Below are 57,671 nucleotides of genomic sequence, written 5' to 3'. Positions count from 1 at the left end.
TCAAGATCGGGTCGATGAAAGAGATCTTACCCGAGAACTTCTTGCCGGGTAGCGCTTGCAAGGTAAATTCCACCGGATCACCTTTGCTAAGGAAAGGGAGATCCACCTCGAAAGCGTCGAACAAGGCCCATACCTTCGTGAGGTTCGCCACGTCGAAAAGGATAGCTCCTTGGGATACATAATCACCTTGGCTTACCCGCTTGGACAGGACGATACCGCTCGTGTTCGACTTGATCTCTACAACCGGGGAGATAGAGCCGGACTTCTCGATAGCGGCGATCTGGGCATCTGTCATCTTCCATAAATATAGTTTTTCACGGGCGGCCTGTATCAATTGAGATTGTCCCATGCGGATCGCTTCCAACAATTCTTGCTGGGCGGTGAAAAGCTCTGGGGAGTAGAGGGTAGCGAGGGTCTGTCCGGCACGCACCGTCTCACCCGTGAAATCAACGTTCAAGCTCTCGATGCGTCCGCTTACATGGGCTGTTTGAGATTGCAGGCTACGCTCGTCCGGTACGATCTTGCCGTATAAACGGACTTGCTTGACCGGATTCTGGCGGGATACCTTGGAGGTTTGTACGTCCGCTAAGGCTGCTGCTTCTTCCGAAAGCTGAATGGCGTTGGGATCGATGGCCTTGTCGGAGAAGGAGCTCTTACGTACAGGGATCAAATCCATGGCGCAGATAGGGCATTTACCCGGCTTGTCTTGGCGAATTTGGGGATGCATGGAACAAGTCCACTCGCCGGCCTCGTTCTGTTGGAGGTCGTGGCCATGCGTAGGGTCGTGAACTTCCGTGCCGGTCTCGCTCGCTTGTGACGTATGGCTGTCGGTATCGGAGTTATGGAACAGAAGCCAGCCCAACAAGAGGCCGCCCGCTAGGAACAGGATATATATCAGGTACTTGGATTTTACGGTTTCATTTATATTTTTCATTTTCTTATTCGTTTACAGAGGTGGATATTAATTTCTCGATTCCGGCGATTTGGGTATTATATTCCGCTATCGCTTCGCTTTTCTTCAAGTGATAGTCCAACATTTGTCGCTCCACTTGGATCACGTCGGTCAAGGTCGTACTTCCTGTCGAGAATTCCCGGACGATCAGTTGGTAGGTGGCCAACGATAGATCGTATTGTTTCTGGTACAAATCGATTTTCCGTGCGGCATCTTCCAATTGCTGGGTAATACGGATATACTCGGCTTGCAGTTGGTTCATCGTGTTCTCGTACTTCAACTCGCTGGATTTCCAATAATGCTTGCTTTCCCGTTGCTGTGCGTTATATTTCTTACGGAAGATAGGAAGGCTGATCTTTAGCATGGGCATGAACATATCCTTTCCGTTCATACCGGACATAGAGCCCATAGACATATCCTCTGGTTTCTTCCCGATCAAGGAATACTGGAGGCCGATACCTAGCATGGGGTAACTCATTTTCTTGTCCATCTCCGCCTTGGCCCGGTAAGCGTTTCCTTCCGCCTCCAGCATGGTAAGCATGGGGTTGTTGGAGATGACGCTGTCAAGAGCCATCGACTCACTCCATGAGAGAGGAAGCCGTTCCAACGAGTCGGGGACGGAAATCGGGGTAGCTAGCGACTGATTGAGCAACGTATTAAAAGCAGCCTCGGCCGTTTTCCGTTGCGATAACAAGGAGGCTAGCGTATTCTCCAGTTCTACCTTCTCCATCTGGATTCGCAGTACGTCCGACATTCCGCCCATGGAGTTGCCACTTCCCATAGAGCCTCCACCCATAGGGCTACCGCCGGACATTCCGGACATCGTACTACCGGATGCTCCCGTGCTTTGTACCGTAGGGCTTCCCATGCTACTGCCTCCCATACCCGACATACCTCCACCGGATACGGCGGGAGGAGTCGATGGAGCAGAAGATACGGGGGAGGGTAAGACGGAGGAACCGCCCGCCTTCGCCGACGGAGCGGAGAAGCGGTTCAATGCCAACTGTTCCAACTGGTCTAGCAGACGAAGGTTCGCCTGCGTATTTTTATACTGCTCGCTGATATTGCAAAGCTGGTACCATTGACTCTTCACCTCGTAATACAGGTTGTTGCGACTGTTACGGAATTGTTCGTAAGCCATCCGGGCCATCTCGGTCGCCTCGTTGCGGGCCGCCTTCCGGGTACCGAACCAAGGGAACATTTGCATCAAGGTGAAATCCGCTATTTGCTTTCCGGACAAGATCTCCATCGGTTTCAGGAAGAAACCGATCTCCAGTTCCGGGTCCGGATAGGCTCCGGCTTGCGGGACTTTCTCCAAAGATGCCTTATACAGGGAGAAGTCGGCGTTGATCTGCGGATTGTTACGTGCCGCCAGTTCCAGATAATAGCCTAAACTATCGGCCGGCTGGGAGTAAGCGAAAAGGACGTTTAGCATCCCCAGTACACCTGCCATGATGATTGATCTGATTCTTTTATATCTCATAAGTCGTTACCTCCTCTTGAATTTTATTCTTTTGTTCTTTCTTTATAGCGTTCTCCCGCCACCAGCATTGCAGGACGGGAACGACAAACATGGTCATACTCTGGATCAGCATTCCTCCGAACGTAGGGATAGCCATCGGTACCATGATATCCGCCCCCTTACCGGTAGAGGTAAGTACGGGGAGCAAAGCGATCAGGGTAGTGGCTGTAGTCATGGCCGCAGGGCGTACCCGTTTCAGTCCGGCGGCTACTACCGCTTCCCGGATATCGTGCTTGGTGCGGGGGTCTCGCTCGAGGAATACATGATGGATGTAGGTTCCCATCAATACCCCATCATCCGTAGCCACACCGAACAAGGCGATGAAACCGACCCAGACTGCCACGCTCAGATTGATCGTGTGCATCTGGAAAAGATCCCGCATATTCTCTCCGGCGATGGAGAAGTTCATGAACCAATCCTGTCCGTAAAGCCATAGCAAGATAAAACCTCCGGCGAAGGCCACGAACACCCCGGAGAAATGGATCAGTGAGGCAGTGACCGTCTTGAATTGAAAGTATAGAACCAGCAGGACGATCAACAAGGCGAGGGGAACGACGATCATCAGCCGGCTGGTGGCACGCTCCTGCTGCTCGTAATTGCCGGCGAACTTATAGGATACGCCGGGATCAAGGTTCAACCCTCCCTCCTTTATTTGTTGCTCAAGGATGCGGGAAGCCTCTTTCACGACATCCACTTCCGCCTTCCCCGCCAGTTTGTCGAAGATGACGTAGCCTACCAAGAAAGTGTTCTCGCTTTGGATCATCTGCGCTCCACGGGTATAGTTGATATCGGCAAGCTCTTTAAGCGGGACTTGCGCCCCAGTGGCGGTCGGTACGAGGATCATACCTAGCGCCTCTGGATTATCTCGAAGCTCACGAGCGTAGCGTAGGCGCACCGGGAAACGTTCCCTGCCTTCCACGGTGCGGGTCAGTACCATGCCACCGACAGCGGCACTTAATATCTCTTGCAAGTCCTCCACGTTTACGCCGTAACGGGCCATATTCTCACGGTTCAGTTCGATCTCCAGATAAGGGGCGCCTACCGCACGGTCGTAAAATACGGAAGAGGGGATAACGGAGGGTACCTCTTTCAATGCCTTCTCGATCGCCTTTCCGGCTTTCTCGATCGTCTCCAGATCCGGGCCATACACCTTGATACCCATCGGGGCACGCATACCGGTGGATAACATGACGAGACGGGCCTCGATAGGCTGCAGCTTCGGGGCGGAAGTCAATCCCGGAAGATGGGTGACGTTCACGATCTGTTGCCAGATATCGTTCGTGTTCTTGATCTCCGGTCGCCATTGGCGGAAGTAATCGCCTTTAGCGTCTGGGATCAGGCTGTCTGAGGGAATCAGCCGGAAACCGTCTTTGGGGTTATATACGCCTCCATCTTTTAGGAGATACTCCCCTTGCCGGTTTACCTTGAAACGTTCCCTTTTCCCGTCCTCATTCAGGATATATTCCGGACGGTAGTTGATCGTATTCTCGAACATCTGTACCGGCGCTGGATCGAGGGCGGAGTTTACACGGCCCCATTTACCGATGGCGGTCTCCACCTCGGGGATAGAGGCCAGCCGTTTGTCGAGCGCCTCTATATAATCAAGGTTTTGCTCGATACCGGAATGCGGCATGCTAGTCGGCATCAGTAGGAAAGAACCTTCGTTCAGGCTAGGCATAAACTCCTGTCCGATGCCTCTCCATATCCAGAAACCGAATACGATGGTAGCTCCCGGAATCAACATGAATTTCCAGCGGTTATCCAAGCACCAGCGCAATATCCTCTCATAATACATAACGAGCAGCCACAGGATGCTTAGGATGATGGCTACGCAACCCGCCACGAACAGGATATTGGCGAGCATCCCTTTTTGCGGCCCCATCGGCAACCATTCCTCGGACAGGTAATAGATCGTGACAAAGAGGGTGATACCGATATTGATATAAGTGCTCATTTGAGGCTTCTTCCAATAACCGGACAATAGATTATTCACCCCGACTGCCGTTAGCCCGATAGCCGGAATACTTCCATAAATAATAAGTAAGGCGATTCCGGCCACGATCAACAGGCAATTCAGTATTTTCCGTATCAGCCTTGAATGGATCTTTATCGAGAACAACCAATACGATAGGGAAGGAAGCAAGATCAATCCCAGCACGAAGGCGGAAGCCAAAGCATACGTCTTGGTATAGGCCAAAGGCGAGAACATCTTCCCTTCCTGCGCCTCCATGGTGAAGACGGGGAGGAAGCTGACGATCGTCGTGATCATCGCTGTGCTGATTGCCCCGGACACCTCGCTTACCGCCTTATAAATAAGGTTGACAAACGCCTTTCCCCCCTGTATATGCCTGTTCTCGGGCATCTCCCGGTAACGGATGATACTTTCCACGAAGACGACCCCTACATCCACCATCACGCCAATGGCGATCGCTATACCCGATAAAGCCACGATATTCGCCGCTATCCCCGTATAACGCATGATGATGAACGTGGCGAGCACTGCTATCGGTAGCATACTGGCGATAACGATAGAGGCCCTCAGATTGAGCACCAGCACGATGATAACGATCACGCAGATCAATATTTCGTGGGAGAGGGCGGTCTCCAACGTCCCGATCGTCTCCTTGATAAGCCCCGTACGGTCGTAGAACGGCACGACGGTTACCTTGGAGACCGTCCCGTCCGCCAGTACCTTTTGGGGCAATCCCGGCTCCATCTCCTTGATCTTCGCCTTTACGTTATTGATAACCTCCAAGGGGTTGGAGCCATAGCGGGCTACTACCACTCCGCCCACGGCCTCCACACCCTCCTTGTCCAGCCCTCCCCGTCGGGTTCCGGGGCCGATATTCACGAACGCCACGTCCGATATGCGAACCGGCACGCCTTCCCGAACGGTGACGACGGCATTCTCTATATCTTTTACATTCTTGATATACCCCAAGCCCCGGATCAGGTACTCCACCTTGTTGATCTCCATCGTCTCGGCGCCGATATCGAGGTTGCTCTTCTTGATGGCGCTCATGATATCCATCACGGAGACGTTGAAGGCGTACATGGCATCTGGGTTCAACTCGATCTGGTACTCCTTCACGAAGCCGCCCGCCGAGGCAACCTCGGATACCCCCTCGGCGGAGGATAAGGTGTACTTGACGTAGAAATCCTGTATCGTACGCAACTCCTCGGCGTTCCAGCCTCCGGTAGGTTTACCGGTCTTGGGGTCCCGTCCTTCCAGCGTATACCAATAGATCTGCCCGAGGGCGGTAGCGTCCGGTCCCAAGGTAGGCTGCACGCCTTCCGGCAAGGTTCCCGGAGGCAGGGAGTTCAGCTTCTCCAATATACGGGAACGGCTCCAGTAGAACTCTATATCGTCATCGAAGATAATGTATATGAAGGACATCCCGAACATGGAGGAACTACGGATCGTCTTCACTCCCGGGATACCTAAAAGAGAGGTGGTCAGCGGATAAGTGATCTGGTCCTGTATATCCTTCGGCGAGCGGCCCATCCATTCCGTGGCCACGATCTGCTGGTTATCGCCGATATCGGGGATGGCGTCTACCGGAATCGGATTCCGGGGAATGATCCCCCCGTGCCAATTGAAGGGGGACGTGGAGATGCCCCATACGATAATCAGCACTAGTAAAAGTAAGGTTACCACCCTGTTCTCAAGGAAGTAACGAATGATTCTGTTTAACATTTGAATGAGCTTTTATGATTTGAAAACATATGAGAACGCTTATTTGTTCGTCTTTGAAGGCAAGCGATCACATGAGTACTCGTGATGCTTTACGCCAGTACTCGCAATGGATTACTCCAGTATTTGCAATGGATTACTCCAGTACTTGCGGTGGATTACTCCAGTACTCGCAATAGATTACGCCGGTACTCGTGCGTAAACAGACGTAAATCGCCTTTTAAAAAGGAAGCCTATACGCTAAATCAAAAAAGTACAATGATGGACGAATAACGGGATAGCGCTATTCTCCTTGGGTGGATTAATAAAGGGATTGGAACGTGTTGTCTCGTCTCGCCCGGCGATCTTATAGGAGTCGAGTAGATCGAACAACAAAACTACAGCGACAGGAGCGGACAATTGCACGAGCGTATTCGCCACATCCTGATCGACGGATAACTTAACATATTCCGTCTCGGTAGAGCAGCACTTATGGGACGTGCCCGCCTCACCGCAACTGGGGCAAGTGTCAAGATACTGCAAACTCACCTCCGCCAACTTACCCATACAATAATGGTAATTCAGCGCAAACCCGGAGGAAACCCCGAGGTAAAGAACAGCGAGTATGAACAATAAAAATCTTCTCATCCCAAGTAATATATTCCGCAAATATATGAATATTTTTTGAACGGGCAATAGGGTGGAAAAAGTGCTCGTAGGGTTGTTAAAATCAGAACCTTTTCTTTATAGCCTTGTTCAAGGTAGGTAATTAATCTAAACAAAACACATTTATGAGACTATTTGTACAAGGAGCAGTATTACTGCTAGGTATGGGATTCTTATCGGCTCCCGCTAAGGCTCAAAAGGTGGTCATCGAGGATGACGTGCCAAATTCGATAGTCCTTGTCAGCCAAGACAAGGCAGGTGATGAAATCGTGAGGATAATGAATGAGACGCAGAGCCCTCGTTTCCACGACCCGAAAGCCCCCCGCTTCGTATTGACCGATCGTAAGGGACGTTTCGCCTTGGGTATCGGCGGTTACGTGAAGGCTACGGCGGAGTATGATTTCGGCGGGATCTCGGATGATGTCGATTTCTATCCGTCCATGATCCCGAATGGTGGGCAGAACTACGTCCGTAACCAGTTCCAGATGGACGCTACTACCAGTACGATATTCTTGAAATTAGTGGGTCGTACCAAACACCTCGGGGATTTCGTCGTGTATACGGCGGGTAACTTCCGGGGAGGCAGCAAGGTCTTCGAGCTCCAGAACGCCTATGTGTCTTTCCTTGGTTTCACGATGGGTTACGATTATAGTACCTTCATGGATCTGGCCGCCCTTCCGCCCTCGATCGATTATGCGGGGCCTGCCGGACAGGTTTTCAGCCGTGCCACCCTGTTACGCTATGAGCGTGCTTTCGGTAAGGGATGGAAAGCGGGTGTAGGTATCGAGATGCCAGTGGTGGATGGCATCACGAACCAAAGCGTGAATATCAGTAACCAACGTATGCCGAACTTCCCTGCCTATATCCAATACGCTTGGAATAAGAGCAGCCATATCCGTGTAGCTGGTATCGTACGTAATATGACGTATGAGAACTTGGTGGCGCAACGGGCCGAGTCTAAGGCCGGATGGGGCGTGTTTGCCGCCTCTACGTTCAATGTGACGAGCAAGCTGAACTTCTACGGTCAGGCTACTTACGGCCGGGGGATCAGCCAGTTCTTGAATGATATCAGTAATCTGGACGTGGATCTGGTTCCGGACCCCGAGGCCAAAGGCAAGATGCAAGTGCTTCCGATGATGGGTTGGTACGCTGGCTTGCAGTATAATATCACGCCGAAGGTATTCGTCTCCAGCACCTATAGCCAGACTCGTTTATACAGCGAGAATGATTACCCGGTTACCCCGTCGGATCAATACCGCTACGGTCAATACTTGGTAGCCAACATTTTCTGGAACGTGAACGCTAATCTGCAAGTCGGCGCCGAGTATTTGAGAGGCTGGCGTACCGATTTCAACGATATGACCCGCCACGCCAACCGACTTAATGTTTCCGCTCAATATAACTTCTGATAATGTAGCGTTTTGTTGATGTGCCACACCGGGGGATTCTTGGTGTGGCATTTCTTTTCGAGGCGATTGGCAGGTCTGCGATTAATAGATGTTCGCCATGCTAATCAGCGGCTCATACAGCTTCTCGATATCCTGCGAATCGATCTCGATCTCAACTTGATCACCGGGGATAAGAGTCTGTCCGGCGGGAGCCAAGTCCTTGCGATCCCGGTGAATAGTCTTGATGATACAACGTTGGGGGAGGGTGAGGTGATCTACCTCCTTCCCGTCGAAATAGGCACCTGTCATGATCTCTACGAACAGGCTGGAACGCCCTTCGGTACGGAAGGCTGGAGTCGAGATCATCTCGTCGTAGAGAACCACGTTAAAGGGCTTTATCTGTAGCATTTCCGTGAAGTAATACGTAAGCCCGCCGACAATGATAGAGGGGTAGAATACATCCAGATGCCCGGTTATCTCCGTAATCAAGACGATACCCGTCAGCGGTGTCCGGACTACCGCCACCAAGAAACCTACCATGCTGATTAACATGATATAGCTGATGCTCTCCGTTTCAATGAAACCATACTTCACCAATAATAAGGCGATGATCTGCCCGAACAATCCCCCGGTAACTAGTGTAGGGATGAAATTCCCTCCCGGCAGTCCGGAGGAGAAAGAGAGAGACGTGAATATCAAGTGGATGAGCATCATCGCCGCTATCCATAAAACGGGGTGATATCCATGCATCGCTTGCATGATAAGGAATTGCTCGCCTCCTCCTGTCAAGTCGATCTCCGTCAATGAGATCGTATACGCTATGATAAGCAGGTACAACATCTTCATATAAGGAGGATGCTTCAGTCTGGTAAAGAAATCCTTGCACCAAAGGGTAAACATCGAGTAAATTTTCCCGAAGACGGAAATAACCACGGCCAGAAATAAGAACAACTTCAGTTGATCTATAAAAGTAGCCTGCGGGGCAATAGCGCTAATCTGCGAGTAGGGGTTGAAGGGGAAAATCAAGCTCGCTACGCCTCCCGCCACGACCCCTGCCAGCAAGGTGGTAATGGCGGTCTTGGGAGCGTCGAACCGTTCGATGGACTCGATCACCAAAAGTGAGGAAGCGAGGGGAGCGGCGAAAGCGGCGGCCAATCCGGCACCTGCGCCGGCAGCCAAAAGTTGCTTGCGCTCTCCAGCCAATACGTGTCCCCATTTGGAAATGATATTCCCCACGTAAGATCCGATCTGTACGCACGGTCCCTCACGACCAAGGGACAGGCCGGCGCTGATCGCTAATATCCCTCCCGTGAACTTGGCGATTAATTGTGTCAACGGGTTTTTATAAGTGATCCTGCCATTGATAACCGCCCGTGTCTGGGGAATGCCCCCACCGGTAATCAGCGGCATCTTCTTGACCATCCAATTCACGCAAAGCAATATACCCCATAGCGTGAAGAAGAACAAGACATGGAAATACCAAGGGTAATGACCGTCGAAAAAAAGTTTCCGGCTATTGAATAACTGCTGGAGCAGATAGTGATAAGGTACCGCTACCAACCCGGTCAGCAATCCCACGAAAATGCTTACAAAATAAAGTCTGGCGTCAATAAGTTTCAATTTCCAGATCCGCCAGCGCCTCAATTTTGTTATATCTAAGAGATCATTATCCATCGGACTCACCTTGTTTTCGTTTCCTGTTACAACAACCGAGGTAAATAAGAGGTTTAAAATCTCATTCCATTGAACCTTTTTTAAAAAGCCTTGTTATTAAGATATAGTGTTTTTCATGGTATTAGAATTAAGTTAGATTAGGTTATCCGTCTTGTTCGTGAGAATAGGGCGGTTTTCCTGTTTATAGGGGTTTGTACTTTGAGGCGGTTAGGATTTCTTGGGCGTCGTTGTTTTGCATCAACGCCTCCGGGGTAGATCCCGTCTCCTTCATGTACTGGTTGATGATCTGCCAGCCTATCCAAGTCCCGATATTCCCGGGAGCGTCGTTCTCGGGGAAAATGGCCGGGGTATCCTCGAAATACTGGGAAGTTGTCAGTTGATCCGGGGTATAAAGATGCTTGCGCTCGATGATTGCTTTCCAGATTGTTCCTTCGTTGTCCTTGCACCAGTTGTAGGCCTGTTCGGTGTATCCCATTAGCTCGGCGGCATCGGGAACGCCTAGGGCTTGCGAGAGCAGGTATTTGATTTTTCCCTCGTAAATCATCCGGTCCAGCAATACGTTCTCTTTTCCCGCGAAAGGATATTCGGACATGAGCCACCCCGCCAGATAATCCGGGACCACGAGTCCACGTTGCATTTTCAATTTCTGGGAGTCATAGAAGAAATCTTGATACAAGGGATAGTCCTTTCCCATGTACTTATCGATGGAAAGGGAAAGCAGGCTATCGCCTACCAATACGTTCTGGTTGAAACCGGATACATGCATATAGATAGCAGGGATCTGCATCGAGGGGAAATTCTCCTTTAGATAGGCGAATCCGTATCCCAAGGATTTCTCGATATCCTCCACGGAAGCATATTGGGTGATAGCGTCACGATACAAGCCTTTCAAGGTAGGCTCCGAGTAATAATTCCGCATTTTCTCGAAGAAGCCGGGAGTCTCGATGGTTTGCAGGTTTAATATGCCTTTCCCGATGATATCCAGCATTTCCGGGTATTGTTTGATTAGTTCGGGTTGCAAGGTGGTATCTTCCGTATCGATCAGCCGGAATAAATCCTTGTCAAAACGATTGATATGCAGGGGTTCGACGGTAGCGTAGTTGATCGTATTTGTGTTTTGCCCGTTGCAGCTCAATAGCGTAGCGGACAAAATACAGGCCATGATGAGTTTTGTAACCATATCTCTTCGTATAATAATGTAATATGATAAGAAACGGATCGCATGGGGTAATATTGTGTGACTGGCATCTTATTACTACCTTTGCCTCCCTTTTATTTAAGATTCATCATGCGATATACGAACAAACAAATTCTAAAGATCACGTATCCGGTATTAATCAGCTTGCTCATGGAGCATATGATCGGATTGACGGATACCGCTTATCTGGGACGTGTCGGCGAGGTCGAGCTAGGTGCCTCCGCCTTGGCAGGAGTCTATTATCTCGTGATTTATATGCTGGGCTTTGGTTTCAGTGTAGGCGCTCAGGTGATGATGGCACGTCGTAACGGTGAGGGGGAGTATAAACGGATCGGCGAGGTTTTCACGCAAGGCGGGCTATTCCTTTTTTTGCTGGCGGCGGTGTTGTTTACGGCCTCTAATCTGCTTACGCCCCATCTGCTCCACCGGATGATCGGTTCGGAAGAGGTGTATCGAGCGACGATGAGCTATCTGGACTGGCGGGTGTACGGGTTCTTCTTCTCTTTTATAGCGGTGATGTTCCGTGCGTTTTACGTGAGTACGACGAATACGAAGATCTTGACGGCCAATTCGGTGGTGATGGTGCTTACCAACGTGGTCTTGAACTATATCTTGATATTCGGTAAGTTCGGGTTCCCCGCTTTGGGGATAGCGGGTGCCGCTATCGCTTCCTCGATCTCGGAAGCTGTTTCCGTATTGTTCTTCGTGATTTATACTTGGAAGAAGATAGATTATAAAAAATATGGTCTGTTCCGTTTTACGAGAGTGGATTTTAGGATGCTGGGACAAATACTGAGTGTCTCTATCTGGGTGATGATCCAGCATGGGATCGCTTTTGGGGGATGGTTTATCTTCTTTATCGCTATGGAGCATCTGGGTGAGCGGTCGTTGGCGATTACGAATGTGGTACGTAGCATCTCCTCGTTCCTGTTTATGTTCGTGAATGCTTTCGCCTCCACGAACAGCTCGCTGGTAAGTAACTTGATCGGCGCCGGGGAGTCGGACCGGGTGCTTCCGCTTTGCCGGAGGATGATCGAGCTATGCTATGCGTTCGTGCTACCGATCGGTATCTTGATTGCGATGTTCCCGTCTACCGTATTGCGTATTTATACGGATAACCCGGATTTGATCGCTAGCTCGATCCCCTCGCTGTGGGTGATGCTGTCGTCTTATCTTTTCGCCGTTCCCGGTTTTATTTATTTCTTTAGCGTATCGGGAACAGGCAATACCCGACGTGCGCTGGAAATCGATATGGCTAGCATATTCGTGTACGTATTATATATATTGTATGTCGCTGTATGGTTGCGTGCGGACGTGGCGGTTTGCTGGACTACGGAGTATGTATATAATATCATGATCCTTTCTTCTTTCTTCTATCTGTGGAAAGGAAATTGGCGTAACAAGAAAATCTGAAGACTTATCTTTTGATTAGTACGGTAATTCGTAAGGATAAATCAAAAAAGACCATCTTGGCATTCACGTTCTGTGTGATATGGCGTTCCGCTTTCGCCAATTCTTCCATCAAATCGATCACGTTTCGTTCGTTCACGAAAGGTGAGAACTTAACAGAGAAGCTTGCCTCGTCTAGATTCATATAATTAAGTTCGGGTGATTGGAACCGGTACATGAAGTTCTCCCGGATCAAATGCTGGCAATAGGAGAGGAAGTTCTTCTGTCGCTCCCGTCCGATCCCTGCCATGACGTCTGCCATCGCTTTCATGCCTTTTACGTTTCGTGCCCATGAGTTTCGCATCATGGCCTTGAATTGCTCCAGAAAGAATTTATTTTCCTCGCCCAAGCTAATCGCCTCCATTGCCTTGATAAAACTTCCGGAGGAGAGGTGAGCGACGTGTTTAGCGTCGTCGGGCGAAAGCCCGAAACGGGATACCATGGCATTCATGATCGCATCGGTCTCAATGGGACGGATGTGGATGCGTTGCGCACGAGATTGGATGGTCCCGAGGATAAGATCCGGAGTCTCGGATACCATAAGGATAACCGTTCTCATAGGAGGCTCCTCTATGATTTTCAGAAGCTTATTGGCACAAGTAGGATGCAGTTTCTCCGGCAACCAAACCATCAAGATACGATATTCCGCCTCATAAATCTTTAGGCTCAGTTTATGGATAATCTCATCGCTTTCCTTGGAATAGATGATGGCTTGTGAGTTTCCGGCCTCGATATAATCCAGCCATTCATCCATATTGAAATAGGGATGTTCTTTGAGGAACCCACGCCATTCACTGAGATAATCATCGCAGACCTCTTTCTTTTTCTCTTTCTTGGCTACGATCGGGAATACAAAATGTAAATCGGGATGTGCCAATTCGTCATATTTGAGGCATGACGGGCAACGTCCGCAAGCGTCCGTGTCCGTCCGGTTCGTACAATTCAGATAACGGGCGTAAGCCAAAGCCAGCGGAAACGCCCCGGCTCCCCCTTGCTCTGTGAATAACTGTGCATGGGGTACGATCCCCGTCCGAGCCGATTGTCTCAACCGTTCCTTCACTTCCTCTTGCCCGATGATATCTTTAAAATACATGAGATATTTCCTTTTCTATAGAATAATGAACGAAGTTACGGAAAAGTATTCAGATATCAAAAAGCGCGAGGTTTTGTAAATATCAATTGACATATGTAGAGTAAAACTAAGAACGGATACAATACCAAGTCAAGTCCAATAAAGAATATGTATTTCATTACCTTAGAATTTTAAAAATAACCATACTTAGTACATGATTGTTCAATCGTGTACTTCTATTAGACAACTCAGCGTACAAAAACCCCTATTGTATTTCAATAAATTTCTTTCGCTATTTTGTAAACGCTATCCGAGGCCATCATTGTGTAGAAATGTAAGCTCGGTACGCCATGAACGATCAGATCCTTGCACTGCTGTATACACCATTCCACACCCACCTCTTTCGCTTCCGCATCATCTTTACATTTACGTAATTCTGTCGCGAAAGGCTCCGGGATATCCGCACGGAATATCTTCGGAAGAACCGTTAATTGGTTCTTGAAAACGATCGGTTTGATACCGGGGATGATGGGAACCGTGATGCCTTCCGCACGGCAACGATCCACGAACGCATAATATTTTTCATTATCGAAGAACATTTGGGTTACCAGATATTCAGCGCCATTTTTTACTTTCTCCTTTAAATAATAGATATCAGATTCCATATTGGGCGCTTCCTCGTGCTTCTCCGGATAGCAAGCCATGCCGTACGAGAAGGGAGTCTCTATACCGTCTATCTTGGAACCGTCTAATGCGATACCTTCGTTGAAATGATTTACCTGCTGCTGTAAATCAGTCGCATGATCGTGGTATAACTCCGGGTTTTGCTGGGAGGCCTCTAAGGTCTTTATATCTCCCCTTAATATTAAGAGGTTGTTTACGCCAAGGAAGTTCAAATCGATCAAAGCGTATTCCGTCTCGTCTTTCGTAAAGCCTTTACATATAATATGGGGTACGGCAGGAATACCGTATTTATTCTGGATAGCCGAAGCGATCGCTACGGAGCCCGGACGTTTACGGATGTTTACTTTCTGGAAACTTCCGTCTGGTAAGGTTTTATAGACGAACTCGCTATGGTGGGAGGTGATATTTATGTATTTAGGGTCGAATTCCTTCAACTTGTCAATTACATTATACACCTTCTGGATACTGTTACCTTTCAGCGGCGGTAATATCTCGAAAGAAAAAGCGGTACTCTTACTATTCCTTATCAGATCAATGACTTTCATATTTTAATTATTTTTGACGCGAATGTAGCAAAAATCTTGGTAACATAGATTTTAATCCGCTATTTGTATATATCCAGGCCACGGCTCTTTCATTTACCCATCCGTTTCGGCAGGCCGGAATGCATGAATCTCAAGTGAAATTCCGCACAATAAGTTTACGAGAGAAAATTGTGTATAAGAATCTGATAATCAGTAATTAAAAAACAGGATAATCTTTCTGCGAAAACACGTACATGTTTTTGGAAAAAGTCGTACGTGTTTTCCGGAAAGGTCGTACGTGTTTTCCGGAATCCTTCCACCGAAAACAAAAGCGCATGTTAAAATTTACAAGAAACCCCACTTTAACGAAATGTTAAATGAAAAAGCCGTGGCCTTCCGTTTGCTTTTTTTAGTTTATAGGCCGAACTATATATAAATTAGCGTATATTTGCGGTACACAAAATCTCCCATAGCGACGGCTATGGGCGTTTTTGCTTTTGAGCGATATTATTAACAGTGTAATTTGTTGATTTTAAACTAATTACAGCAAATTGTATAGATATGGAAAATTTAAATTGGTCTGAGCTGGGATTTGGTTATATCAAGACAGACTACAATGTAAGATGCTACTATCGTGACGGCAAATGGGGTGAGTTGGAAGTTTCTTCATCCGAGATTATCAATATTCACATGGCCGCTACTTGCTTGCATTACGGACAAGAGTCTTTCGAGGGTTTGAAGGCCTTCCGTGGAAAAGACGGTAAGATCCGTGTATTCCGTATGGATGAGAACGCTAAACGTATGCAATCTTCCAGCCGGGGTATCAAGATGGCTGAGTTGCCTGTAGAGATGTTCGAGGAAGCTGTACGTAAGGTCGTGAAATTGAACGAGCGTTTTGTTCCTCCTTATGAGAGCGGTGCCGCTTTATATATTCGTCCGTTGATGATCGGCTTGGGCGCTCAGGTGGGTGTGAAGCCGGCTCCCGAATATATGTTTATGATATTTGTCACTCCGGTAGGTCCGTATTTCAAGGGTGGATTCCAGCCCTCGAAGGTGTGCGTGCTTCGTGAGTACGACCGTGCGGCTCCTAACGGGACAGGTACGATCAAGGTGGGTGGTAACTATGCCGCTAGCTTGGTAGCTGGCGAGATCGCTCATTCCAAGGGATACGCCGCCGTATTGTATCTGGATCCGAAAGAAAAGAAATATCTGGATGAGTGCGGTCCGGCTAACTTCTTCGGAATCCGTGGCAATAGCTATATCACTCCGCAATCCCACTCGATCTTGCCCTCGATCACGAACAAGAGCTTGCAGCAATTGGCCGAGGATATGGGCTTGACGGTAGAGCGTCGTCCGGTTCCTTTCGAGGAGATCGCTACGTTCGACGAGGCTGCCGAGTGTGGTACCGCCGCGGTTATCGCCCCGATCTCACAAATCGACGATTTGGATGAGAACAAATCTTTTGTTATCGCCAAAGACGGCAAACCGGGTCCTGTTTGCGAGAAACTATATCATAAGCTACGTGCCATCCAGTATGGCGACGAGCCGGATACTTACGGATGGATCTCGATCATTGAATAATATCTTTTGTTTCGTAAGGACTGGAGTGCGCTCCGTCTTTACGAGACAGAATACGTTGATAGGCAATTGTTAGTTTGAACTTTACTTTTTGCAATAAAATTGCAATCTCCGCATTGCAAATGAGAAAAGATGTTTATCTTTGCATCGGTAATTCCAAATTTTCAATTACCAATTATGTAGGTGGAAGCATTCTTTAAAACACATAAATATCTGGTAGAGCATCTGTATTCTCCGGTACGAAGGGGATTGATGGATGAGATCAATTGGGAGGATCGGTTGATCGGTGTTAAAGGTTCGCGAGGAGTCGGAAAGACCACTTTCTTGTTAGACTATGCCCGTGAATATTTTGGTGCCGATAATAAGGAATGCTTATACATTAATTTAAATCATTTCTATTTTACGGAGCGTACACTCGTTGATTTCGCCGCCGAGTTTCGGGCTAAAGGCGGAAAGGTGTTGTTGATAGACCAAGTATTTAAGTATTCCAACTGGTCGAGAGAGTTGCGGTATTGCTATGATAATTTCGAGGACTTGAAGATCGTTTTCTCCGGCTCGTCGGTGATGCGTCTGAAAGAGGAGAATCCGGACCTGTCCGGCAAGGTGGTATCGTATAACCTCAGGGGGTTCTCGTTCCGTGAGTTCTTGAACTTGATGTCGGGGAACCAGTTTCCTGCGTACACGTTCGATGAGGTATTAGAGAATCATCAGGAAATCGCCAAACGTATTTGCTCGGTCGTAAGGCCGATGGCTTATTTCCAAGATTATCTACATCATGGTTTTTATCCGTTCTTCTTGGAAAAGCGCAACTTCTCCGAGAACCTGCTGAAGACCATGAACATGATGCTAGAGGTGGACGTGTTATACATAAAACAAATCGAACAAAGCTACCTGCCAAAGCTACGCAAACTACTCTACTTATTGGCTACGAGCGCTCCTTGTACCCCAAACGTGAGTCAGTTGAGCAAGGATATCGAGACATCCCGGGCCACCGTGATGAACTATATCAAGTATTTGACAGATGCCCGTTTGATGAATATGCTGTATCCGGTGGGCGAATCCTTTCCGAAGAAACCCTGCAAGGTATATATGTATAACTCGAACCTGATGTACCCCATCCGTCCGATGGAGGTAAATGCTGGGGCGGTGCGTGAGTCGTTCTTTTATAACCAACTATTGAAAGACAATAAGCTGAATGAAGGAATCAAGAACGCCCACTTTCTGGTGAATACGATGTATAATTTCCGGATCGAGGAAAACATGAAAGTGAAGAACAATCCGGATATGTACTATGCTGTCGATAAGACCGAGATCGGGGAGGGGAACATGATCCCGCTTTGGTTGTTCGGTTTTTTATATTAAGTAAGGATATTTTTTAATACTAATAGTTTTATAGGTCTATGACAAAACAGAAGAAATTTTTAACCTGTGATGGTAATCAGGCCGCTGCTCATATCTCGTATATGTTCAGCGAGGTAGCCGCGATTTACCCCATCACTCCGTCGTCTACAATGGCTGAATATGTAGATGAATGGGCTGCAGCCGGACGTAAGAATATTTTCGGCGAGACTGTAATGGTACAGGAAATGCAATCAGAGGGTGGTGCCGCAGGTGCTGTTCACGGTTCATTGCAAGCTGGTGCCTTGACAACAACCTACACTGCTTCTCAAGGTTTGTTGCTTATGATCCCTAATATGTACAAGATCGCCGGTGAATTGCTTCCTTGCGTTTTCCACGTATCCGCTCGTACATTGGCTTCTCATGCGTTGTGTATCTTCGGTGACCATCAAGACGTGATGTCTGCCCGTCAGACAGGTTTCGCCATGTTGGCCGAGGGTTCCGTACAGGAGGTTATGGACTTGGCCGGTGTCGCTCACTTGGCTACGATCAAGTCTCGTGTGCCGTTCGTGAACTTCTTCGACGGTTTCCGTACCTCTCACGAGATCCAGAAGATCGAGGCTTTGGAGAATGAGGACTTGGCTCCGCTTATCGACCAGAAGGCCTTGGCTGAGTTCCGTGCCCGTGCCTTGAACCCGGAGAGACCGGTCGCTCGCGGTATGGCCGAGAACCCGGATCATTTCTTCCAACACAGAGAATCTTCCAACACGTACTACGAGGCAGTTCCCGCTATCGTAGAAGAATATATGAACGAGGTTTCCAAGATCACAGGCCGTAAATACGGTTTGTTCGATTATTACGGAGCTGAGGACGCTGAGCGTGTGATCATCGCGATGGGCTCTGTTACGGAGGCCGCTCGTGAGGCTATCGATCACTTGATCGCTAAGGGCGAGAAGGTAGGTTTGGTATCCGTTCACTTGTATCGTCCGTTCTCCGCTAAGCATTTCTTGGCTGCCGTGCCTAAGACCGCTAAGCGTATCGCCGTATTGGATCGCACGAAAGAGCCGGGCGCTAACGGTGAGCCGTTGTATCTGGACGTAAAAGACTGCTTCTATGGTCAGGAGGATGCTCCGGTTATCGTAGGTGGCCGTTATGGTCTGGGTTCTAAGGATACGACTCCGGCTCAGATCCTGTCCGTATTCGAGAACTTGGCGTTGCCGATGCCGAAGAACCAGTTCACGATCGGTATCGTGGATGACGTTACTTTCACTTCTCTGCCTCAGAAGGAAGAGATCGCCTTGGGCGGTGAGGGTATGTTCGAGGCTAAGTTCTACGGTTTGGGTGCCGACGGTACGGTAGGCGCTAACAAGAACTCGGTGAAGATTATCGGTGATAACACGGATAAATACTGTCAGGCTTATTTCTCTTACGACTCTAAGAAATCCGGTGGTTTCACTTGTTCTCACCTGCGTTTCGGTGATCATCCGATCCGTTCTACTTATTTGGTGAATACCCCGAACTTCGTGGCTTGCCACGTTCAGGCTTATTTGCGCATGTACGACGTGACTCGTGGTTTGCGTGAGAACGGTACCTTCTTGTTGAATACCGTTTGGGGCGCCGAGGAGTTGGCTAAGCACTTGCCTAATAAGGTAAAACGTTACTTCGCTCAGAAGAATATCACTGTATATTATATCAACGCTACACAGATCGCCTTGGAGATCGGTTTGGGTAACCGTACCAATACGATCCTCCAGTCCGCTTTCTTCCGTATCACGGGTGTTATCCCTGTAGACTTGGCTATCGAGCAGATGAAGAAATTCATCGTTAAGTCTTACGGTAAGAAGGGAGAGGACGTAGTTAACAAGAACTATGCGGCTGTAGACCGTGGTGGCGAGTACAACCAATTGACGGTTGATCCCGCTTGGGCTAACCTTCCGGATGATGAGGCTGTCGTAAACAACGATCCCGCTTTCATCAACGAGGTAGTTCGTCCGATCAACGCTCAGGATGGCGACTTATTGAAGGTTTCCGCATTCAAGGGCATCGAGGATGGTACTTGGGCGCAAGGAACCGCTAAATACGAGAAACGTGGCGTGGCCGCTTTCGTTCCGGTTTGGAATGAGGCGAACTGTATCCAGTGTAACCAATGCGCTTACGTTTGTCCTCACGCTTCTATCCGTCCGTTCGTATTGAACGATGAGGAGCAGAAGGGCGCTAGCTTCGCTATGTTGGACGTGAAGGCTCCGGCCGCTATGAAGGGTATGAAGTTCCGTATGCAGGTAGACGTTCTCGACTGTCTGGGTTGCGGTAACTGCGCCGATATCTGTCCGGGATTCAAGGGCAACAAGGCATTGTCTATGGTTCCGCTGGAAGGCCAGTTGGCTGAGGCCGATAACTGGAACTACTGCGTAGCTAACGTTTCTTCTAAGCAAAACTTGGTAGACGTGAAGTCTAACGTAAAGAACTCACAGTTCGCTACTCCGTTGTTTGAATTCTCAGGCGCTTGCTCCGGTTGTGGCGAGACTCCGTACGTGAAGTTGATCACCCAGTTGTTCGGCGACCGCGAGATGGTGGCTAACGCTACCGGATGTTCTTCTATCTACTCCGGTTCTGTTCCTTCCACTCCTTATACAACGAACGAGAAGGGGCAAGGTCCTGCTTGGGCAAACTCTTTGTTCGAGGACTTCTGCGAGTTCGGCTTGGGTATGGAATTGGCGAACGAGAAGATGCGTAAACGTCTGGAAGGCTTGTTGCAACAGATCACCGTGGGCGAGCATGCTCCGGCTGAGGCCAAGGAGATAGCCGCCGCTTGGATCGCTAACCAGAACGACGCCGATAAGACGAAGGAATTGGCTCCGCAGGTAATGGCATTCGTTGAGCAAGGCATCAAGGAGGGTTGTCCGGTTTGCGCTCAGATCAAGGAATTGTCTCACTTCTTGGTAAAACGTTCTCAATGGATTATCGGTGGTGACGGTGCTTCTTACGATATCGGTTACGGTGGTTTGGATCACGTGATCGCTTCCGGCAAGAACGTAAATATCTTGGTATTGGATACCGAGGTTTACTCTAACACGGGTGGTCAGTCTTCTAAGGCTACTCCGGTGGGCGCTATCGCTAAGTTCGCCGCTTCCGGTAAGAGGGTACGTAAGAAAGACCTTGGCTTGATGGCTACTACTTATGGTTACGTATATGTGGCTCAGATCGCTATGGGCGCCGACCAAGCCCAGACATTGAAGGCGATCCGCGAGGCCGAGGCTTACGACGGTCCTTCATTGATCATCGCTTACGCTCCTTGTATCAACCACGGTTTGAAGAAGGGTATGGGTAAGTCGCAAGCTGAGGAGAAAGAAGCCGTAGCATGCGGTTACTGGCACTTGTGGCGTTACAACCCGGCTTTGGAGGCAGAGGGCAAGAATCCGTTCACCTTGGATAGCAAGGAGCCGGATTGGAGCAAGTTCCAAGACTTCTTGAAGGGTGAGGTTCGTTTCGCTTCCGTAGCTAAACAATATCCGGCTGAGGCCGCTGAGTTGTTTGCCGCCGCCGAGGAGAACGCTAAATGGCGTCTGCGTAGCTACAAACGTATGGCTGCCGAGAATTGGGATGTAGAGGCTTAATATAACAGGTCTTTTAGTATAGAATGAGGGCGGTGTCTCCGGAAACGGAAGGCACCGCTTTTTTTATGGGGTGGATGGGGGAAGCTGCACATAAGGCGATACGGACCTGTACTACCGTATGTATCGGCCTGTACTTCCTTATGTGTCAGCCCGCGCTACCGTATCTACAAGTCCGTACTAACGTATCTACACGTTTGCACGAACGTATCTGCAAGTTTGCACGAACGTATCTACAAGCTTGTACTACCATATCTGCAAGCCTGCGCTACCGTATGCGCGGTTTCTCAGAAGACCGGGATCGAATAGACCAGCCCCAGCGATATGCGGTGTGTATCCGGTTCTATGGCTCCCATTCGCGTGGCGGCTTTCTCTAGGATAACGCCCCGGTAGGTGTATAGGACGAATACGAAAAGGTCGAGTTGCTTGAAGGGGAAGAATTCCACGCTACTCTGCGCGTTCCACGAACGGCGGTACATCCCTTTCCGGAAATCGCCGTTGCCCTTGTACACCCGGGCGGTCTCGTACGCCCCTTTCACGTAAACGTTCCATTGGGGGTGGACACGGTAATCCACGTCGCCGATAATCGATAGGTATTCGGTGTTCATGGCGGTATGAGGCGTTCCGGGCAGACGGCTGACGACCCCATGCTGGTCGATCCCTTGGCGGGTGTACATAACGTCGAGGTACGTTAGCAACGGGCCTTTCTCATAGGTGTTGCCACAGGTGAAATAGTAGGAGTAGCGCTTGCGGGTCTGCTGTCCGACGGCGGTGGCATAACGCAGTTGCAAGGCCTTGTCCAGATAATAGCTATTCCAGTTGACCGTGTACATAAAGGGTATCTTGGCCTTGGCGGTACCCTCGGGAAGTCCGGTAGGGTAGATGTCCTCGTCGTTACCGTTGCGGTTATTCACGATCTGGAAACAAAGCTCGTGGTCCGGGTTGACTTGCCAGTTGCCCGAGATACCGGCTTGGTAGGCGGTCAGTAAATTATTGAACTCGCTAAACTCTCGTACCCGGATGGAATTGACGTAATACTCGTATCCCCCGAAATTAACGAATTGCTTGCCGATCGTGAAATTGAGATTATGCCGTGCCTTTAGGTTCACGTAAGCCAGCTCGAGCGAGGAGGAGAGGTTGTCGAGCGAATAGGGATCGGAGTATTTGTTGAAAGACTGCCGGTAATGATACCCCAGCCACTTGCCCACGTCCCCCTTGATCTCCAGCCGGACACGGTTAAGCTTGAAGTTCATACCGTCTAGCTCGTTCCCGACAAACTCAGCGTTGGCCGAGGTGAAAAGCTGGAAGTTCATCTCGGCGCTATTGATCTTGATCTCTCCGTTCGATAATCGTTCCACGAGTGTAGGTTCCCCGTTATTCTCCCGAAGGGTCTCTTGGGCCGTCAGGCTGGCGTTCGTGGCTAGACAAAGCAAGAAAAGTAGAAAATGTTTCCTCATACGATAGATTTAGTTGGTAACAGCCTACAAAAGTATAAAAAACGTCTTAACCAAGATACGTTTAAGGGGATGAAAATGGGTGTTTAGGGGATGCGGACTTTCGTGCTATCCGCATCCCGAGGTGTATACGCTTTCTCTAGCCTCCGTCTAGAACCTCAATTGAGAATTCAATTCCGGGAACTGCGCTTGATGCCAATACGGGTAGATCGGGGTCGTCTGGCTTGCCATATCGAGGCGCTTCACCTGCTCCGGGCTGAGGCTCCAGCCTACGGCCTCTAGGTTCTGCCTTAGCTGCTCTTCCGTGCGGGCACCTATGATAAGGCTGCTTACTGTAGGCCGTTGCAATAACCAGTTCAAGGCGCATTGGGCTACGCTATGCCCGGTCTCCTCGGCTACCTGTTCCAATACCTCCACGATGTCGTACAGGCGTTCGTAAGAAGTAGCCTCGTCAGGTATCGGGCTTCCTCCGCGAGCGACACGCCCGTCCGTCGGGATCGGGTTATTCCGGCGGTACTTCCCGCCCAGACGTCCGGCGGATAAGGGGCTCCAGATAATGGCGCCCACCTTCTGGTCGATGCCTAGCGGCATCAGTTCCCACTCAAACTCCCGGTTCAACAAGGAGTAATAAACCTGTTGGGCCACGTACCGGCTCCATCCATACCGCTCCGATACGGAAAGCGACTTCATTAAGTGCCAGCCGGAGAAGTTCGAGCAAGCGATATAACGGACCTTCCCGCTCGTCACCAAGTCGTCCAAGGCTCGGAGTGTCTCCTCTACCGGGGTATTCGCATCGAAACCGTGCATATGGTAAATGTCGATATGATCCGTGTTCAATCGTCTCAGGCTCGCCTCGCACGCCTGTATCAGATGGAAACGGGAAGAACCGATGGCGTTACGGCTCTCCGGGCTGAGGTTGAAAGTCGCCTTCGTGGAGATCAAGAGGCGATTCCTCAATCCGTGGATCGCCTTTCCCAAGATTTCCTCGGAAAGACCGTTGGAGTAGACATCCGCCGTATCGAATAGATTCACCCCGGCGTCCAAGCAAAGATTGACCATACGGGTAGCCTCTTCCACCTTGGTATGTCCCCAACCTTCAAAACCATTCGTGCCACCAAAAGTAGCCGTACCTAAACAAAGTGCCGGAACGTATAATCCGGAACCTCCTAGTTGTCTGTATTCCATAAAAAACTATATCTATTATTTGATGAAGGAAATGAAAATACAAATGTAACAAATAAAGTGTATCTTTGTCATTAAAAGAAGATAATAGGTATAAGTATGATTAAGGCAGTATTTTTTGACATTGACGGTACGTTGGTAAGTTTCAAGACGCATAAACTACCGGACTCCACGGTCCGGGCCTTGGACCTGTTGCGAGAAAAGGGAATCAAGGTTTTCATCGCTACCGGCCGCCAGTTGCAATCTATCAATAACCTCGGGACGCAAGAGTTCGATGGCTATGTTACCTTGAACGGAGGATATTGCTTGGCCGGAAAAGATAAGGTTATCTATAAACATAATATCCCGTCGGGGGATATAGAGGCGTTGATCCGCTATCAAGAGAATGAGGAGGCGTTCCCGTGCGCCTTGGTGGAGGAAGATGGGATTTACCAGAACTACGTGGATGATTCTGTGCGACAGCTTTACGACATGCTAGACTTCCCTCATCCTCCCTTGCGTCCTTTGCGTGGCAACGGGGGTAAGGAAGTATACCAGCTGATAGCCTTTTTCTCTCCCGGCCATGAAGAACGTATCATGTCCGTCTTGCCGCATTGCGAGGCTACTCGCTGGAACCCGCTATTTGCGGATGTCGTGCCGCGGGGGAGCAGTAAGGCGGTAGGGATCGATAAGATCATCGAGTATTACGGGATCTCGCTCCACGAGACGATGGCTTTTGGCGATGGAGGCAACGATATGGCCATGCTTCGCCACGCCGGGATCGGGGTAGCCATGGGTAACGCCGGCGACGAGGTGAAAGAGGCGGCGGATTACGTGACCGACTCCGTAGATGACGATGGTGTCATGAACGCTTTAAGACATTTCGATGTTATATAAATAAACAGTTTAATAACGCTAAATCACAAACGCTATGATTGATGAATTGGTAAGCTATAATCGTGAGTTCGTAAAGAACAAGGGGTATGAGAAGTATATCACGAATAAATATCCCGATAAGAAGATCGCCATCGTGTCTTGCATGGATACCCGGCTGACCGAGTTGCTACCCGCCTCCTTGGGCATCAAGAATGGAGACGTGAAAATTATAAAGAACGCAGGGGCGATCATATCCCACCCCTTCGGAAGCGTTATCCGGAGCTTGATGGTGGCGATTTACGAGCTTGGGGTTGTAGAGGTAATGATAATCGGGCATACCGATTGCGGAGCCAAGCACATGAATAGCTCCGAGATGATCGAAAAGATGAAAGAGCGGGGAATTCCGCAGGAACGAATAGATATGATCCGATATTGCGGTATAAACTTCGAGTCGTGGTTGCGGGGATTCGAGACCTCCGAGGCTTCCGTGCACGAGACCGTGGAGCAAATTCGGAATCATCCGCTGATTCCGTCGGATATAACGGTAAGAGGGTTTGTAATAGACTCTGTTACAGGTGAATTAACGCCGGTGGAGTAATCCCCGGCGTATTTAGACTTATTTGCACAAGTCATAAATAATCGAAAAAATGAAATATTTTATTATGTTCTACAACATTGTTTCGGATAAAATGGTTATCTTTGTAACGAATTAAGAAAGAAAGATCGTTTTAGGATTATTTATTAACTGGCTTTCCAAGCGTGGGAAGCGTAAAACAAAAAGATTATGATGATGAGAGAAAATGAGAAAAGCCTTCGTGCTTTAGCGATGTTGCGTTATCAAGCAGATCGTTACCAGTCAGCTGGCAATGGTGCCATGAGTCAGCGATTAAACGCTGAGATCCGTCGCCTTATGAGCGAAATGAGTGTAGATGCGGATAAGAACTAAAAGACCGCGTCTTTTTTAAGTAAAGAATTAAAGTAAGAAATAAATTAGATGTCATCTCTTACCTCCGTTCAAAACGGAATGGTGAGAGATAGGAAATGAGGATTACCTTTGGCGATACGGCCGGGTGAGCCTTTTTTTTTGTGCCCTTTCCTTTCCTTCTCCTTCGCGTATCAGGGAAATTACTTATATTTGTGGATGAAAAAGCTAAAACAATAATCATTTGAACACAAAAACGATGAAAAAAGCAGGATTACTCTTAATGTCGCTGGCATTAAGTACGGCTCTTTGGGCGGAAAGTCCGGAGAAGAAAGGTTTGGACGTGATAAATAGATCGACCGCCGAGGCGCATATCGGTTTCTTGGCCGATGATGATCTGGAGGGCCGTGAGGCCGGTTTCCGTGGAGGCCGTATAGCGGGCGATTATATCGTGGCGAACCTGAAATCATTGGGTATCGACCCTGTAGGAGACTCTTATTACCATCCGTTTGAGGCTTACCATATGGAACGCCAGAAGAGAGGGGCCCGCTGGCAGGTGCAGCCGGATTCCATAGCGGCTATCAAGCAAACCGGTGTTTTCCAGAAACTTTCCTTGAATAATATCTTGGGTAAGATAGAGGGCAAGAACCCGAGTGAGATCGTGATCGTCGGCGCTCACTATGACCATCTGGGTATCGACCCGATGCTGGATGGCGACCAGGTCTATAACGGGGCGGACGATAACGCCTCCGGAGTCTCTGCCGTTTTGCAGATAGCGAGGGCTTTCCTTGCCACGGGCCAGCAACCGGAGCGAACCGTTATATTCGCTTTCTGGGACGGTGAGGAGAAAGGGCTTCTCGGATCGAAAGCCTTCGTTCAGTTTTTTCCAGAGATAAAGAACGTGAAAGGATATTTGAATTTCGATATGATCGGCCGTAACAATAACGAGGCGAAGCCTACCCATGTGGTTTATTTCTATACAGAGGCGCACCCTGCTTTCGGCGATTGGCTGAAGAACGATATCAAGAAATACAACTTGAATCTGGCACCGGATTATCGTCCGTGGGATAACCCGGTAGGAGGGAGTGATAACGGTTCCTTCGCTAAGATAGGTATCCCTATTATCTGGTATCATACCGACGGGCATCCGGATTACCATCAACCGAGCGACCATGCCGACCGGATTAATTGGGACAAGGTGGTGAATATCACGAAGGCCTCGTTCCTTAATATGTGGTATATGGCGAATGAGAAAGATTTTTAGAGATTATACGTCTTTTTCAATAGAAGATATCTAATAAAAGTAAGTTAACTTCATCGGCGAAGTAAGTTAACTTACTTTGGCATTTTAATTAACTTACTTTGCCGATGAAGCTGGCTTGCTTTTATATTCTGAAAAAACGCTTGAATTACTGTAATTTCATATCTTACCGCAGATACTTAGTTCTACATGAACTCAAGTCGATTTTAACTTAAAATCGTTTATATTTCTAATTTTATATTGTAAAACATAAAAAATAAGGGAGGATTTATTTAATTATAATAACACAATGTAATGAATATTTCATATCTTTGCCTCCGATATAAAATGTGCTAGGTATTTTGGCGCCAACTAAATAAAACAACTTCTACTTAAGAAAAGTTCATGTAGGACTCCGATAGTTAGCCCATTTTTTATTTGAACTTAATTACGCTAGAACTCAGGAGTGAGTGTATGTATGTGAATAATTTTAAAAGACAAATGTTTCGCCAAGACATTGTCTAATTATTTATTAATAAAACCATCAGTTATGTTGAAAAACTTTAAACCTGTCAGCTTAATTTTATGTGCGGGTGCGTTATGCTTCTCGGGAAGCATGTATGCCAACATCGCACCTGTTGAGCAAGGTACCTCTATCTCCCAGCAAAACGGGAAAGTAACAGGTACAGTGGAAGATGATTTCGGCCCAGTGACCGGAGCGTCTGTTGTCGTGAAAGGAACGTCTAATGGAACGATTACCGATATGGACGGTAATTTCACCTTGGATGGCGTCAAGAATGGTGATGTAATCCAAATCTCATTCATTGGTTACTCCACCATGGAGCTTACGTATACCGGTAAGCCGGTAGGCGTTATCAAATTAGCGGAAGACACCCAGAAATTGGATGAGGTCGTGGTTACGGCCTTGGGTATCAAGCGTGAGAAGAAAGCGTTGGGATATGCTACGCAAGAATTGAAAGGAGACGAACTTGTAAATGCACGGGAAAGTAATATTGCGAATGCGTTATCTGGTAAAGTATCGGGTTTGCAGGTAGTTCGTTCTAGTAGTGGCCCTGGCGGTTCTTCAAAAATTGTATTGCGTGGTAATAATTCATTAACTGGATCTAATCAGCCGTTGATTGTTGTCGATGGTATTCCAATGGATAACTTTACTGGAGGAGTTGATGATGCTTGGGGTAATAGCGGCGTGGATATGGGTAATGGTTTGTCAGATATCAACCCGGAAGATATCGAATCCATGAACGTGTTGAAAGGAGCTTCAGCCGCCGCGTTATATGGTTCTCGTGCAGGTAATGGCGTAATTTTGATTACGACGAAATCGGGTAAAAAGCAAAGTGGATTAGGTATTACTGTAAATGCCGGAGTTACAGTGGAAAGCATGTTTTTGAAACCAGAATTACAGAATACGTATGGTCAGGGTACAAATGGCATATATAATGTGAAAGACCGTTCAAGCTGGGGGCCTGTTGCCGATGGTTCCGTAACAATTGATCGCTGGGATGGGCAGAAAGTCCAGATGTATACTTATGATAATATAGATGCTTATTTCCAGAAAGGAACTTCATTCAATGAAGGTGTATCTTTTCAGCAGAGCTATGATGGGACGGCGGTATTCGCCTCAATTAATCGCTCTGATGATAAGGGCATCGTTCCGGGTGCATCATTAAATAAAACGTCTCTTACTTTGCGTGGAACAAGCGAGTTCGGTCCGGATAAAAGATGGAAATTAGATGCAAAAGCCAACTATTTAAATAATAACGCAAAGAATCGTCCAATCCAAGGTATTAACCAATCGAATGCCTTTAGTACGATCTATAATTTACCACGATCGCTGGATATTAGGGATCTGGAGAACTGTTTGGACGAAAATGGAAATATGATTTGGTGGGATACCGAGAGTACTCCCCAAGAAAATCCGTATTGGATTAAAGATTATAGAACAAATCAAGACTCTCGTAATCGTTTGTTAGGTACAATTTCTCTTTCTTATAAGATAACGGACTGGTGGAACCTCGAGCTAAAAGGCGGTACGGACTATTATACGACTACGACTACAAATAAGGTATATTCTGGTGGTAATGTGAATCCGAAAGGGCGTTACTCTGAGAAGTCGGAGACTTTTTATGAGAACAACTATAGTTTCTTGACTACCTTTAAGAAAGATAACCTTTTTAGCAAGTTTGGTGGTTTTGTGACCGTGGGTGGAAACTTGATGATGCAACGCCGTAAGAAATTAGAGGCTGGTACGGGTGATTTATTGATCCCGAATCTATTTGCGATGTCTAATGCCGCTGACAAGAATAATATGACGCATACATCTGAAGATGTACAGCGCAAGATGAATTCTATTTACGGTTCTTTGCAAATGAACTGGGATGGCTGGCTGTTTATGGATATTACGGCTCGTAATGACTGGTCTTCCACTATGAGTAAAGAAAACCAATCTTATTTTTATCCTTCGGTTAGCTTATCTGGTGTTATTTCAGATATGGTGGAAAAGGTTGGCGGTACAATGCCGGAATGGATGAGTTTCGCTAAGGTTCGTGCTTCTTATGCGGAAGTAGGTAATGACCTTGATCCATATCAATTGTATACTGTATTCAAGGTTGATAAAGATCCAAATGGTAACCCAACTGCAGCTCTAGGAACTACTTTATATGATTCTTCTGTACGTTCAGAGTTGATTAAATCTTGGGAAGCCGGTATTGATTTGAAGTTTTTCAATAATCGATTAGGTATTGATGCGGCTTGGTACAAATCTAATGCTACCCGCCAATTGCTAGATTTGGCAATGGATCCATTTTCTGGTTATTCCAAACGTAAGATCAATGCAGGTAATATTCAAAATTCAGGTGTGGAATTAATGCTTTATGGTACTATTTTGCAGAATCCTAGAGGCTTAAATTGGGAAACAACATTGAATGCTTCCTTCAATAAAAATAAAATCATAGATTTGTATGAAGGAGTAAATGAATATGGCATCAAGACTTTTGATGATTTAAAGATTGTAGCCCGTACGGGTAGTTATTATGGCGATATTTATGGTAAAAAATTCCAACGTGTTGAAAGTGGGGAACATGCTGGTAAAATTATTGTAGATGCTCAAGGTTTACCATTAGTTACTTCAGATGATTATTATCTGGGGAATCAACAGCCTGATTGTATGTTGGGATGGACTAACTCGTTCTCTTATAAAAATATTTCTTTGAGCTTTTTGATTGATGCTCGTATTGGTGGAAATATTTACTCAGCGACCACTGCTAATTTGTACAAGGCAGGTAATGCCGCAGGTACCGTTATAAATGGAACCCGTGAGGAATTTGTAGTTCCGAATTCAGTGACTTCTGATGGAAATGGTGGTTATACGGCAAATTCTAATGCTGTTACTCCTGAATTGTACTGGGGACGTGCTGCCGGAGGTAATATCGGTGTGGGTGAGGCATTTTTATATGATGCTACTAATATTCGTCTACGTAATATTACCGTTGGTTATGATTTTGAGAAAAAATGGTTAGAGAAAACCCCATTACAGAAAGTACGTGTATCATTCGTGGCGAATAACGTTTGGATGATTGTAAATCATTTGGAAGGTATTGATCCGGAATCTATTTCGGCTACAAATTCCAATGCTACTGGTTTTGAGAATGGGGCAGCTCCGACTTCTCGCTCTTTCACATTTAATGTAACAGTTGGTTTCTAATAAGAAAGATGATTTTAAGTATGAAAACATTAAAAAGAACAATAATAGGGTTAGCTTCATTAGCCGTTTTATTTACTGCATGTAACGACTTTGAGGAAATAAATAAAGACCCGAATGCCGTAGATGAAAGTGCGATCAAAGTATCTTATCTACTGAATAAATCAATCATGGGGGCACAGCAGAACCCGCATATCGCAGAGCGTGTGTTCGTGTATCAATGGAAAAGTGCGGCTCGTTTTGAACGTCGTAGTGGTTTAGCTACAGGTGCGAATTATAATGATTATAATACGGACTACTTTGGCGTTGATTATGGAGTGGGATGGCTGAACAATGTTAATATGGCCGTGAAAATTGGTACGGAACGTGCCGCCAATCCGGAGTATCCTTATGAGAACAATTTGCTACAGATGTCTCGTATTTGGCGGGCTTATGTCATCTCTGAATTGGCTGATAACTTTGGTCCTGTGCCTCCGGCAAACGCTTTTGATGGTATCGTAGAATATAAGAGTATAGAAGATATTTATGATTTTATTATTTCTGAATTGAAAGATGCCGCTGGCAAGATAGATGTAAATGCGGATATGAGCGCTATTACATCAGAGAAAACGGATGCTTTCTATGATGGTGATGCCTCTAAATGGATAAAGTATGCGAACTCATTACGCTTGCGCTACGCTATGCGTTTATCTGCTGTAGATCAAGCTAAAGCAAAGGCTGCTTTTGAGGATGCCGCTTCGACGAATAATTTTATTACTACGCAAGATGAAATTGCTCAGGTGCAAGAAAAAGGCGGTTGGACTGATCTTGATGGTGTGATGTCTCGTCCTTGGAATGCCCAACCCATTTCGGTCACCATTAATAATATGATGATTGGCCTAGGAGGAATCGATTTCCAAGTTCCTGCGGCGATAAAAGAGGATGTGGTATTGAAAGATGCTCGTAATTATCTAGGCCTTCGATTAGAAAAACACTTACCGGTTTCTACGAATGATCCGGCTGCAGGCTATTTCTTTGATGCTCTTCCTTCAAAGATTGATCCTCGTGCTACTAAGTTGTTTCATATTCCGGGATATGATGATGGTACTGTTTATTTCTCTAATATCGGTTTGGCTGATAAGGCTCGTTTAGCGGATCCTGCTACTGGAAATGTTGAGGATAACAATAAGACATATTTGGAGTTGAACGTGAAATATACTTGGAATACTTGGGTTGCTGGAAAATGGGATAAATACTCAGCGCTAACCAGCGAATTGACAGGAGCAAGTAAGACTTATCCTTCTTTATCCAAGATATATCGTGAAAGTACGAATAAGCGTGTATGGTTTGGGCCGTGGGAGACGGAGTTCTTATTGGCTGAAGCTGCGTTGTATGGTTGGAACGTGTCTGGTAGTGCGAAATCTCATTATGAGGCTGGTATAGCTGCTAGCTTTGAATATCACGGTGTATCTGAGTTCTTAAATGATTATTTGAGTTCTACGGAATATAACCGTGTAGGTACTTCTGTCGCTTTTGATCATACGGCGGAAGCAAAGTCTTATACGGCTGAATATGTAGATGGTTATACTGGTGAGAAAAAGACTACTACTTATACTTATCCGAAAAATTCTATTTATAAGAATGGTACGGTCAATAATGATAAGCTGACAAAGATAATCTCGCAAAAATACTTGGCACAGGTTCCTTGGTTACCTTTAGAGGCATGGTCTGATCATCGTCGTTTAGGTTTGCCTTTCTTTGAGAATCAAGCTGTTGAGATAGATTATAACGTTTCTAGTAACGAGTTGCCTCTTACTCGTGCTAACTGTAAGGAATGTAAGTGGGAATTCTATCAAGAACGTCTGCGCTATCCAGCGAATATGGAAATCAATAGTAAGGATAGTTATATGAAAGCTGTTGAGCTATTGGGTGGAGCTGATTTAATTTCTACTCCGCTATGGTGGGCTAAACATTGATTTATATGAAAGCTCAAGGTGAAGGATTATGCTTCCACCTTGGGCTATTTTTGTTAACTTAATAAATTGTCTGATTATGAGAAAGTTATTAATGGTATTGTTTTTATTTGGAACAATTAGTGTTTTTTGCAATGCCCAAATAGATGGTTATTATGTAAAAGACAGTGGTAATCTAGCGCTTTTTGCGGATGGAGAACCTAGAACTAGTACTTCAATTGGTATTGAAGCTGGGAAATCAGTGGAAATTCGTTTTACTCAACCTTCTACTGGAGATTTCTTGTGGCAAAAAATAAGTGGTAGTGACTATATTCAATTTAATCCCGGTGGGTCTGGACGTTTTGCATTAATTTGGACACAGGGTGCAAGTAAAGGGGACTCGGCTGTTTTTTGTGTCACAGACAAGAATGGTGATGTGCTGACGATTACTATTCATGCTTATTAGACTTTATATAAAATAAAGATATCTACTTCTTGTCTTTTGACAACTTTGTATTGTAACTGATTCGGAAATCATAGAGAATAAATATTCTTACGAGGAAAAGGGCGTATCGATGTAAATGTCGGTATGCCTTCTTTTTTTGTAGTGATGGTTTGTATGGTAAACCGGAGCTTTTAGGGGCTTCTGAAGTGAATAACTAACGGCTTGTCGAGTCGTAAGCTTACGGCTACCCCTAGTGAATAACTAACGGCTTGGGAAGTGAATAACTAACGGCTTCCTGCCTCTTTTACGGTTTGCTTATTCTTTGGTGAAAGTTTCTGTAAATCAATTTTTTATGAATGTTAGTGAGGATAACTCTTATTCGTTTTGTCTGTAAGGAGAGAGTAGTTGCGGTATCCTCACCAGTTACCTCTTGTATATGTTAAACTCAAAACATATCTGCCCTTTTTATGTTTATACAGGATAAATGACATTCGTTGACGCAAAAACTAAAACATTGTCTATCAAAATAAACAAAAAACAGTAGTTATGTTGAAAAGATTCAGACCAGTCAGCTTAATCCTGTTGGTAGGGGCGCTTGGGTTCTCGGGAAACTTATACGCCACGCCTATGCCCGGGATTCCGAAGGTTGACATTTCCCAGCAAAACGCAAAGGTGTCGGGAATAGTTGAGGATGCCTTAGGACCCGTTACCGGGGCGTCCGTAATCGTGAAAGGAACTACCAATGGTACTATGACCGACTTGGACGGGCATTTTACTTTGGATAACGTGAAGAAAGGGGATATCATACAGATATCGTTTATCGGTTATACCTCGCAAGACATCCCATATACCGGCCAGTCCGAGATTACGGTTAAACTCGTGGAAGATACCCAGAAACTCGATGAGGTGGTGGTGACTGCCTTGGGTATGAAACGAGATAAGAAAGCCTTGGGCTATGCCATGCAGGAGTTGAAAGGGGACGACCTCTTGGCCTCCCGTGAGCCGAATTTGGCGAACTCCCTTTCCGGTAAGGTTTCCGGTTTGCAGATCGTCCGTTCAAGCAATGGCGTAGGAGGGTCCTCTAAGATCGTACTTCGTGGTAATAACTCATTGACGGGTAGCAACCAGCCCTTGATCGTCGTAGACGGTACCCCGATGGATAACTTCACCGGTGGCGTGGATGATGTATGGGGTAACTCCGGAGCGGATATGGGTAACGGTCTTTCGGATATCAACCCGGAAGATATCGAGTCCATGACGGTATTGAAGGGTGCTTCCGCCGCCGCCCTTTATGGCTCACGTGCCGGTAACGGCGTGATCTTGATCACTACCAAGTCCGGACGTAAGAACGAGGGACTCGGTATTACGATCAACGCCGGTATCACCGCCGAGACGATTTTCCTGAAACCTGATTTACAGGACGACTTCGGACAAGGCTCCGTGGGCGTTTACGATAACCAATCCCGCCTTAGCTGGGGACCGAAAGCCACGGGACAAATGGTAACCGATTGGAGAGGCAACCAAATCCCTCTGCATACATATGATAATATCGACGCTTTTTTCCGTACCGGAACCTCCTTTAACGAGGGTGTCAGCTTCCAGCAGAACATAAAGGGTACGGCGGTATTCGCCTCCGTAAACCGTTCCGACGATGCTAGCATCACCCCACGCTCAAAACTAAACAAGACGAATATTACCTTGCGTGCCACCACTTTCTTGGATGAGGCGGAAAAGTGGAAAGTAGATGCCAAGGTGAATTATATCAATCAAAACGCACATAACCGCCCGATTCAGGGCGTGAATCCCTCGAACGCTTTCAATACGATCTATAACCTGCCTCGTTCCTTGAATATCCGTGAGTTTGAGGATGACGTGGATGAGCAAGGCAATATGATTTGGTATGACGCCTCCAAGAATCCGCAGGAGAACCCTTATTGGGTGACCCGTTATCGCCAGAACGAGGATACCCGTAACCGTTTGTTAGGAAATATCTCCTTGAAATATGCCCCGACCGATTGGTTCGATATTGAGTTGAGAGGTGGTACGGATTATTATACCACGACGAAGAGCGAGAAAGTATATGCCGGTGGTAATACCAGTCCGAGAGGTCTGTATACCGAGGGATCGGAGACCTTCTATGAGAATAACTTCAGTTTCTTGGCTACGGCCCGGAAGGATAACTTGATCGATCGGCTGGGAGGCTTCGTTACTTTCGGTGGTAACTTGATGCTCCAGCAGCGTAATAAGATGAACGCTTCTGCCGGAGAGTTGTTGGTGCCGAACTTGTTCTCGCTGAATAATGGCGTGAATAAGCCGACAGTCACTTCCGAGTTGATCCGCCGTCGTATGAATTCCTTGTACGGGTCGTTGCAGTTGAACTGGGATGGTTATCTGTTCTTGGATGTTACGGCACGTAACGATTGGTCGTCTACGATGTCGAAAGCCAACCGCTCTTATTTCTATCCGTCTGTCAGCTTCTCCGCGGTGATCTCCGATATGTTGCCGAAGATTGGCGGAAGCATGCCGGATTGGTTCTCTTTCGCTAAGGTACGTGCCTCCTTCGCTGAGGTAGGTAACGACTTGGACCCGTATCAATTATATAACTTCTACTCTGTAGGCAAGGACCCCAACGGGAATACGACGGCGAAACCGGGTAAGGTACTTTACGACTCGGACGTACGTAGTGAGTTGATTAAATCATGGGAGGCCGGTTTCGATATCCGTTTCTTCAATAACCGATTGGGCTTAGATGCCGCTTGGTATAAGTCCAACGCTACCCGCCAGTTACTGGATTTACCGATGGACCCGTTCTCCGGCTATGCTTCCCGTAAGATTAACGCGGGTAACATTCAGAACGAGGGTTTGGAGATCTCCTTGAACGGTACGATTCTAGACAATCCCGCCGGATTGAGCTGGAGCTCTACGGCGCAGTTCTCCTTGAACCGGAATAAGATCAAAGAATTATACGAGGGCGTGAATCTATATGATATAAAGACGTTCGACGCTATCCAGATCGTAGCTCCGGTAGGTGGTTATTATGGTGAGATCTACGGGCAGACCTTTATGCGTGTGACCGATGAGAATAGTCCTCACTATGGAAAGATCGTCGTAGGTGATGACGGTTTGCCTTTGATCTCTACCGAGAAGTCGAAAGTAGGAAACCAGAGTCCGGATTGGATGATGGGTTGGACCAATAATTTCTCTTATAAAGGTTTTAACCTGAGCTTCTTGATAGACTTCCGTATCGGTGGTAGCATCTATTCGGCGACAGCCTCCAACCTGTATACCCGGGGTAACGCCGCCGGAACAGTGGTGAATGGTGATCGTGCCGAATTCGTGGTACCGAATACCGTGGTTCAACAGGGCAGTGGTTATGCGGAGAATACGGTCGCCGTCACTCCCCAGAACTATTGGGAACGTATTGGGTCTACCGGAAATTATGGTTTACCAGAGGTTTATACCTATAGCGCCACCAATGTCCGTTTGCGTAATATCACCTTTGGCTACGAGTTCAATCGACAGATGTTGAAGAAAACGCCTTTCCAGCGTGTACGTCTATCCGCTACTTGTAACAATGTTTGGATGATCCATTATAACTTGCCGGGTATCGACCCCGAGTCCGTTGCCGCCACGAATACCAACGCTACCGGATTCGAGAATGGAGCCGCGCCGACCAGCCGTTCCTATACGTTTAATGTAACCGTGGGATTCTAATGGAATACATGATAATTTGAATTACGATAAAAATGATGAAGATGAAAACAAGAAATATACTTTTTACCGGACTGGTATCGGTGGCCGCTCTTCTTTCTTCCTGTAATGACTTTCAGGAGATCAATGAGGACCCGAATCTTGTGGGAGAGGATAAGGTGAAGCCCCAATGGTTCCTGAATGCCTCTATCATGGGAGACCAGATGAACCCAGAGATAGCCGAGCGTATCTTTATCTTGTACTGGGACCGTGCTTCCCGTTTCAATAGGGGAAGTGGTTTTACGATCGGTACGGATAACAATGATTATAGTACTACCTACTTGAGTAACGATTACGCCGTGGGTTGGCTGAACCAAGTGACCAAAGCGATCCAGTTAGGAGAGCAGATGGTTGCCAATGGCGAGGCGGATACCTATCCTTATTATAAGAACGTGATCCAGATGTCCCGTATCTGGCGTGCTTACTTGAACTCGGAAGTAGCTGACGGTTTCGGGCCGATCCCCGCGTTGGCCGCTTTCTCCGGTGTACCGGCTGAGTACGATAGTGTAGAGGCTATCTATCAATTTATATTGAAAGAGTTACGGGAAGCTGAGTCTGCGTTAGACCCCTCCTTGGATATGTCCGCTATGGCTAACGAGGATGCTTTCTATGCGGGAAATGTTGCGAAATGGAAAAAGTACGCCAACTCTTTGCGTATGCGTTTGGCGATGCGTATCTCGGCTGTCGATCCTGTCTTAGCGAAAGCGGAATTTGAGGATGCCGCCTCTAAGACATTTATTTCCGAGCCAACCGATATCGCTTCCGTGCAGGAGAAAGAGGGTTGGGATGAGCTGACGAGCGTGATGTCTCGTCCTTGGAACGGGCAGGCAATGTCCGTGACGTTTAAGAACTTGGTAGTTGGTTTGGGTGGACAGGAATTTCCGTTGCCGGACTCCTTAAAAAGCCATTTGAAGAATCCATACGATTATCAAGGTTTGTATTTGAACCAGCACTTCCCGCTGACAACGAATGATCCGTGCGCTGGTTTCTATTTCGACGGTATACCTCAATATGTAGATCCCCGTGCCCCGAAGTTGTTTAGTGTAGTAGGCTGGGATGATGGCGTGGTTTATTCCGATTATATCGGTGCGGCCAGCGAGGTGAAGCCGGTTCACTTGAAGAATCCGGCGGATAATACCCAGAATATGTTGACAATCGATCCGAAATATACGTGGGGCACTTGGGTCGCCGGAGAATGGGACGTGAAAGCCGGTCTGGTAAGTGAGCTGACAGGTAAGAATTATAATTATCCCTCTATGTCGAAACAATATCGAATGAGCACCAATAAGCGTGTCTTTTTCGGCCCGTGGGAAAGTTACTTCTTATTGGCGGAGGCTGCGGTGAAAGGCTGGAAAGTTCCGGGAACGGCTAAATCCAATTATGAGTCTGGTGTTACGGCTAGTTTTGAGTATCATGGCTTATTGAGCCAAGTCGGCGATTATCTATCGTCTCAGAAATACAACCGTGTAGGTACTTCCGTCGCTTTCGACCATACGACAGAGGCGAAATCGTATACGATCCGTTATACGGACCCATATACGAAGGAGGTAAAAAGCCGTACGTATGAATATCCCCATAACTCGATCTACCGGAATGGCGCTTATAATAATGACGCTCTGACGAAGATTATCACCCAGAAATATATAGCGCAAGTTCCTTGGTTGCCGGAAGAGGCTTGGAGCGATCATCGTCGTTTAGGTCTTCCTTTCTTCGAGAACCAAGCGGTAGAGAAGGATTACAACCCATTGAATCAAGTTCCTTTGACGGTCGCTACCTCTAAGGAATGCCGTTGGGATTTCTACCCGAAACGTTATCGTTATCCGGCGAATATCCAAACGAATAATCAAGCGGGTTATGCGCAAGCTCTCCAGCTTTTGGGCGGCCCGGACTTGACGACTACTCCACTTTGGTGGAACGCTAAATAGCGAACCTGCTTGGTCTGTTTTATATATACTTTTTCGGTGTCACGCATTTACTTGTGTGGCACCGTTTTTTATGGATATATTTCACTATCTTTGGTACGAATATAATGTGAACCTATATCCCCATGAAAAGACGTAACTTCTTTCGATCTATCGCTTTAGGCGGTGTAGGGGCGGCGCTTACTCCCGTGGCGAAAGCGGCCTCTTCTTTGGCTTCGGAGAAAATGAAGCCCCAAACCAATGTGAAACAGGCATTGGCTATTCCTCGTAACGAATATTCCATGCCGGGTAAATATCCCGGAAAAGTAGTCAAGATGAATTCCGCCCATTGTGTCGTGGATGGTAAACCATCTGAGGCCGTAGCCTACGAGATGCTTAAATCCGGAATGTTATATCTGACCGGCGAGAGTGATCTGAAAGCGGCTTGGCTGCGCTTCGTCGGGCCGGAAGATGTCATTGGCTTGAAAGTAAATCCGATAGCGGGAAAGCTCTTGTCTACTTCACATGCGGTCACCCAATCCGTTATCAAGCAATTGGAGGAAGCAGGCATTCCCCGGAAGAATCTTATTATTTGGGACCGTCGTGAGGTCGATTTAAAAGAGTCCGGCTTTACGGAGGAGAATTATCCCGGTATCCGTATACTTGGAACGGAATATCAAGACGAGAACGGTAGTTATATCGATGCCGATGGAAAGTATTACGGAGAGAACCGTATCGACCGCAGTCAATATTTCCGGGCGGCTATAGTGGAGGAATACGATGCCTACACGATGCCCTATATGATTAACTCGGGAGAGGAGTCTTATTTCTCTAAGATCTGTACGGAAATGGTGACTAAGATCATCAATATCCCTGTATTGAAAAACGCCGGAGTCTCGATCACTTCCTGCATGAAGAACCTAGCGTTCGGAGCTATCTCGAATACGAGCAGGCTTCATAAAGAATTATGGCATGAGACCTGCGCTTATGCTTGTGCTTTCCCGCCTCTTCGTGATAAGGTGGTATTGAACATCGTGGATGCGCTGAAAGGCTGTTTTGAGGGTGGCCCGGAGGCCAATCCCCAGTTCATTTGCCAATACAATGCGTTGCTGCTCGGCTCGGATGCGGTAGCCGTGGATAGTGTCGGTTTCGATATGGTACTCGCTAAGCGGATCGAGGAGGGGATACAAAAACAGGAAAAGCCCGGTAGTCGGCGTTTCTTGGAATTGGCGGAAGAGATAAAGCTCGGGATTGCCGACCGAAGTAAAGTGGATTTAAAGGAGATTGATTTATGAGAGGTTTGATACGTTGTTGTCTCTTTCTTTGCTTTCCGGTTCTGTTATGGGCACAGGATGGGGTACAGGTAAAGCGGGAGCGTGTATTTACCGGTTCCGGGCTTTATGGTTTCATGAATGGAGGGGCCGAGCAGTTTTTGGAGTATGGCGTTTCCCGGTTAACGGCAAGAGATGTCGTTTACAAAGGAGAGGATTATACCCTAGAGATTTACGAGATGCCTAGCCCCGAGGATGCGTTTGGTATTTACTCTTTGCATATATTTAAATGCGAACGGACTGATGTCTTGGGATGTATTGATTGTTTATCTCCCTATCAGTTACAAGCCGTGGTAGGGAATAAGTATGTATCGGTGGTTTTCCCTTCCGGTTCCTCGGCCGCTAAGGATGCGGTAGACGAATTGATCCGTCTTTATTTACCGATGGATGGTAAGGAGGCTCCTCAAATTCCGGAGATACTTGGGATTCGTTCCCCTTATTCGGGTGCGGTGAAATATTTGCGAGGTCCAATCTCTGTCTCAAGTGCCAGTACGTTTTTGGCTGAATTGCTGGAAGATTGCCCGTTCACGGGAGTCTGGTTCGTCGGAGATAGGAAGACCGATGATTATCAAGCCTTGATTTACGTGAAAGATCAAGAAGCCTTGAAACGTTTAAGTGAGAAAATACCGGCCTCTTCTTGCATTCGCAAGGGAGATGACTTTATTTATATAAAAGGAACGGAGGAGGAGGCACCGGACGAGGATCATGGAGACTTCGGGTTTTAACCCGAGTCTCTTATTCGATCATACTTAACCATTTCTCCAATTCCTCAGTCCATAAATGCTTAAAGATAAAGCTGTCCCGGAACCCAAAACTATGGCCGCCCTTTGGGTAAATATGCAAGGAGGCGGACACCTTGTTCTTTAGTAAAGCAAGATAATAAAGCACGCTATTCTCCGGGCTAATCGCCTCGTCATCCGAAGCCAACGCTATAAAAGCGGGAGGTGTCAGTGAGTTTACGTGTAATTCCAGAGAGAAAGCTTCCTCTTCCTCATGCGTGGGATTCGCTCCTAATAGCCGTTCCCTCGATTTAAGGTGCGTTAAATGAGGTAGCATACTGATAACCGGATAAAGGAGTATTTGGAAATCCGGACGTGCGTCGTCTACCCCGAATATTGCGGCATGCCCGGCGATATAACCGCCAATGGAGGCACCCATGACACCGACCTTCGTAATCTTCCACTCTTCCGAGTAATTACGGAGGATGCGGAGACCTTGGCGAACATCGTCCAGAGGGACTTCCCTATGTCCGTTCGGCATCCGGTATTTCAATACGGCATAAGTAATACCTTGCGCGTTAAACCATGCGGCCATATCACGCCCCTCATGTCCGATCGAAATCTTGGAAAGTCCGCCACCCGGACACATCAAGATCGCCTTGCCATTCGGCTTCGTCGCCGGATAAACCAATAAGGAAGGATTCGATATATTGGATATGGCATTCGGGGCATCTTCCAATTCTACGCCGGCCAATCCATTACTAGTGGGCGCTCCATCCGGCCAAAGTAGGATAATCCTATTTTTCTGTTGTACTGTTTCCATTTTCTATATTCTGAATTGTGTTTATAGTATAAAACAACGTTGGCCTTTGATTAGTTTAGCATTCAAGATCTTTTCGAATCATCATCGTATATAAAAAAGTCCGGAAAAGACGAGGGAAATCACCCTCCATCCTTTTCGGACTTTTATCCTATTACATTGAAAGGTAAATTATTGCATACCTTCCGTAGTCATTTCCTTATTAATCTTTTTAACCAATCCCTGAAGAACGGCACCCGGGCCTAACTCGATGAAATGAGTGGCACCGTCGGCGATCATGTTTTGTACGCTTTGGGTCCAACGTACCGGGGCGGTTAACTGTGCGATCAAGTTAGCCTTAATTGTTTCCGGGCAAGTCTCGGCTTTCGTGCTTACGTTCTGGTAAACCGGGCAAGAAGGTTTATTGATCGTCGTAGCCTCGATAGCGGCAGCCAACTCCGTACGAGCCGGTTCCATCAATGGAGAATGGAACGCTCCACCTACTTTCAACTTCAAGGCACGCTTAGCGCCTGCGGCCAATAACTTCTCGCAAGCCTGATCGATACCGGGGATAGAACCGGAGATTACCAATTGGCCCGGGCAATTATAGTTAGCGCAAACCACTACCTCGTCCTTGATGCTTGCGCAAATTTCCTCAACCGTCGCGTCCGGCAAGGCTAATACGGCGGCCATTGTAGAGGGAGTTGCCTCGCAAGCCTTTTGCATAGCCATGGCACGTTTGGAAACTAATACCAAGCCGTCCTCGAAAGACAATGCTCCGGCAGCTACCAAGGCAGAGAATTCTCCTAATGAGTGACCTGCGGTCATATCCGGTTGGAATTGATCACCTAATGTTTTCGCGAGAATAACAGAGTGTAAGAAGATCGCTGGTTGAGTAACCTTGGTTTGTCTCAGATCCTCGTCTGTTCCGGCAAACATTAAATCCGTGATACGGAAACCAAGGATCTCGTTAGCCTTCTCAAACATCTCTTTAGCAAGAGGATTATTATCGTAGAGGTCTTTGCCCATACCTACGAACTGTGCCCCCTGACCGGGAAATACGTACGCTTTCATCTTTCTAATTTTTTTCTAATTTCAGTTTTTTAAGACGGTGCAAAGGTAATAAATTTGGAATAATGAGGCTACTATTCATTACAAATTGTATCTTTGCCCCCATAGAAACGAGAATATTAATGACTAATATTATAATATCATGAATGAATTACTATTTTTAGGAAACTTAGGTACTGGCGAGATCGTGATCATCGCCATTGTTGTGTTGTTACTTTTCGGTGGAAAGAAAATTCCTGAGCTGATGAAAGGTATCGGTAAGGGTGTGAAGAATTTCAAGGACGGTGTAAAAGGTTTGGAAGACGATATCAAATTAGACGATACGGAAAAGAAGTAAAGGAAGATGCAACAAGAAGAAATGTCATTCTGGGATCACCTAGAAGAACTTCGTTGGACTTTATTTCGTTCTGTTTTAGCGCTCTTTGTTTTTGCTATAGCCGGGTTCTCGGTAATGCCGTGGCTGTTCGATAATGTCGTGATGGCCCCGTGTAGCTCCGATTTCATCGTCTATCGGGAAATGTGTAAGATTAGTTCTCATTTTTCTTTTCTCCCGGACTTTTGTAATGATACGTTCCATGTGAACATTGTCAATATCAAACTGGCTTCCCAGTTCTTCACGCATATGACAAGTTCTTTCTGGCTGGCGTTATTATTGACTTTCCCCTATTTGATGTGGGAGATCTGGAAGTTCGTAAGTCCGGCTCTCTACGAGAATGAGAAGAAAAATGTACGTTGGGTATTCTTGTTCGGAACGATAATGTTCTTTATTGGATGCTCAGTGGGTTATTTCTTGGTGTTCCCGATGACACTACGTTTCTTGGCGACTTACGAGTTGAGTGCCGCCATTACGGAACAGGTATCCCTTGATTCTTACATGGATAACTTCTTGATGTTGATATTCGTGATGGGAATCGTATTTGAGATGCCATTGGTATCTTGGCTATTATCTCAGATAGGGTTGCTAAACCGCTCGTTCTTTCATAAATACAGACGGCATGCTGTTGTCGGCTTGTTAGTTGGTGCGGCGTTCATCACTCCAAGTAGTGATCCGTTTACGTTAAGTATCGTATTCTTACCGCTCTACGGTTTGTATGAGTTGAGTGCGTTCTTCGTGAAAAAAGCCCCAAAGGAAGAAGACGAGGAGAATGAGGAAGATAATAATGAGGAATAAATCCCGAAAGTTATAATAATGTAATATAAAAGAGGCGTGATCCATAACGGATTACGCCTCTTTTTGTGTAGGCCTTGTTTATCTGTTTTTCTCTAGGCTCAATATGAACCGTATCAATTCCGGATCATAATGTGAGAAAAACAGGCTTTGGGCTTTGTCTAACTTCGCGATTTCATTCATGTCCTGTTCCGAAAGTTCAAAACTGAATACGTCGAAGTTCTCTGCCATCCGTTCTTTATGCGTGGATTTGGGGATAACGACTATGTTGCGTTGGATGAGGAAGCGCAAGGCGACTTGCGCCACGGATTTATTATATTTCTGTCCGATTCCCGTCAATATCCCGTTCGTGAAAAAGTTATTGCGCCCTTCTGCGAAAGAGGCCCATGACATGATTTGTGTACCATATTCCCGCATGATTTCCTCTGCTTTCACTTGCTGATTGAAGACGTGTGTTTCCACTTGATTCACTGCGGGTTTTATTTTTACATGTTCCGCTAGGTCGATAAAACGGTCCGGGTAAAAGTTACTTACGCCGATGGCCCGGGCTTTTCCTGCACGGTAAGCCTCTTCCATGGTACGATATGTTCCATAATAGTCGCCAAAAGGCTGGTGAATGAGCAGAAGATCAACATATTCGGTCTGTAATTTGCGCAGAGACTCATCGATGGAGGCTTTCGCCTTCTCCTCTCCGGCGTTGGTCACCCATATTTTTGTGGTGATGAACAATTCATCGCGAGGTACGCCACATTTACTTATGGCTTTGCCTACACCTTCCTCGTTATAGTACGCTTGTGCCGTGTCGATGGAGCGATAGCCTACGCTGATAGCATCCAATACGCAACGTTCACATTCCTCGGGGGCTATTTGATATACACCATAACCCAAGATCGGCATTTCTACGCCGTTGTTCAATTTTACTGTTTTGTTCATCGTAATGTTATTTTAAATTGTGGTCGCAAAGTTATGTCTGATAAGCGGATATGACGATAAATAAAAGTCGGTGCTATTTTCATTTTTTTCGGTTGTTGAGTCTCGATTTTATTTTTATATCGTGTTTTTCTGTATCTTTACTCTGTAAACAAGAGAGCTGATTATGAATACGGATATCCTATTTGCTGACAACCTCGATGATATGATTTCCGGGAGTTTTGACCGGTATTGTACACATGCGCTTTGTCGTGAGGGTGAAGCTTCATTCCTGATGACGGGCGAATGGTTTCGGATGAGGAAAGGGGATTGCGTTATATTTACTCATAATGAACTTATATCTAAGATAGAGATAAGCGACGATTTTCAGGTAACGGTACTTTATATCTCGAACAGTTTTTCATTCAAGAATATCCCTCGAAATGATTATGACGTGATAGGAAAGTTGACACTACTCCGTAACCCGATCATGTCGCTTACAGAGCGAGAACAGCGGATATTTATGGAAGATATTGAACTTATCCGCAGGCGGTTGACGGACCATACGCATCGTTTTCATGACGAACTAATCGGTTGTTTGGCTAAAACTTTCGTGCTCGACCTTTACGATTTCCATGCACGAATTTATGAATCTCCCTCTGTATCGGAACAAAATGCCGTGTTGATGGAGCGATTTATAAATCTGCTAAAAGCGGGGGATTATCGAAACCACAGGGAAGTATCCTATTACGCTTCACGGCTCTGCATTACGCCTAAATACCTTACGGAAGTTTGTAAGAAAGCAAGCGGATTTACAGCAAATTACTGGATAGACCGTTTCACCATCTCCCGGATTACCCACTTGCTTTCAGACAAGAACCTGACATTGAAAGAAATCTCAGACAATATGAATTTCTCTTCTTTGTCTTTTTTCAGCCGTTACGTGCAACGATTGCTGAAAGTCTCACCATCAGAATACCGGAACGGCAATCTGATTGCTTAAGCTTTTAACAGTGGTAATTGACTCAACATATTCCTAAGCTTAATCGCTATCCGTGGCATAGGTTCGGCGACGGTAAGTCCTACTAGATCGTATTCGGACGCAATGTCATTGATGGCACGTACTACCTCGTTTATTTTCATCCCGTTCGGTTCTATGCCGACCCCGGCTATCATATCCGCTGGATCAATGACATCTATATCGAGATGGATGACAACCTTGGAAGCACCTGTCCCTTTCAACCATTCGAGGATAAGCGAGCTATCAGCCGCCACTTCTTCCGGAGATAAACCTTTTATACCTAATTCTTTCTGCCGTTCCTTCATACCCTCGTCCCACGAGCGTAAACCTACGATTAAACTATTCGAGATCTTGAACTTTCCCGGTAATAATTGAAGAATCTCCTCATCACCCATCCCTAGACAGGCCGTAAGGGCCATCGCATGATATCCCTTATACTCGTCATACGGCAAGTTTATATCCGGATGCGCGTCTATCCAGACAATTGCGATATCATCCGGGTATTTAGCGGCCAGATAGGTGAAGGGCACGACACTCACCGAACATTCGCCCCCTAAAGTGACGATCTTTTCCGGAGTGTTTTCATGTAATAATTCAAGGGCCGCTTTTGTTTGTTTCAGAATAATCTTACGGGCGCTGACCCCTAGATCCGTTTCCCTATCGTTTATATCTAGTGAGATGGGTACTTCCACGGTTTTCTGGGGACTTGGGGGAGCGAGGATATTGAGTAATTGAGCACCAAGGTAATACCCTCTGGAAGCGTCGTCCGCAGGAAGGTCGGGTATCCAATGATTCACGATCCCACCTTGCCATTGGGGATAGATCAAACGAAGTGTTGATGTTTTATCTTCCATGTTATCGTAGTTTTTGTACAAAGTTAAAGGATTCCACCGAATTCTCGTCTTGATGAAAAAAGATTTTCTCCTTGATGAAAAAAGATTCTCATCATAATGAAAAAAGATTTTCACCCCGATGAAAATAGAAAGTTTTCCCCGTAAACTGTTTCTCTTTCGAAATAATTTATGTATGTTTGCTCAAACTCAAAACGAATTGCATAACATGAAGCACATGTCTATATTGGCGGTCTCTTTGCTGGCACTCGTGGCCTGCACGCCTGAAAAGAAACAGGAGGCGGATTACTCGCAGTATGTGAACCCCATGATCGGTACGGATTTTACCGGCAATACCTACCCGGGAGCCCAACTTCCTTTTGGTATGGTACAATTGAGCCCGGATAACGGTTTGCCGGGTTGGGATCGCATCTCGGGGTATTTCTATCCGGATACGACGATCGCCGGCTTTAGCCATACGCACCTTTCCGGTACGGGGGCAGGCGATTTATACGATATCTCTTTTATGCCCGTGACCCGTCCTTATAAAGAGGCCCCTGCGCCGTTAGGCATTTACTCCACGTTCTCGCATAATGACGAGGCGGCTTCCGCAGGATATTACCGGGTATTGCTGAAGGATTATAACATTAACGTGGAGCTTACGGCTACCGAGCGTTGCGGTATCCAGCGGTATACCTTCCCGGAGGCCGAGGCTTCGGTATTCTTGAACTTGAAGAAGGCGATGAATTGGGACTTTACCTTGGATTCCAAGATCGAGGTGGTAGACTCTACGACGATTCGTGGATACCGCCTATCCCAAGGCTGGTCTCCCTTGCAGCATGTTTATTTCGAGACCCGTTTCTCTAAGCCTTTCGTGGCTTGTCATATGGATACGACTTCTATCGTGACCAAGGAAAAAGGTTGGATCGGTACGGCCTATGTGGCCCGTTTCGATTTCAATACGAAGAAGGATGAGGAAATCCTTGTCACGACCGGAATCTCTGGTGTCAGCATGGAGGGAGCGGGAAAGAATTTGCGTGCGGAAGCCCCGAAGGATGATTTCGATTACTATCAAGCGCAGGCTAGCGCGAATTGGAACCGACAGCTTTCCAAGATTGAGGTGAAGAGCCGGAATACGGACGATATGGTGAAATTCTATACGGCCTTGTATCATTCCATGATCGCCCCGACGATCTATAGCGACGTGGATGGTTCTTATTACGGTCCGGATCAGCAAATCCATAAAGCGGACGGATGGACGAATTACTCTACTTTCTCTTTATGGGATACCTACCGTGCCTCCCATCCGTTGTTTACGTATACGGAGCCGGAACGGGCGAATGATATGATCAAGGGTTTCTTGAAGTTCTATGAGCAGAACGGGGCTTTGCCTTTATGGAACCTTTATGGCTGGGAAACGAATATGATGATCGGTTATCATGCGGTGCCCGTTATCGTAGACGCTTATCTGAAAGGTATCGGTGATTTCAATGCCGAGAAAGCGCTGGAGGCTTGTATAGCGACAGCCAACCGGGATGACTATCGGGGTATCGGCGATTATAAGAAGTTGGGCTACGTACCGGCTTATAGCGATCCGAAAAAATGGGAGAACTGGTCTTTATCGAAGACCTTGGAGTATGCCTACGATGATTATTGCATCGCTAAGATGGCCGAGAAGATGGGTAAGAAAGAGATCGCCGACGAATTCTTTAAACGTTCACAGAATTATCATAATGTGTACAATCCGGCAACTTCCTTTATGCAGCCTCGTGATGAGAAAGGAAACTTTGCCGCTAATTTCAGCCCCGATGATTATACGGAAGATATTTGCGAGAGCAATGGTTGGCAATATTTCTGGTCCGTGCCGCAAGATTTGGACGGTTTGATCGGATTGGTAGGAAGTAAGGAACGTTTCGCCGAGAAATTGGATAGTATGTTTACCTATGTCCCCAAATCGGATGAGGAATTGCCTATCTTTAGTACAGGCATGATTGGTCAATATGCGCATGGAAATGAGCCGAGCCATCATGTGATCTACTTATATAATAAGGTCGGCCAGCCTTGGAAGACCCAGAAATACGTGGCTCAGGTATTACATGATTTGTATCTGAATGCCCCGGACGGTATTTGCGGTAATGAGGACTGTGGGCAGATGTCCGCTTGGTTTGTGTTTAGCGCCATGGGATTCTACCCGGTTGATCCGATCAGTGGCCAATATGAGATCGGCTCCCCGTTGTTCCCGGAAGTGAAGATGCATGTAGGTAATGGCAAGACCTTTATGGTTTTGGCTCCCGAGGTCTCTGCGGAGAATATTTATATCCAATCCGTGAAGCTGAACGGACAACCTTATGATAAGAGTTATATCACCCACGAGCAAATCATGAGCGGGGCGACATTGGAGTTCGTCATGGGCAGCCAGCCGGGACCGATATGGTATACGAACGAATGAAATAGCTCTCTATGATATAATGAAGAGAAGTGCCGTGGTCATATCGCCACGGCACTTTTTTTAATCCGGTTCATGCGAATCTTTCCCATAAGCCTTGACAATATCCTTTACGATGTACCAGAGTACGAACACGACCATTATGCTTCCGATCAATATCTTTCCCACTCTTATGATAGAATCGATGTATTCTTCCATAATGTTATTATTTAAGAGATTACCGTTCGAGGTAAATGTACGGATAAAAATCGGGAAATAAGTCTATGTCTCTAAGATAATTCAGATATTTGTTCTATTTTTGAACATTGTATAAATGATTAAATATAATAGCATGTTAAAACAAATGATAGCCTTGACGGCTTTGATGGTGTCATCCATTGCTTTTGCGCAAGACCGGGAGTATGTAATCGTGGTACATGGTGGTGCGGGGGCGATGGCCGGATTGGAGGAAGATCCGGTTAAGTCGGCTCAATATTACGCCGCATTGGACTCTGCTTTAATGATTGGAGATAAAGTTTTGTCGGCGGGAGGCGAGGGACCGGAGGCGGTTATGGCCGTCATTAATTACTTCGAGGGAAATCCGTTGTTTAACGCCGGAATTGGTGCTACCTGTACGGCGGAGGGAACTTTTGAGTTGGACGCTTCCATCATGGAAGGCAAGGATTTAAGCGCAGGCGCTGTAGCTGGCTTAAAACACGTGAAGCATCCGATCAATGCCGCCTATGCCGTAAAGACAAAATCTCCGCATGTCATGCTGAGCGGAGCCGGTGCTGAGGAGTTCGCCAAGGAACAAGGCTTGGAAATGGTAGAAGACAATATGTATTTCGCTACGCCCAAGACGATGGAGTGGATCGAGAAGTTAAAGCAAGAAAGTAAGAAGAACGGTACGGTAGGCTGTGTCGTTCTGGATAAGCAAGGAAACTTAACGGCCGGGACCAGTACCGGCGGTATGTTCAAGAAACGTTGGGGGCGTATCGGTGATTCGCCCGTGATCGGGGCGGGAACGTATGCGGATAATAACAGTTGCGCCGTCTCCTGTACGGGGCATGGCGAGTATTTTATCCGTCATGCGGTAGCGTTCGATGTGTGTGCCCGCTATAAATACCTTAAGGAAAGCGTAGAGAAAGCGGCAGATTATATCATCCATACGGAATTGAATACGAACGCCGGCAACGGCGGCTTGATCGCCGTGGATAAACTAGGAAATATCGCCATGCCTTATAACAGTGGCGGTATGTTCCGCGGATTCTTGTATAAGGAGAAAGGTAGCCCGGAAATTAAGAAGGGCTGCGGTATCGGAAAGAAGATCGTTGTAGTAGGGGAAAAGTAGTTTTTTGTATCTTTACGCCAAATTCAAGATAGAATGGCGAAAACAAAAACCGTATATGTCTGCTCTAACTGTGGCGCTGATTCCCCGAAATGGCTGGGTAAATGCCCGAATTGTGGGGAGTGGAACACCTATGTGGAGGAGATCGTAACGAAGGAGCCTGCCGTGAAGCGGCCAGTTCCCGGTATTATGGAGGGCAATAAGATCCGTCCGGTGTTATTGCGTGATATAACGACGGAAGAGGAGGCCCGTATCGATTTAAAAGATGATGAATTAAACAGGGTCCTCGGCGGAGGCTTGGTGAAAGGCTCTTTGGTCTTGATCGGGGGAGAGCCGGGAATTGGAAAATCCACCTTGGTCTTGCAAACCGTGTTGGGCTTGACAGGCTTGAAAACCCTATATGTCTCGGGCGAGGAGAGCAGTCGCCAGTTGAAACTCCGGGCGGACCGATTATCGCATGATAATCCGAACTGTTTCATCTTATGCGAGACACATCTGGAACAGATTTTTACGCAAGCGGCCAATATCCAGCCGGACTTGATGATCATAGATTCCATACAAACCATCTTTACGGAAGTCGTGGAATCTTCCCCCGGCAGTGTTTCCCAAGTACGCGAGTGTAGCGCCGCTATCTTGAAATACGCCAAGGAAAGCGGTGTCCCGGTCTTATTGATCGGCCATATCAATAAGGAAGGCAGTATCGCCGGTCCGAAGGTATTGGAGCATATCGTGGATACGGTGTTGCAGTTTGAAGGCGATCAGCATTATATGTATCGTATCTTGCGGAGCATCAAGAACCGTTTCGGCAGTACGGCGGAACTAGGGATTTACGAGATGCGCCAGAACGGGCTTCGTGAGGTCAGCAATCCATCCGAGTTATTATTAACCCAGAATCATGAGGGACTGAGCGGTGTCGCCATCGCCGCCGCTATCGAGGGGGTACGTCCTTTCTTGATCGAGACGCAAGCCTTGGTCAGCTCGGCGGTTTACGGTACGCCGCAACGTAGCGCCACCGGATTCGATTTACGCCGTATGAATATGTTATTGGCGGTATTGGAGAAAAGGGCGGGTTTTAAGTTGATCCAGAAAGATGTTTTCCTGAATATCGCCGGAGGTTTGAAAGTGAATGATCCGGCTATCGATTTGGCGGTAATCAGCTCCATCCTTTCCTCTAGCTTGGATATCAGCATCGAGCCGGGTGTTTGTATGGCTGGCGAGGTGGGCTTGTCCGGAGAGATCCGTCCGGTCAACCGTATTGAGCAACGTATCTTGGAGGCGGAGAAGCTGGGTTTCTCCCGGATTATCATTCCGCATAATAATCTAAAAGGTTTCGATACGGCGAAGAGCAAGATCCAAATCGTACAGGTAAAGAAAGTGGAGGAAGCCTTTCGGCAACTATTCGGTTAATATATAATAAACAATGATAAAAGAATTACAACTCCGGATATTGCCGGAAGAGGCTGTTAATGAGCAATCGCTAAGGCAAGTAGTAGCCCGTGAGACGGGTGAGGCTCCGAAAAATATCCGAGCCGTACGTGTATTGAAACGTTCGATAGACGCACGCCAGCGAACGATATTTGTCAACGTGAAACTGCGTGTTTTCATGAACGAGATGCCCAGCGAGCCGGAATATCAATCGATAGAGTATAAAGATGTCTCGGCAGGGAAACCTGTGATCGTCGTAGGAGCCGGTCCGGGAGGTCTGTTCGCTGCCTTGCGCTTGATAGAGTTAGGTTTGCGCCCCATCATCGTCGAGCGAGGTAAGGACGTGCGGGAACGCAAGAAAGATATCGCCTTGATCAGTCGTGAGCATAAGGTGAACGGAGAATCAAATTATAGTTTCGGTGAGGGCGGTGCCGGCGCTTATTCTGATGGAAAGCTGTATACCCGTAGCAAGAAAAGAGGCTCGGTAGATAAGATACTGAATATCTTTTGCCAGTTTGGGGCCAGTCCCTCTATCTTGGCGGATGCCCATCCGCATATCGGAACGGATAAGCTCCCCCGTGTGATCGAGAATATCCGGGAGCAAATCAAGCGATGCGGAGGTGAGGTACATTTCGAGACCCGTATGGATGCTTTTATCATGAAAGAGAACGAGGTGATCGGCATCGAGACGAATACGGGAAAGAGCTTTTACGGGCCTGTTATCTTAGCTACCGGCCATTCCGCCCGTGATGTCTATAACTATTTATACGAACGCCAGATCCAGATCGAGGCGAAAGGGATCGCAGTCGGTGTTCGTCTGGAACATTCTCAGGAATTGATCGACCAAATCCAGTATCATCGGAAAGAAGGTCGTGGGAAATATCTTCCTGCGGCAGAGTATAGTTTTGTGACGCAAGCGAATAACCGGGGCGTCTATTCCTTCTGTATGTGTCCGGGAGGTTTCGTGGTTCCTGCGGCGAGCGGACCTAAGCAGGTCGTGGTAAATGGAATGTCGCCTTCCAACCGGGGTTCCCGCTGGTCTAACTCAGGGATGGTGGTAGAGATCCGTCCGGAAGATTATTCCGAACTGGTAGGGCAGGAGGAGCTTTATCTTCGGAATGGCGAGAAGGTAGATGCGGATTCCCCATTAGCGTTGATGGCCTTTCAAGAACGTCTGGAAGAGGTCTGCTGGCTAAACGGAGGCATGAAGCAAACGGCACCCGCCCAGCGCATGGATGATTTCATGCGGAAGAAGAACTCTTTCGATTTACCGGTTTCGTCGTATACGCCGGGTCTGCTGGCCTCTCCGTTGCATTTTTGGATGCCGGAATTTGTGACCAGTCGCCTGCGGGAAGGTTTCCGTTATTTCGGTAAGGTCTCTAGAGGCTTCTTGACCAACGAGGCAACCATGATCGGCGTAGAGACCCGTACATCCGCTCCGGTTCGTATCCTCCGTGATCGGGATACCTATCAACACGTCACGGTAAAAGGTCTTTTCCCTTGCGGTGAGGGAGCGGGGTATGCGGGAGGAATCGTATCCGCCGCCATCGACGGGGAACGTTGTGCGGAAGGAGTGTATAATTTAGAATCCAATAAATAAGAAAAATGAAAAGTGGTATGAAAATAGGAATATCCCTTTGTCTGGGAGTTCTTATGTGTTTGAATGCGGGTTGTACGGGAAAGAAGTCTGCCGCGGAAGAGCCCGAGTTAACGTACAGTAATCCTTTGTCGGTCCAGTTTGGCGATCCATACGTATTGTTGGCCTCGGACGGACGTTATTATATGTATGGTACCGGTGCCGGGGCTGTAGACGGTTTTTGCGCCTATTCTTCCGATGATTTGATCCATTGGAAGTCGGAAGGGCAGGTTTATCGGGGCAATACGCCCGATTCTTGGGCAATCGCTAATTTCTGGGCGCCGGAAGTGTACGAGCGTGACGGGAAGTTCTATATGTTCTTCAGCGCGGATTGGCGGAAGAATCCGACCAACGAGGAGGAAAATTTCCGTATCGGCGTAGCTGTGTCGGATAAGCCGACCGGACCATTTAAGGAATTGGCCGATGCTCCTTTGTTCGATCCGGGATATCCTGTAATCGACGGAAACTTGATCGAGGATGAGGATGGCCGTACCTATCTCTATTATTCCCGTTGTTGCTATAAGCATCCGGTAGAAAGCGAGATCGCCGATGAGGCAAAGAAGAAAGGCATGTTCGACTCCGTTGAGGAAAGCTGGATTTACGGGGTGGAGGTCGCTCAGGATCTTACGCACGTAATTGGGGAACCCGTACTTCTGCTGCGTCCACCCGTAAAATTGGATGATGCGCAAAGTGAATGGGAAAGTCGCTCGGTTACCAAAGGGGAGGTCGGACGTCGTTGGACGGAAGGCTCTTTCATGCTACGTCACAACGGCTTGTATTATATGATGTATTCCGCTAATTATTTTGGCGGGGCAAATTATGCGGTGGGATATGCCGTGTCCGAACATCCGTTAGGACCGTTTGAGAAGGCATCTAATAATCCGGTGCTGGAGAAGAACGTGGAAAAAGGCGGTATCGTCACGGGTACCGGACATAATAGCGTTACTTGGTCGAAGGACGGAAAACAAATGTATTGCGTTTATCACGGGCGTACCCAGAAGACAGGGGATGAGCGGGTCGTATTCATCGATAAAATGCGAATCGATGAGAAGGGCCTTCTAGTCGTGGAAGGCCCTACCACCGATCCGCAATCTATTCAATAGTTATTTATCTCTTCCAGCAACGCCACTCGTTCCAATGAGAACGTAGTGTCGTTGCGTTGGATATATTCCAATAGCTCTTTCGCTCTTGCCCGGAGTTTTTTACCTTGCGCCTCCGGCAAAAGGAAACTTTCTTCCAGCAAGGTCTTGGTCGCCAGTTCCATGCGTTGGAGGCCACACGAGTCATCACCGTCCAGATAAGTGCGGATGCCGTCGATAGGCGTGTTCAGCAAGAAATCGTTATCCAGTTTTAAGGATGTGTAGACGGATTGGATTAACTCGGGGTTCTTGCGTGCCCCATCGTTGGAATTACGATTGAAGATGATCTGGGCGATCACTTTGCCCAGTTCCTCGATCTGTACCATGATGAAATCTCTCTTTAACATAGGAGTGGTGAATTATTCGATCGTTATACTTTGGATGCGGATGTCTTTCTTCGGACGGTCATTCTGGTCTTTCGGCTGGGTGGCGATCTGATCCAGAACGTCGAACCCCTCCGTCAGCTCCCCGAAGATCGTATAAGTGCCGTCCAGATGATGGCAACCGCCTACGGTGGTATAAGCCTTCCGTTGCTCGTCCGTAAATAGCAAATGCCCGGGAGTTGCTTGAATAACGGAGTCTATCTGGGCGTTGATCATTCTCAATCGCTTCTGGTATTCCCGTTTGTTACTCATCTTTATCATATTCAACTCGGCACGGACCGGTGCGTAAAACTCCTTCAGGGCCTTTTGCCGGGCCGGATAGTTGGCGGTACGCTCTAACGTATCCAGTTCGGTTTCCCTATAGATCTTCCCCTGCACGATAAAGAATTGCGACATGTCCGATTTCTTTTGCGGGTTGACATCGTCCGGTTGGCGGGGAGCGGCCAAGGCTCCTTTCTTATGGAAATATTTCTCGTTGATCTCGGGCAGGATCTCGGCGGAAGGATCGCCAAAGCCGCATTTGGCACCGGCGGGAGCGTTCTTGGAATCCGGGGCTCCTCCTTGGATCATAAACTCCGGCAGGACACGGGTGAATAAGGTCCCGTTGAAATCCCCCCGTTTCGCCCGTTCGATAAAAGTACGTGTGTGATTAGGCACATCATCGTACAGGATGGCCTTCATAGTACCTACATTGGTTTTAATAACTACCGTTTTTCCAGCTTCTTGCGCCGAGGTGGCTACCACGCAAAGGAACAATGCTGATAAAATGTAATATATCTTTTTCATGAGATTTTAATTTAAAAGGTAAATATAGGTGTTATGTTGTAAAACACAAAGTAAATGCCTAACTTCGCGTCTTTATTAATAGGTAATAAGATTTTTAAAGATTTTAGCATGGATTGGATAAACGATTTATTATGGGGAGAAGGTATCGGGCATTCTATCCTTTTACTATCTTTCGTGATTGCCGCCGGCATTCAGTTGGGAAAGATAAAGGTGTTTGGGATTTCGCTTGGGATTACCTTGGTGTTGTTTGTAGGTATTATTTTAGGGCATTTTGGGTTTACGGTTAACCACAATGTGATTCATTTCTTTAAGGAATTTGGATTGATCTTATTTGTTTATTCGGTAGGTATGCAAGTCGGGCCGGGTTTCTTCTCGTCTTTTAGGCAGGGGGGAATCACGTTGAATATGCTAGCCTGTGGAATTGTCTTCCTTGGCGTGGCTACGGCTTTGGTATTGCATTTCGTGACAGGTATTCCGATGCCTACGATGGTGGGTATTTTATCGGGGGCGGTGACGAATACCCCCGGATTAGGTGCGGCTCAGCAGGCTTATTCCGATATGTACGGGGTTTCTGATAATACGATCGCCTTGGGTTACGCCGTGGCTTATCCGCTGGGCGTGATCGGTATTATTCTTTCGATCATTTTCGTACGTTACGTATTCCGTGTGAATTTCGATAAGGAGAATGACGATTTGAATAAGGAGGATGCCTCGCATACGAATGAGGCGAAACCGATCTCGCTGGTCGTAAAGAACCCTGCGGTTTTCGGTAAGACGGTAGGGGAGTTATCCGGTTTGATGGATCATCTGGATTTCGTGATTTCCCGTGTATGGCGTAATGATAACAAGCAGATCGAGATCGCTTCCGCCGGTACGATCTTGAATGAGGATGATAAGATTTTCGTGATCACGACTGATCAAGATGCCGAGTCCGTAAAGACATTCATCGGCGAGGAGATCGATATGGAGCGCAAGCAATGGATTCGTATGGAGAGCCAGTTTATCAACCGCCGTATCTTGATCACGAAACCAGAGTTGAACGGCAAGAAGCTGGGGCAGTTGAAACTGCGTAAATTATATGGCATCAATATCACCCGTATCAACCGTGCGGGCGTGGACTTGGTCGCTACGCCGGGCCTGACGTTGCAAGTGGGTGACCGTGTGAATGTGGTGGGTACCGAAACCGCTGTCTCGAATGTGGAGAAGGTATTGGGTAACTCCATGAAGCGCTTGAACGAGCCGAATTTGATCACGATCTTTATCGGCATTGCCCTCGGTATTGTTTTGGGTAGTATTCCTATTACGTTCCCGGGCATTCCGCAACCGGTTAAGTTAGGTTTGGCGGGAGGTCCGCTGATCGTGGCGATCTTGATTAGCCGTTTTGGTTACCGTTATAAGCTGGTTACCTATACGACCCAGAGCGCTAACTTGATGTTGCGTGAGATCGGTATCACCCTCTTCCTCGCTTGCGTGGGTATCAGCGCCGGCGATGGTTTTGTGGATACGATCGTGAACAACGGCGGATTCGCTTGGATCGGTTACGGTTTCATTATCACGACGGTTCCTTTACTGATCATCGGTTGTGTAGGCCGCTATTTCTATAAGATCAATTATTTCACCTTAATGGGCTTGATCGCCGGTAGTACGACGGATCCGCCCGCTTTGGCTTACTCGAACGCTACGGCTGGAAACGACGCTCCTTCCGTAGGTTACGCAACGGTATACCCATTGACCATGTTTTTGCGGGTGCTTACGGCGCAATTATTGATCTTGTTCTTCGCTTGATGCGGTAGTTTTTCACAGGTATACGTAATTCCGTTCGAATGGTGTTTTTAGCCATTTGAACGGAATTGTTTTTTTAATTCTTTATTTTAGTTTGTATGTTACTTTTGGATCAAGCCAAAAGTGACACACTAGATCTCGTCAGGCGATTCCGAGTCGTCCCCTCCGGAAG

General features: G+C 47.2%; 42 protein-coding genes (1 of these 42 running past the window's edge). 25 read left to right on the top strand and 17 right to left on the bottom strand.

Going from position 1 to position 57,671, the window contains the following annotated elements; genetic code table 11:
- From DWX33_RS20055 to DWX33_RS20040, 4 genes are all read right to left on the bottom strand, one after another.
- Window positions 1-934: the 5' portion of an efflux RND transporter periplasmic adaptor subunit gene (locus DWX33_RS20055; RefSeq protein WP_005866108.1), read on the bottom strand. It extends 692 nt beyond the left edge of the window; the window shows 934 of its 1,626 coding nt (coding positions 1-934); the start codon lies at window positions 932-934; its stop codon lies beyond the left edge, outside the window.
- Window positions 935-938: 4 nt separating this feature from the next.
- A complete protein-coding gene (locus tag DWX33_RS20050; RefSeq protein ID WP_229033092.1) occupies window positions 939-2,405 on the bottom strand; it encodes a TolC family protein in 1,467 nt (488 codons plus the stop codon).
- 19 nt (window positions 2,406-2,424) lie between these two features.
- Entirely contained in the window at window positions 2,425-6,171 is a 3,747-nt protein-coding gene (locus tag DWX33_RS20045) for an efflux RND transporter permease subunit (RefSeq protein ID WP_122380962.1), read from the bottom strand.
- 237 nt (window positions 6,172-6,408) lie between these two features.
- On the bottom strand, window positions 6,409-6,795 hold the full coding sequence (locus DWX33_RS20040) for a hypothetical protein (protein WP_005858311.1): 387 nt from the start codon (window positions 6,793-6,795) through the stop codon (window positions 6,409-6,411).
- Between the two features lie 143 nt (window positions 6,796-6,938).
- Here DWX33_RS20040 and DWX33_RS20035 point away from each other — a divergent pair, with 143 nt between their 5' ends.
- The gene (locus DWX33_RS20035) at window positions 6,939-8,222 is read left to right on the top strand and encodes a DcaP family trimeric outer membrane transporter (protein WP_005866118.1); all 1,284 of its coding nucleotides are present in this window, start codon (window positions 6,939-6,941) and stop codon (window positions 8,220-8,222) included.
- An 81-nt stretch (window positions 8,223-8,303) separates the two neighbouring features.
- Here the strand turns inward: DWX33_RS20035 and DWX33_RS20030 are convergent, their stop codons facing one another.
- Window positions 8,304-9,875, bottom strand: coding sequence for a ClC family H(+)/Cl(-) exchange transporter (locus DWX33_RS20030; RefSeq protein WP_005866120.1), 1,572 nt, complete (start codon window positions 9,873-9,875; stop codon window positions 8,304-8,306).
- A gap of 181 nt (window positions 9,876-10,056) precedes the next feature.
- On the bottom strand, window positions 10,057-11,055 hold the full coding sequence (locus DWX33_RS20025) for a hypothetical protein (RefSeq protein WP_008774151.1): 999 nt from the start codon (window positions 11,053-11,055) through the stop codon (window positions 10,057-10,059).
- Between the two features lie 108 nt (window positions 11,056-11,163).
- Between DWX33_RS20025 and DWX33_RS20020 the strand changes: the two genes are divergently transcribed.
- The gene (locus tag DWX33_RS20020) at window positions 11,164-12,486 is read left to right on the top strand and encodes an MATE family efflux transporter (RefSeq protein WP_122380961.1); all 1,323 of its coding nucleotides are present in this window, start codon (window positions 11,164-11,166) and stop codon (window positions 12,484-12,486) included.
- Between the two features lie 4 nt (window positions 12,487-12,490).
- Here the strand turns inward: DWX33_RS20020 and DWX33_RS20015 are convergent, their stop codons facing one another.
- Both DWX33_RS20015 and metF read right to left on the bottom strand, forming a co-directional pair.
- Window positions 12,491-13,615, bottom strand: a complete 1,125-nt coding sequence (locus tag DWX33_RS20015; protein ID WP_009017095.1) for a DNA polymerase III subunit delta — start codon at window positions 13,613-13,615, stop codon at window positions 12,491-12,493.
- 254 nt (window positions 13,616-13,869) lie between these two features.
- Entirely contained in the window at window positions 13,870-14,823 is a 954-nt protein-coding gene (metF, locus tag DWX33_RS20010; RefSeq protein WP_057325963.1) for a methylenetetrahydrofolate reductase [NAD(P)H], read from the bottom strand.
- Window positions 14,824-15,363: 540 nt separating this feature from the next.
- Here metF and DWX33_RS20005 point away from each other — a divergent pair.
- The 3 genes from DWX33_RS20005 to nifJ all read left to right on the top strand — a co-directional run bounded on the left by DWX33_RS20005 (window position 15,364) and on the right by nifJ (window position 21,332).
- Window positions 15,364-16,383, top strand: coding sequence for a branched-chain amino acid aminotransferase (locus tag DWX33_RS20005; RefSeq protein WP_005858291.1), 1,020 nt, complete (start codon window positions 15,364-15,366; stop codon window positions 16,381-16,383).
- A gap of 180 nt (window positions 16,384-16,563) precedes the next feature.
- On the top strand, window positions 16,564-17,742 hold the full coding sequence (locus DWX33_RS20000; RefSeq protein ID WP_122380960.1) for an ATP-binding protein: 1,179 nt from the start codon (window positions 16,564-16,566) through the stop codon (window positions 17,740-17,742).
- 38 nt (window positions 17,743-17,780) lie between these two features.
- Window positions 17,781-21,332, top strand: a complete 3,552-nt coding sequence (nifJ, locus tag DWX33_RS19995) for a pyruvate:ferredoxin (flavodoxin) oxidoreductase (RefSeq protein ID WP_122380959.1) — start codon at window positions 17,781-17,783, stop codon at window positions 21,330-21,332.
- 284 nt (window positions 21,333-21,616) lie between these two features.
- Here nifJ and DWX33_RS19990 read toward each other — a convergent pair whose 3' ends face one another.
- Together DWX33_RS19990 and DWX33_RS19985 are read right to left on the bottom strand one after the other, a co-directional pair.
- Window positions 21,617-22,786, bottom strand: coding sequence for a porin (locus tag DWX33_RS19990; RefSeq protein WP_122144169.1), 1,170 nt, complete (start codon window positions 22,784-22,786; stop codon window positions 21,617-21,619).
- A 147-nt stretch (window positions 22,787-22,933) separates the two neighbouring features.
- The gene (locus DWX33_RS19985) at window positions 22,934-23,968 is read right to left on the bottom strand and encodes an aldo/keto reductase (protein ID WP_005858283.1); all 1,035 of its coding nucleotides are present in this window, start codon (window positions 23,966-23,968) and stop codon (window positions 22,934-22,936) included.
- 96 nt (window positions 23,969-24,064) lie between these two features.
- On the opposite strand from DWX33_RS19985, the gene DWX33_RS19980 reads away from it, so the two are divergent.
- The 11 genes from DWX33_RS19980 (at window position 24,065) to DWX33_RS19935 (ending at window position 40,783) form a co-directional block, all read left to right on the top strand.
- Window positions 24,065-24,841: a Cof-type HAD-IIB family hydrolase gene (locus DWX33_RS19980; RefSeq protein ID WP_005858281.1), complete on the top strand. Its 777-nt coding sequence runs from the start codon at window positions 24,065-24,067 to the stop codon at window positions 24,839-24,841.
- A gap of 34 nt (window positions 24,842-24,875) precedes the next feature.
- Entirely contained in the window at window positions 24,876-25,418 is a 543-nt protein-coding gene (locus tag DWX33_RS19975; protein ID WP_005858279.1) for a carbonic anhydrase, read from the top strand.
- Between the two features lie 186 nt (window positions 25,419-25,604).
- On the top strand, window positions 25,605-25,766 hold the full coding sequence (locus DWX33_RS22635; RefSeq protein ID WP_005858277.1) for a hypothetical protein: 162 nt from the start codon (window positions 25,605-25,607) through the stop codon (window positions 25,764-25,766).
- Window positions 25,767-26,001: 235 nt separating this feature from the next.
- Window positions 26,002-27,006 carry a M28 family metallopeptidase gene (locus tag DWX33_RS19970; protein ID WP_122380958.1) on the top strand — a complete coding sequence of 335 codons (1,005 nt, stop codon included), beginning with the start codon at window positions 26,002-26,004 and terminating at the stop codon, window positions 27,004-27,006.
- 526 nt (window positions 27,007-27,532) lie between these two features.
- Complete coding sequence (locus DWX33_RS19965) at window positions 27,533-30,703, top strand: SusC/RagA family TonB-linked outer membrane protein (RefSeq protein ID WP_005866145.1); 3,171 nt, start codon at window positions 27,533-27,535, stop codon at window positions 30,701-30,703.
- 20 nt (window positions 30,704-30,723) lie between these two features.
- A complete protein-coding gene (locus DWX33_RS19960) occupies window positions 30,724-32,655 on the top strand; it encodes a SusD/RagB family nutrient-binding outer membrane lipoprotein (RefSeq protein WP_008774163.1) in 1,932 nt (643 codons plus the stop codon).
- A 76-nt stretch (window positions 32,656-32,731) separates the two neighbouring features.
- On the top strand, window positions 32,732-33,097 hold the full coding sequence (locus DWX33_RS19955) for a hypothetical protein (RefSeq protein WP_121773374.1): 366 nt from the start codon (window positions 32,732-32,734) through the stop codon (window positions 33,095-33,097).
- Between the two features lie 525 nt (window positions 33,098-33,622).
- The gene (locus tag DWX33_RS19950) at window positions 33,623-36,790 is read left to right on the top strand and encodes a SusC/RagA family TonB-linked outer membrane protein (protein ID WP_122380957.1); all 3,168 of its coding nucleotides are present in this window, start codon (window positions 33,623-33,625) and stop codon (window positions 36,788-36,790) included.
- A gap of 41 nt (window positions 36,791-36,831) precedes the next feature.
- On the top strand, window positions 36,832-38,751 hold the full coding sequence (locus DWX33_RS19945) for a SusD/RagB family nutrient-binding outer membrane lipoprotein (protein WP_122380963.1): 1,920 nt from the start codon (window positions 36,832-36,834) through the stop codon (window positions 38,749-38,751).
- 122 nt (window positions 38,752-38,873) lie between these two features.
- Window positions 38,874-40,022 (top strand): DUF362 domain-containing protein, encoded by a 1,149-nt coding sequence (locus tag DWX33_RS19940; RefSeq protein WP_122144165.1) that lies wholly within the window; start codon window positions 38,874-38,876, stop codon window positions 40,020-40,022.
- Window positions 40,019-40,783, top strand: a complete 765-nt coding sequence (locus tag DWX33_RS19935; protein ID WP_122144164.1) for a DUF6599 family protein — start codon at window positions 40,019-40,021, stop codon at window positions 40,781-40,783. Before DWX33_RS19940 ends, DWX33_RS19935 begins: the two co-directional genes overlap by 4 nt.
- 10 nt (window positions 40,784-40,793) lie before the next feature.
- Here the strand turns inward: DWX33_RS19935 and DWX33_RS19930 are convergent, their stop codons facing one another.
- Both DWX33_RS19930 and fabD read right to left on the bottom strand, forming a co-directional pair.
- Window positions 40,794-41,600, bottom strand: coding sequence for an alpha/beta hydrolase (locus DWX33_RS19930; RefSeq protein WP_048928368.1), 807 nt, complete (start codon window positions 41,598-41,600; stop codon window positions 40,794-40,796).
- Between the two features lie 168 nt (window positions 41,601-41,768).
- The gene (fabD, locus tag DWX33_RS19925) at window positions 41,769-42,650 is read right to left on the bottom strand and encodes an ACP S-malonyltransferase (RefSeq protein ID WP_005866160.1); all 882 of its coding nucleotides are present in this window, start codon (window positions 42,648-42,650) and stop codon (window positions 41,769-41,771) included.
- Window positions 42,651-42,789: 139 nt separating this feature from the next.
- Between fabD and DWX33_RS19920 the strand changes: the two genes are divergently transcribed.
- Both DWX33_RS19920 and tatC read left to right on the top strand, forming a co-directional pair.
- Window positions 42,790-42,984, top strand: a complete 195-nt coding sequence (locus DWX33_RS19920; protein ID WP_005858259.1) for a twin-arginine translocase TatA/TatE family subunit — start codon at window positions 42,790-42,792, stop codon at window positions 42,982-42,984.
- Between the two features lie 6 nt (window positions 42,985-42,990).
- Window positions 42,991-43,818 (top strand): twin-arginine translocase subunit TatC, encoded by an 828-nt coding sequence (gene tatC / locus DWX33_RS19915; RefSeq protein WP_005866162.1) that lies wholly within the window; start codon window positions 42,991-42,993, stop codon window positions 43,816-43,818.
- A 78-nt stretch (window positions 43,819-43,896) separates the two neighbouring features.
- On the opposite strand, the gene DWX33_RS19910 is transcribed toward tatC, so the two are convergent.
- Window positions 43,897-44,748 (bottom strand): aldo/keto reductase, encoded by an 852-nt coding sequence (locus DWX33_RS19910; protein ID WP_122380956.1) that lies wholly within the window; start codon window positions 44,746-44,748, stop codon window positions 43,897-43,899.
- Between the two features lie 163 nt (window positions 44,749-44,911).
- Here DWX33_RS19910 and DWX33_RS19905 point away from each other — a divergent pair, with 163 nt between their 5' ends.
- The gene (locus DWX33_RS19905) at window positions 44,912-45,727 is read left to right on the top strand and encodes an AraC family transcriptional regulator (protein WP_005866166.1); all 816 of its coding nucleotides are present in this window, start codon (window positions 44,912-44,914) and stop codon (window positions 45,725-45,727) included.
- Here DWX33_RS19905 and DWX33_RS19900 read toward each other — a convergent pair.
- On the bottom strand, window positions 45,724-46,599 hold the full coding sequence (locus DWX33_RS19900) for an arginase family protein (protein ID WP_121961064.1): 876 nt from the start codon (window positions 46,597-46,599) through the stop codon (window positions 45,724-45,726). The two genes, DWX33_RS19905 and DWX33_RS19900, sit on opposite strands and share 4 nt — an antisense overlap.
- A 118-nt stretch (window positions 46,600-46,717) precedes the next feature.
- On the opposite strand from DWX33_RS19900, the gene DWX33_RS19895 reads away from it, so the two are divergent.
- Window positions 46,718-49,024: a GH92 family glycosyl hydrolase gene (locus tag DWX33_RS19895; protein WP_121961063.1), complete on the top strand. Its 2,307-nt coding sequence runs from the start codon at window positions 46,718-46,720 to the stop codon at window positions 49,022-49,024.
- 60 nt (window positions 49,025-49,084) lie between these two features.
- On the opposite strand, the gene DWX33_RS23095 is transcribed toward DWX33_RS19895, so the two are convergent.
- Complete coding sequence (locus DWX33_RS23095; RefSeq protein ID WP_005858250.1) at window positions 49,085-49,219, bottom strand: hypothetical protein; 135 nt, start codon at window positions 49,217-49,219, stop codon at window positions 49,085-49,087.
- A gap of 133 nt (window positions 49,220-49,352) precedes the next feature.
- On the opposite strand from DWX33_RS23095, the gene DWX33_RS19890 reads away from it, so the two are divergent.
- Genes DWX33_RS19890 through DWX33_RS19875 form a run of 4 tightly spaced genes read left to right on the top strand, consistent with a single transcriptional unit; the run spans window position 49,353 to window position 54,512 of the window.
- On the top strand, window positions 49,353-50,351 hold the full coding sequence (locus DWX33_RS19890; RefSeq protein WP_008778111.1) for an isoaspartyl peptidase/L-asparaginase family protein: 999 nt from the start codon (window positions 49,353-49,355) through the stop codon (window positions 50,349-50,351).
- A 33-nt stretch (window positions 50,352-50,384) separates the two neighbouring features.
- Window positions 50,385-51,755, top strand: coding sequence for a DNA repair protein RadA (gene radA, locus DWX33_RS19885; RefSeq protein ID WP_005858247.1), 1,371 nt, complete (start codon window positions 50,385-50,387; stop codon window positions 51,753-51,755).
- 13 nt (window positions 51,756-51,768) lie between these two features.
- On the top strand, window positions 51,769-53,373 hold the full coding sequence (locus DWX33_RS19880) for an NAD(P)/FAD-dependent oxidoreductase (protein ID WP_057325958.1): 1,605 nt from the start codon (window positions 51,769-51,771) through the stop codon (window positions 53,371-53,373).
- 17 nt (window positions 53,374-53,390) lie between these two features.
- Window positions 53,391-54,512 carry a glycoside hydrolase family 43 protein gene (locus tag DWX33_RS19875; protein ID WP_008774175.1) on the top strand — a complete coding sequence of 374 codons (1,122 nt, stop codon included), beginning with the start codon at window positions 53,391-53,393 and terminating at the stop codon, window positions 54,510-54,512.
- On the opposite strand, the gene DWX33_RS19870 is transcribed toward DWX33_RS19875, so the two are convergent.
- Both DWX33_RS19870 and DWX33_RS19865 read right to left on the bottom strand, forming a co-directional pair.
- A complete protein-coding gene (locus DWX33_RS19870; RefSeq protein WP_005866180.1) occupies window positions 54,506-54,895 on the bottom strand; it encodes a hypothetical protein in 390 nt (129 codons plus the stop codon). The genes DWX33_RS19875 and DWX33_RS19870 overlap by 7 nt on opposite strands.
- Window positions 54,896-54,907: 12 nt before the next feature.
- Window positions 54,908-55,717 carry a peptidylprolyl isomerase gene (locus DWX33_RS19865; RefSeq protein WP_057325957.1) on the bottom strand — a complete coding sequence of 270 codons (810 nt, stop codon included), beginning with the start codon at window positions 55,715-55,717 and terminating at the stop codon, window positions 54,908-54,910.
- Between the two features lie 108 nt (window positions 55,718-55,825).
- Here DWX33_RS19865 and DWX33_RS19860 point away from each other — a divergent pair, with 108 nt between their 5' ends.
- On the top strand, window positions 55,826-57,502 hold the full coding sequence (locus tag DWX33_RS19860) for a putative transporter (protein WP_008778112.1): 1,677 nt from the start codon (window positions 55,826-55,828) through the stop codon (window positions 57,500-57,502).
- The last annotated feature ends 169 nt before the right edge of the window (window positions 57,503-57,671 follow it).

The sequence above is a fragment of the Parabacteroides sp. AF19-14 genome (assembly GCF_003635485.1).
GTDB classification, from domain to species: Bacteria; Bacteroidota; Bacteroidia; order Bacteroidales; family Tannerellaceae; genus Parabacteroides; species Parabacteroides distasonis.
Note: the sequence above shows the minus strand (reverse complement) of the source record. Positions and strands in the feature narration are given on the sequence as shown.

What these genes read in the sequence shown, in the direction of transcription:
- DWX33_RS20050 (WP_229033092.1), bottom strand. Translation starts at nt 2,405, where the DNA reads ATGGCAGGTGTACTGGGGATGCTAAACGTCCTTTTCGCTTACTCCCAG.
- DWX33_RS20045 (WP_122380962.1), bottom strand. Translation starts at nt 6,171, where the DNA reads ATGTTAAACAGAATCATTCGTTACTTCCTTGAGAACAGGGTGGTAACC.
- DWX33_RS20040 (WP_005858311.1), bottom strand. Translation starts at nt 6,795, where the DNA reads ATGAGAAGATTTTTATTGTTCATACTCGCTGTTCTTTACCTCGGGGTT.
- DWX33_RS20035 (WP_005866118.1), top strand. Translation starts at nt 6,939, where the DNA reads ATGAGACTATTTGTACAAGGAGCAGTATTACTGCTAGGTATGGGATTC.
- DWX33_RS20030 (WP_005866120.1), bottom strand. Translation starts at nt 9,875, where the DNA reads ATGGATAATGATCTCTTAGATATAACAAAATTGAGGCGCTGGCGGATC.
- DWX33_RS20025 (WP_008774151.1), bottom strand. Translation starts at nt 11,055, where the DNA reads ATGGTTACAAAACTCATCATGGCCTGTATTTTGTCCGCTACGCTATTG.
- DWX33_RS20020 (WP_122380961.1), top strand. Translation starts at nt 11,164, where the DNA reads ATGCGATATACGAACAAACAAATTCTAAAGATCACGTATCCGGTATTA.
- DWX33_RS20015 (WP_009017095.1), bottom strand. Translation starts at nt 13,615, where the DNA reads ATGTATTTTAAAGATATCATCGGGCAAGAGGAAGTGAAGGAACGGTTG.
- metF (WP_057325963.1), bottom strand. Translation starts at nt 14,823, where the DNA reads ATGAAAGTCATTGATCTGATAAGGAATAGTAAGAGTACCGCTTTTTCT.
- DWX33_RS20005 (WP_005858291.1), top strand. Translation starts at nt 15,364, where the DNA reads ATGGAAAATTTAAATTGGTCTGAGCTGGGATTTGGTTATATCAAGACA.
- nifJ (WP_122380959.1), top strand. Translation starts at nt 17,781, where the DNA reads ATGACAAAACAGAAGAAATTTTTAACCTGTGATGGTAATCAGGCCGCT.
- DWX33_RS19990 (WP_122144169.1), bottom strand. Translation starts at nt 22,786, where the DNA reads ATGAGGAAACATTTTCTACTTTTCTTGCTTTGTCTAGCCACGAACGCC.
- DWX33_RS19985 (WP_005858283.1), bottom strand. Translation starts at nt 23,968, where the DNA reads ATGGAATACAGACAACTAGGAGGTTCCGGATTATACGTTCCGGCACTT.
- DWX33_RS19980 (WP_005858281.1), top strand. Translation starts at nt 24,065, where the DNA reads ATGATTAAGGCAGTATTTTTTGACATTGACGGTACGTTGGTAAGTTTC.
- DWX33_RS19975 (WP_005858279.1), top strand. Translation starts at nt 24,876, where the DNA reads ATGATTGATGAATTGGTAAGCTATAATCGTGAGTTCGTAAAGAACAAG.
- DWX33_RS22635 (WP_005858277.1), top strand. Translation starts at nt 25,605, where the DNA reads ATGATGATGAGAGAAAATGAGAAAAGCCTTCGTGCTTTAGCGATGTTG.
- DWX33_RS19970 (WP_122380958.1), top strand. Translation starts at nt 26,002, where the DNA reads ATGAAAAAAGCAGGATTACTCTTAATGTCGCTGGCATTAAGTACGGCT.
- DWX33_RS19965 (WP_005866145.1), top strand. Translation starts at nt 27,533, where the DNA reads ATGTTGAAAAACTTTAAACCTGTCAGCTTAATTTTATGTGCGGGTGCG.
- DWX33_RS19960 (WP_008774163.1), top strand. Translation starts at nt 30,724, where the DNA reads ATGAAAACATTAAAAAGAACAATAATAGGGTTAGCTTCATTAGCCGTT.
- DWX33_RS19955 (WP_121773374.1), top strand. Translation starts at nt 32,732, where the DNA reads ATGAGAAAGTTATTAATGGTATTGTTTTTATTTGGAACAATTAGTGTT.
- DWX33_RS19950 (WP_122380957.1), top strand. Translation starts at nt 33,623, where the DNA reads ATGTTGAAAAGATTCAGACCAGTCAGCTTAATCCTGTTGGTAGGGGCG.
- DWX33_RS19945 (WP_122380963.1), top strand. Translation starts at nt 36,832, where the DNA reads ATGAAAACAAGAAATATACTTTTTACCGGACTGGTATCGGTGGCCGCT.
- DWX33_RS19940 (WP_122144165.1), top strand. Translation starts at nt 38,874, where the DNA reads ATGAAAAGACGTAACTTCTTTCGATCTATCGCTTTAGGCGGTGTAGGG.
- DWX33_RS19935 (WP_122144164.1), top strand. Translation starts at nt 40,019, where the DNA reads ATGAGAGGTTTGATACGTTGTTGTCTCTTTCTTTGCTTTCCGGTTCTG.
- DWX33_RS19930 (WP_048928368.1), bottom strand. Translation starts at nt 41,600, where the DNA reads ATGGAAACAGTACAACAGAAAAATAGGATTATCCTACTTTGGCCGGAT.
- fabD (WP_005866160.1), bottom strand. Translation starts at nt 42,650, where the DNA reads ATGAAAGCGTACGTATTTCCCGGTCAGGGGGCACAGTTCGTAGGTATG.
- DWX33_RS19920 (WP_005858259.1), top strand. Translation starts at nt 42,790, where the DNA reads ATGAATGAATTACTATTTTTAGGAAACTTAGGTACTGGCGAGATCGTG.
- tatC (WP_005866162.1), top strand. Translation starts at nt 42,991, where the DNA reads ATGCAACAAGAAGAAATGTCATTCTGGGATCACCTAGAAGAACTTCGT.
- DWX33_RS19910 (WP_122380956.1), bottom strand. Translation starts at nt 44,748, where the DNA reads ATGAACAAAACAGTAAAATTGAACAACGGCGTAGAAATGCCGATCTTG.
- DWX33_RS19905 (WP_005866166.1), top strand. Translation starts at nt 44,912, where the DNA reads ATGAATACGGATATCCTATTTGCTGACAACCTCGATGATATGATTTCC.
- DWX33_RS19900 (WP_121961064.1), bottom strand. Translation starts at nt 46,599, where the DNA reads ATGGAAGATAAAACATCAACACTTCGTTTGATCTATCCCCAATGGCAA.
- DWX33_RS19895 (WP_121961063.1), top strand. Translation starts at nt 46,718, where the DNA reads ATGAAAATAGAAAGTTTTCCCCGTAAACTGTTTCTCTTTCGAAATAAT.
- DWX33_RS23095 (WP_005858250.1), bottom strand. Translation starts at nt 49,219, where the DNA reads ATGGAAGAATACATCGATTCTATCATAAGAGTGGGAAAGATATTGATC.
- DWX33_RS19890 (WP_008778111.1), top strand. Translation starts at nt 49,353, where the DNA reads ATGTTAAAACAAATGATAGCCTTGACGGCTTTGATGGTGTCATCCATT.
- radA (WP_005858247.1), top strand. Translation starts at nt 50,385, where the DNA reads ATGGCGAAAACAAAAACCGTATATGTCTGCTCTAACTGTGGCGCTGAT.
- DWX33_RS19880 (WP_057325958.1), top strand. Translation starts at nt 51,769, where the DNA reads ATGATAAAAGAATTACAACTCCGGATATTGCCGGAAGAGGCTGTTAAT.
- DWX33_RS19875 (WP_008774175.1), top strand. Translation starts at nt 53,391, where the DNA reads ATGAAAATAGGAATATCCCTTTGTCTGGGAGTTCTTATGTGTTTGAAT.
- DWX33_RS19870 (WP_005866180.1), bottom strand. Translation starts at nt 54,895, where the DNA reads ATGTTAAAGAGAGATTTCATCATGGTACAGATCGAGGAACTGGGCAAA.
- DWX33_RS19865 (WP_057325957.1), bottom strand. Translation starts at nt 55,717, where the DNA reads ATGAAAAAGATATATTACATTTTATCAGCATTGTTCCTTTGCGTGGTA.
- DWX33_RS19860 (WP_008778112.1), top strand. Translation starts at nt 55,826, where the DNA reads ATGGATTGGATAAACGATTTATTATGGGGAGAAGGTATCGGGCATTCT.